Origin of the sequence: Pseudomonas sp. PA-5-4B, from assembly GCF_021606215.1 — a bacterium.
In the GTDB taxonomy this organism is placed as follows: Bacteria; Pseudomonadota; Gammaproteobacteria; order Pseudomonadales; family Pseudomonadaceae; genus Aquipseudomonas; species Aquipseudomonas edaphica.
Window position 1 is genome coordinate 1 of sequence record NZ_WKDB01000034.1, and the last position, 57,671, is coordinate 57,671.

Genomic DNA, 57,671 nt, shown 5'->3' on the forward strand with positions numbered 1-57,671 from the left:
TTAGTATCCAGAGGTCCCTGGTCGTTTGGTTTTATTCGGTAAAAATATAATTGCGGATGGAGAATAGGACATGATCGGTAAAAAAATTACGGTAAAGGCAGATCCCAGCCCTGGAGCAGTTGCTCCCGAAATCCTAGGAGTAGACCCTGTAACAGGGTATATTTCAGCGGCTGACGGGAACAAGCCTGTGGTGTTGATCATCACTTCCGGCCCAGGTTCAGACGCGGGTGACTGGGCTCTAGTCTATCGAAGAGACGTCATTAATGACTTGCCTGACTCATGGACGTTAGTGGCTCAAGTGCAATTTGTAATCAACGCCCCAGGTGACAAGTTTTCGGCGAGTATTCCTGTCGTTACGAGCTCGGGAATGCAGCTGTCGGGTGATTTTGAAGTACGTTTTGACTTGCACCAGAATGAGGGTGCGGATCCAACTATTCCAGGCTCCGTAGACAGGCCTGGTTCTCTCGGCCAGTCCTCACCCATTTCGACTTATAAAATAGACTTGGATCCACCCTATTTAAGGGGGCAGCCACCTGCGCCGCAATACACGGGGGCCTTCCCGCCGGGCCAGGTTATTAGTCTGGCACAACTGATGCTGTTCAATTTGCCATTCTCTATTCCTGACAACGTAACGACGGGCCTCGGGGCTTGGAAGCCAGGAGATGAGCTGACCTTCTTCTATAACCACGGCACCCCCGTGACAGCCACAGAAGTAGCCCGACAGACTCCACCCCGGCCCATGGCCCAAACCGGCAACATGCTGACAGTGCTCGCCAATGAGATTACGCAAGGGGGGCCGTGCTTCTTTACTTACCAAATCAGGGACTCGCAGGGCAATGCAAGTTTGGTCTCTGCGCCTTCGATTACCTTCACTATCGCGCTGGATCCGGCACCCGAAAATTTACAGCCGATTATCATTCACCAGGCGCCAGACCTCGTTGATGACTTGGTCACTATTGAAGACTTGAAATCAGGCCCAACGGGCGAAATACCGACCTATACGAACGTTGACACTACCAAGGACGAGTATCGGGTTCGATACAACAATGGAGCTTGGAGCCCATGGTCTCGCGTTCTCTCGGTTCCAATCACGTTGGATCAGGCCTTTCTGAGCCCCCTGGCTGTAGCGGACTATGCCAATGCAAAAGGTCCGAAATCGGTCGGTATCGCCTATGAAATACGCAAAAATGGTGACACTGTCCCTGGCCCGACCACGCCGTTCAGAGTGGACTTTAGTGTGACGGGGCCGAGCAATCCTGGAATACCAGGCAGTATCAATACCCGACTGATTCCAGCATCGTTCCGTGGGACCGACGCGGCGGCAGCGAACATAATGGAGTTTGCACAGGCTGGCAAGCCGGTCACCGTTACGGTCGAGTTATGGCGAACCTCTGACCCTGCTGAACTGCCGGCGCCAGGCATGTTTCTTATCCTTGTCAACCCTGACGGTACGTTCATCGCGCCCGCTAAGGAAATAAGCAATGAGATACCTGGAGACTTTGTCACCTGGGACATCGACTGGAGTGTCTTTCAAAAACTGGGCAATGGCAGACATAACATCAGCTATGTCGTATCACCAACGGCAACGCCAACGTCTGCCACTAACCTCAATCGCGCGTTACCTAGAGAGGTTGAAGTGCGGGATGCGGTAACTACACTCCTGCCGGCGGCTAAATATGTCAATGCGACGGGGGGGGCGTTTGGTCAATGGGCCTGCCAAGCGCTAGTAGCACCGGCGCCGACAAACTGGGAAGGCAGGGTAGCTGTGGATCCGGACCCGAGAATGGTGGTTGGTCAGCTACTGACCTTGGTACTGCAGGTGTTCAGACCTCGCACGGGCACACCTCGGCTTTTTGACCAAACGCAAAGTTTCAACGTACTCGTTACCCCTACCATTAGAGATAACGGCCATATCTTCCGGATTCCCTACGCGGGTTTCCTTGAACATGCCCAAGTAGGGCGTGCGGAGGCGACTTACACCGTGCCGCTGAACAACGGCACGCTGGGGCGTGGTACCGCGGGCGTTAACGTACGTACGACGTTGAGTTTCACACGGTGCGATAACGTGGGACCAATCATCGTCCCTTAGAGGCGTCATTGATACGCTGCAGGGTTCCCCTCTCACTCTGAGAGGGGGTTTCCCTGACAGTGCCCTACCGATTGGATGACCCAAAGTGCTGCCTACTTACCAATAGGTTGCAGATTAATCCTACATAAGAGTGAGTGTTTAATACTTACTCTACGTGCCGCACAGGTAAGGCGTCACTTTCAGGAAGTGAGCCGAACCGCTTTTGTAGGCCTTACCAAAAGAGTGATTGACCATGTCGGCACTGAACACGTTCGAACTCAAACCCTTGAGTGCAATGATGAAAGTCCCCACCATTACATTCTGTTTGTTTGCCGCGATGCAGGGGCAAGCTCAGGCGGTTGTGATAGGTAGCGGTGAGCAAAGAACCATTGACGCAACTGAGCAAACAACGGATTGGCAATTGTCGGGCCAATCAGCGTTGACGATGAACCGTGCAACAGCCACCACGATCAACCTTTCAAATTCCACGTTGAACATGAACAGCGGCAGTATGGCGAATAGTGTACATGCTGTGCAGGGCTCCACAGTAAACATGGAGGCTGCACGTGTTACTTCGAGCGATTCCCTATACGGCGCCGTGCGGCTGGACAGCAGTAAGGCGGTTATTAATAACAGTACCCTCACCAATACCAGCGGCGTAGGGTTGCAGGCGTTTGGTTTTGTAGGCACTTCGAGCGGCTCGTCCGCTGAGGTCAGCAACTCTACGATCAGTGGCGCTATCGGCGGTGCGGAAGCATTCACCGGCAGTCAGTTACACTTTAAACAAAACTCGCTGGTGCAGGGCACGGGAGTAGGGGCCTTTGGGCTCTCCCTCGCAGGTGCCACGGCGACTGCCACGCAAAGTACTATCATCGGCAATGGTCATGGCGTGTCGTTCACCCGTAATCGGGGGGACCTGACGGATGGCAAACTGGTTTTGGACCAGTCCGTGGTTGAGGGTCGCAGCGGTTCGGCCATCTCGGTCAGGGGCACGCCAAATCGAGTGCCAGTGGTGTCTATCGATGTACTCAACGGTTCTACGTTGAAAGGCGGTAATGGCAATCTACTGTCGGTGTCTGGCGGTGCCACGGCAACGATGAATGTGGATAACAGCCGAAACCTGGCCGGTAATGTAATCGCCGATGCCACCAGCACCGTGCATTTGAACCTGCAAAACAACGCCGAGCTGACGGGCCAGTTGCAGAACGTCTCCACCCTGAGCGTAGGCAATGCTTCCAACTGGAACATGACCGGTGACAGCCAGGTGGGCGCACTGAACATGGCCGGTGGTACGGTGACCATGGGCGCGGCGAATGAGTTTTACCAACTGAACCTTCAGACGCTTTCGGGTAACGGCACCTTTGTCATGGGCACCGATTTCGACCAAGGCAAAACCGACTTTATCAATGTCACCGGCGAAGCCACGGGCAACCACAGCCTGGCACTCGCAGCCAGCGGCAGCGAACTGGTCAAAACCCAGGTTGTGCACACCGGCGGCGGTGACGCGGCGTTCTCCCTGGAGGGCGGCCCGGTCGACATGGGTGCCTATGCCTATAACCTGAAACAGGAAGGCAATGACTGGTTTCTGGACACGCAAACCCGTGTGATCAGCCGCAGTGCCCGCGTGGTGACGGCATTGTTCAACACCCCGGTGACCATCATGACCGCCGAAGAGGGCTCATTGCGCCAACGTATGGGTGAGTTGCGTTACTCGAAAAGCACCGGTCTTTGGGTCCGTGGTATCGGCAGTCAATATGATGTGTCCCAGAGTTCGGGCACCGGCTACTCGCAGAACCTGCGAGGTTTTTCCATCGGTGCTGATACGCCGCTGGGCGACAGCCAATGGAAGGTGGGTGTATTTGGCGGCCACAGTAACTCTGACGTAAACCCGGCTCGCGGCGCTGCCGGTACCGTCAAGAGCTACTTCCTGGGTACCTATGCCACCTGGATGGACGAAGAAAGCGGTTTCTATTTTGATGCCGTGGCCAAAGCCAACCGGTTCCAGAACCAGGCCAAGGCAACACTCAGTGACAACACGTCGACCAAGGGTGGCTACAACAACGTAGGCGGTGGTGTATCGGCTGAACTCGGCCGTCATATCAAGTTCGGTGAGAGTTCCTTTATTGAACCTTACGGCCGACTGTCGACCATTGTGGTCCAGGGTGGCACGTACAGCCTGAAAAACGGTTTGCAAGTGGACGGTGAGCGCACCCGCTCAAGGACCGCCGAGGCCGGTGCGACCGTTGGTCATGAGTTCCAACTCGATGATGGCACGCTGATCAAGCCTTACCTGCGTGCGGCAATGGTCCATGAGTTTGCCAACAACAATAAGGTCACGGTCAACAACCAGACCTTCAACAATGATTTGTCGGGCTCGCGCACCAAGTACGGTGCCGGTGTGGCTGTGTCGTTTACCCAGGACCTGCAGGCGCATGTCGACCTGGAGACCAGCACCAGTGACAAAATCAAGCAAAAAGCCGCTGTCAATGTTGGCCTGCGTTATGCGTTCTAAATAAACCGGCGCCCTATAAAGCCCTGATCGAAAGATCAGGGCTTTTTTTTGAACGCAAAAGCGCTCCTCAATAGCCTTTCCCGGTTAGATCAGGATTGCCGCCATACCATCAGGGTTCAACTGAACAACCCGGCAGCAATATTGATCGAGAAGCCCAGAATCGCCGTATTGAACAGAAACCCAATCAACGACTGGCCCAAAACGACTTTGCGCATTGCGCGTGTAGCAACCCCCACATCCGCGGTTTGCACCGCCACGCCGATGGTGAACGAGAAGTACAGGAAGTCCCAGTAATTGGGGTTACGCAGCCCTTCGGCAAAGCGCAGTGCGGGCTCATCACCGTCCCAGGTGTAGAACAGGCGGGCGTAATGCACGCTGAAAATCACCCCGGTCAGCAACCATGAACCAATCACCGTCATGCCGGTAAAACCGTAGTGCAGCAGGCGCGCCGTGCTGTCCAGGTCTTTGCTGCCTACCAGGTTGACTGTGATGGTAGCCAGGCTGGCTATCGCGGCAATGCACACCATGAACAGCACCAGCCCGGCGTTTTCATCCTCGATCTCGGCGATGCGTTTTACGTCATCGGCACGTGAACGGCTGGTCAGCCACAGCATCAATGCCAGGTAGGTCCAGACCCCGGCGTTCCAGCCAATCAGGATTTTGCTGATCAGCGTATCGGCCGGCGCCAGGATGCCCACGGCAAGGCCAAGCACGGCAGCGGATGAGAGGCGAGGGTGGGTGCGGGCGAGGAAGGCCATAGGTGCTCACAACAGGGGAGGTTGTGAGCACCATAGCGCATTCAGTTGTACTTGAGATAAGTGAACCCTGTGGGAGCTGGCTCCCACAGGGATCCGCGGTGCCGATCAGTCAGGCTTGCCGCGCCTGCGCACCAGCTTCATCACCACCACAAAGAACACCGGCACAAACACCACCGCCAGCGTCGCGGTGATCATCCCGCCGATCACGCCTGTACCAATCGCCTGCTGGCTGGCCGAGCTGGCGCCGGTGGCAATCGCCAAGGGCACCACGCCAAGGATAAACGCCAGCGAGGTCATGATGATCGGCCGCAACCTGAGCCGCGCGGCTTTCAGGGTGGCGTCGATCAGATCCTCACCTTGGTCAACCAGGTCTTTGGCAAACTCGATAATCAGAATCGCGTTCTTCGCCGACAAACCGATGATGGTGATCAAACCGACTTTGAAGAACACGTCATTGGGCATGCCACGCAAGCCCACCGCCAATACGGCGCCGAGCACACCCAGCGGCACCACCAGCAACACCGAGGTGGGTATCGACCAGCTTTCATACAGCGCCGCCAGGCACAGGAACACGATCAGCAGCGACAGGCCCAACAGCAACGGCGCCTGGGAGCCGGACAAGCGTTCCTGCAACGACAGCCCGGTCCACTCCTGGCCCAGGCCGGCCGGCAGTTGGCTGACCAGGCGCTGGATTTCTTCCATGGCCTCACCGGTGCTGTGCCCCGGTGCCGCTTCGCCGCTGATGGAGATGGCCGGGTAGCCGTTGTAGCGCGTCAGCTGCGCCGGGCCCTGGGTCCAGCTGGCTTCAACAAAGGATGACAAGGGCACCATCTTGCCGGCGTTATTGCGCACGTTGATCTTCATCAAGTCCGCCACCTGGCTGCGTTGGTCGCCTTCGGCCTGCACCACCACGCGCTGCATGCGGCCCTGGTTGGGGAAGTCGTTGACATAGGCCGAGCCGATGGCCGAGGACAGCACATTGCCCACATCGGCAAACGACACGCCCAGGGCGTTGGCTTGCTTGCGATCCACTTGCAATTGCACTTGCGGTGCTTCAGCCAAGGCGCTTTCGCGCACGTTGGCCAGGATCGGGCTTTTTTCGGCGGCGGCCAGCAACTCGGTACGTGCTTGCATCAACGCGGCATGGCCGACGCCGCCACGGTCCTGCAAACGGAACTCGAAGCCGCTGGAAGTCCCCAGGCCGTCCACCGGCGGCGGCAGGATCGCGTAGGCAATCGCATCCTTGAGCTCGCTGAACGCTTCGTTGGCACGCTCGGCAATTGCCGAGGCCGAATCGTCGCTGCTGCGCTGCGACCAATCCTTGAGCGTGGTAAAGGCCAGCGCCGCGTTCTGCCCGGACCCGGAGAAACTGAAGCCCATGATCATGGTGGTATCGCCCACCCCAGGTTCGCCGGCGTTGTGCGCTTCGATCTGCTCGGCCACCTGCACCGTGCGGTTCTTGCTCGCGCCCGGTGGCAGCTGGATATCGGTGATGGTGTAACCCTGGTCTTCCACCGGCAGGAATGAGGAGGGCAGGCGACTGAACATCCACCCCAGGCCCACCAGCAGCACCAGATAGATCAACAGGTAGCGGCCGCTGCGCTTGAGGGCATAGGCCACCCAGCCTTCATAGCGGTCGGTGAGGCGCTCAAAACGTTTGTTGAACCAGCCGAAGAAACCGCCCTTGGCATGGTGCTCGCCCTTGGCAATCGGCTTGAGCAAAGTGGCGCACAGTGCCGGCGTCAAGGTCAGGGCCAGGAACGCCGAGAACAGGATCGAGGTGGCCATCGACAGTGAGAACTGTTGGTAGATCACACCCACCGAACCCGGCATGAACGCCATCGGCAGGAACACCGCCACCAGCACCAGCGTAATCCCGACGATGGCGCCAGTGATCTGGCCCATGGCTTTTTTCGTTGCGTCCTTGGGCGACAGGCCTTCGGTGGCCATGATGCGCTCGACGTTTTCGACCACCACAATCGCATCGTCCACCAGGATGCCGATCGCCAGCACCATACCGAACATGGTCAGCACGTTGATCGAGAAACCCAGCAACAACATGGTGGCGAAAGTGCCCATCAGTGCAATCGGCACCACCAGCGTGGGGATCAAGGTGTAGCGCACGTTCTGCAGGAACAGGAACATCACCGCAAACACCAGTGCCATCGCCTCGAGCAAGGTGTAGACCACCTTGGTGATCGAGACTTTGACGAACGGCGACGTGTCGTAAGGGATCTTGTACTCCACGTTGGCCGGGAAGTAGCGCGACAGCTCGTCCATCTTCGCCCGCACCAGTGTCGCGGTGTTCAGCGCGTTGGCGCCGGGCGACAGTTGCACACTGACGGCGGTCGACGGCTTGCCGTTCAGGCGCGTGGAAAACTGGTATTCCTGGCTGCCGACTTCCACCCGCGCCACATCGCCGATGCGCACGGTGGAACCGTCGGGGTTAGCCTTGAGCACGATGTCGGCAAATTCCGCCGGGGTCGACAGTTGGCCCTTGACCAGGATTGCGGCGGTGATTTCCTGGGTCTTGGTGCCTGGCAAATCGCCAATGCTGCCCGCCGAGACCTGAGCGTTTTGCGCGCTGATCGCGGCGTTCACGTCGGCTGGCGTCAGGTTGAAACCGATCAGCTTCTGCGGGTCGATCCAGATGCGCATGGCGCGTTCGGCACCATACAGCTGGGCCTTGCCCACGCCGTCCAGGCGCTTGAGTTCGTTCATCACGTTGCGCGCCAGGTAATCGCTGAGCGCTACGTCGTCGAGCTTGCCGTCGTTGGAGGTCAGGGTCACCAGCAGCAGGAAGCCGGCGGAGACTTTCTCCACCTGCAAACCTTGCTGGGTCACGGCTTGCGGCAAGCGCGGTTCTACCGCTTTAAGGCGGTTTTGCACGTCCACCTGGGCCATTTCCGGGTTGGTGCCCGGCTGGAAGGTCGCGGTGATAGTGGCCGAACCCAGGCTGCTTTGGGATTCGAAGTACAGCAAGTGATCGGCGCCGTTAAGCTCCTGCTCGATCAGGCTGACCACGCTTTCATCCAGGGTCTGGGCCGAGGCGCCCGGGTACACCGCGTAGATTTCCACCTTCGGTGGCGCGACGTTGGGGTACTGGGCCACCGGCAACTGCGGGATGGCGAGCGCGCCGGCGAGCAGGATAAACAGGGCCACCACCCAGGCGAAAATCGGGCGATCAATAAAGAACTGCGGCATGGCGGGTTATTCCTTGACTGGCTGGCCGGAGGCGGGGCTGTCGTCCACCTCGACTTTTTCACCGGGGCGCGCGTGTTGCAGGCCTTCGACGACGATACGGTCACCGGGCTTGAGGCCGCTGCTGACAATCCAACGGTCTTCAATCACCGCGCCCAGTTCCACTGGCTGCTGGCTGACGGTCTGGTCGGCATCCAACAGCAGCACCATCGGGATGCCGGCGCTGTCACGGGTGATGGCGCGTTGCGGCACGCTGATACCTTGCTTGTCCACGGCCTGTTCAAGGCGCACACGCACAAAGCTGCCCGGCAACAGGTCGAGGTCCGGGTTGGGGAACTCGCTGCGCAGGATGATCTGCCCGGTGCCTGGGTCGACGCTGATTTCAGCAAACAGCAGCTTGCCCGGCAACGGGTACAGGCTGCCGTCGTCCTGGATCAGCGTGGCCTTGGCCTGGTCCTGGCCGACCTGCTTCAAGCTGCCGGCGCGGAAGGCGCGGCGCAGGTCATTGAGTTCGCGGGTCGACTGGGTGAGGTCGGCGTGGATCGGGTCCAGTTGCTGGATAATCGCCAGCGGCGTGGCCTCGTTCTGGCCGACCAGCGCACCTTCGGTCACCAACGCACGGCCGATGCGCCCGGAAATCGGTGCGGTGACGGTGGCGTAGCCCAGGTTCAACCGGGCGCGCTCGACCGCGGCCTTGTTGGCGGCGACTTCGGCGTTGGTCTGGCGCACGGCGGCGCGGGCGTTGTCGTAGTCCTGGCCGCTGATGGCGTTGCCTTCGACCAACTGGCTGTAGCGCTGTTCTTGCAGGCGCGCCTGGAACGCGTTGGCTTCGGCCTTGCTCAGGTTGGCCTGGGCGCTGTCCAGGTCGGCCTTGAACGGCGCGGGGTCGATGCGAAACAGCACGTCACCCTGTTTTACGTCATGGCCTTCCTTGAACACCCGCTGCATGACCACGCCGGCGACCCGTGCGCGCACTTCGGCAATGCGCGGCGCGGCGATACGCCCGCTCAATTCGCTGGTGATCGAAAGGGGCAAGGCCAGCAGGGTTTCGATGCGCACTTTGGCCAGTGGCATCTCTGGCGCTTCATCGGCCGACTGGCCACAGCCGCTCAGGGCCAGCGTCAGGGCCAGCAGGCAAAACGGCGCAAACAGATTCTTCGACATGCTCATATCCCAATATTGACTGGCGCATCCTAAAGACACCTGCGCCGTGGTGCTGTGAAGCTGTGTAGGCCGTGTGTGAAGAAGTGTAAGGTGCGGCCCATAGTCGCTTGAGGGCGTATATCCTTGCACAATCCTGCAAACAGCAAAGATCTAATGTGAAAACCGGGCCTGTGTGGGAGCCGGGCTTATGTGGGAGCCGGGCTTGCCCGCGATGCAGGCACCTCGGTCTTTCATAGAGAACGAGGCGATGCTATCGCAGGCAAGCCAGCTCCCACACAAGCCAGCTCCCACACAGGCCCGCTCCCACAAGGGTCTGCGTACCGCCGACAAACAGTATTATTTGGAAACACCATGCCCAACATCCTCCTGGTGGAAGACGACGCCGCACTCTCCGAGCTGATTGCCAGCTACCTGGAACGCAATGGCTACCACGTCAATGTGCTCAGCCGTGGCGACCATGTGCGTGAACGGGCGCGCCTGAACCCGCCGGACCTGGTGATCCTCGACCTGATGCTGCCCGGTCTCGACGGCTTGCAGGTGTGCCGCCTGCTGCGTGCCGACTCGGCGGGCCTGCCGATTCTGATGCTCACCGCCCGCGATGACAGCCACGATCAGGTGCTGGGCCTGGAGATGGGCGCCGACGATTATGTCACCAAGCCTTGCGAGCCACGTGTGCTGCTCGCCCGTGTACGCACCTTGCTGCGCCGCAGCAGTTTGTCCGAGCCACAGGTGGCCAACGACCAGATCGTCATGGGCAACCTGTGCATCGACCTGTCGGAACGCACCGTGACCTGGCGTGAACAGGCGGTGGAGCTGTCCAGCGGTGAGTACAACCTGCTGGTGGTGCTGGCCCGGCACGCCGGTGAAGTGCTCAGCCGCGACCAGATCCTGCAACGTTTGCGCGGTATCGAGTTCAACGGCACCGACCGTTCGGTGGACGTGGCCATCTCCAAGCTGCGCCGCAAGTTTGACGACCACGCCGGGGAGGCGCGCAAGATCAAGACCGTATGGGGCAAGGGCTACCTGTTCAGCCGTTCCGAGTGGGAATGCTGATCCATGTTTCGTGTACTGCTGCGCCTCTACCTGGTCACCATCATTACCTTCAGTGCCGCGATATTCCTGATTCCCAAGTTGGTGATCCAGCTGTTTGAACACCGCTACATGGACTACAACATCGAGCAGACCCGTGGCCTGCAAAAGCTTATCGTCAAGCAGTATCTGCGTGCGCCGGTGGAGCATTGGTCGCACGTGACCGAGCAACTGAACCGGGATTTCGCGCCGCTGCAAGTCAAGTTGCTGCTGCGCCAGGACGCCAGCTATACCCCCGAGGAGGAGCAACTGCTGGAGCACGGCAAGCCGGTGATCCGCCTGGGCGAGTGGGGCTGGATGGAAGACATCAGTTCGCCGATCAACCAGCAGTTTGCGGTGAAACTGAGCATCCCCCCGGACCCGCTGGACATGAACCTGCTGTACTGGTCGATGAACGTGCTGATTGGCGCGGCCTTGCTCGCCTGCCTGCTGTTCTGGCTGCGCCCGCACTGGCGTGACCTGGAGCGCCTGAAAAGCACCGCCGCGCAATTGGGCCGGGGCAACCTCAGTGAGCGCACACAGATTCCCGCCAGCTCCAACATCGGCAGCCTGGCGTCGGTGTTCGACACCATGGCCGACGACATCGAAGGCCTGCTCAACCAGCAGCGCGACTTGCTCAACGCGGTGTCCCATGAACTGCGCACGCCGCTGACGCGCCTGGACTTCGGCCTGGCCCTGGCGCTGTCCGAAGACTTGCCCCAGGCCAGCCGCGAGCGCCTGCAAAGCCTGGTGGCGCATATACGCGAGCTGGACGAGTTGGTGCTGGAATTGCTTTCCTACAGCCGCCTGCAAAACCCGGCGCAGTTGCCGGAGCGGGTGGACGTGGTGCTCGACGAGTTTATCGACAGCGTGCTGGGCAGCGTCGATGACGAACTGGAAAACCCCGAGATCGTCATCGACGTGGCGCTTGACTGCGCGGTGGAGCGTTTCAGCCTCGACCCGCGCCTCACGGCCCGGGCATTGCAGAACCTGTTGCGCAATGCCACGCGCTATTGCGACAAGCGCATTCAGGTTGGGGTCAAGGTGTGTGCCGATGGCTGTGAAATATGGGTGGACGATGACGGCATCGGCATTCCCGTGGAACAGCGCGAGCGTATCTTCGAACCCTTCTATCGCCTGGACCGCAGCCGCGACCGCGCCACTGGCGGCTTTGGCCTTGGCCTGGCGATCAGCCGGCGCGCCATGGAAGCCCAGGGCGGTACATTGACGGCCCTGGCCTCGCCCCTGGGCGGGGCACGGTTCAGGGTGTGGTTGCCCAGCGCAGGTTGATCAGAGCACTTTGACCGCGCGGCCGATGGCCTGGATCGGCCCGGTCGGCTTGCCGGTCGGTGAACCGCGAGGGTCTTCCAGGGTCAGCTCGAACAGCTGGTTGGGCGTGAGCGGCGGCAGCTTGTCCAGCGGCACCGAGAGCGTTTGCCCAGGCTTGACCAGCCCCAATGACACCGGAGCCTGCCAGCCATCGCCCTTGGTCCAGAATTGCAGGGCTTTGTCGCTCGGAACCTCCATCATCCCCAACGGAATCAGTTGGATCTGCTGGTCATGGCTGGCCTGGATCACCCAGCCGGGTGCCTGGTTCTGTGGCGCAACCAACACCACCACAAACGTCGGGTCGGCTACGGGCGGGCGGGTCAACAGCAGGGCCGCCAACACCAGTGTGGTCACCAGGCCTGCGCCGGCCAACCCACGCCAGAGTGCCAGCAGGTTCCACCAAGGCACACCGGCGTCCTGGTTGTTTGCCGTGCTGCGCTCGATGCGCCGCCACAGTTGCGCGGACGGCGGCACGGGTTCGGCCAAGGCGGTCAGTGGCAGCAGGCGCTGCTCCCAGGCATCCACCGCCGCACGCAGCTCGATGTCATGCTTCAGGCGTTGCTCGACCTCGGCGCGTTGCTCGGCGGGCAGGGTGCCCAGCACGTATTCGCTGGCGAGTTCATCCAGTGGGTTGCTCATGCCATGCACTCGCGCAGCGCGACGAGGCTCCGTTTGATCCAGGCTTTGACAGTGCCCAGGGGCGTGTCCAGTTTCCGGGCGATTTCGCTGTGGGAATAACCGTCGACATAGGCGTGAAGGATGCACGAGCGACGGGTCGGGTCGAGTTGTTCCAGGCAGCGGTACACCTGACCTTCTCGGGCGCTGAATTCGAAGCTGTCATTGGGGGCGGCGAGCTGCTCGTGTTCGTCGCTCAATGCCACCTCCCGGGAGTGATTGCGCACGGCATTGAGCGCCAGGTGCCGGGTGACGCTGAACACCCAGCCCCGCGCCGAACCACGGCTTGGGTCGAAACTGCCGGCGCCGCGCCAGACCTTGATAAACGCGTCATGCACGACATCTTCGGCCAGGGCTTTGTCACGCACAATGCGCAACGCCACGCCGAGCAAGCGGCTGCTGTCCTCGGCATAGAGTTGGCGCAAGGCGCGTTGGTCGCCACGGGCACACGCCGCCAGGCAGGTTTCGTAATCAAACAAACACGGCATCCTTAAAGGGCTGAGTCCTGTGGCGAGCGCGCTCGCCACAGGCAGCGTAGCCGAGTTTACTCAGTTGGCTGCCCAGAAAATGTAGTCGGCCTGGTACTTCACCACGGCCTGCTGGCCTTTGTTCGCCGCCGTGCATTCGCTGCTCGGCGCCACGCCGCCTTTAAGGGCGACACGCTGGATGTAACTGACGCCACTCATGGCACCTTTACCTTCGGCCGGGTTGGCCTTGACCAGTTGATAGGGCAGGTTGCCTGCACTCGAAGGCGCTACCGCCAGTTGGGTGCCGGTGATTTTCGAGCCATCCTGGGCTTGCCAGGTGGCGGGCGGGCCGAAGTAGTTGCCCACCGGCTTGCCGCTGCGATCATTCAACACGGCTTTGGGGCCGACAAAGAACCATTCGGTCTGGCCGACGGCGTTGGCTTTGTCGCGGCATTCGTAGGTGATTTCGCCGACCCCGGTGGTTTCCATCGCAATCTTGTGCCCGTCCGGCACCTTGATGCTGTCCGGCAAGCCGGTCTGGGCGAAAGCCGCAGGCGCAACGGTGAGTGCAGCCGCAAGGCAGAACAGTGTTTTAGCGTTCATGGGTAGTGCTCCATTTGAGTAAAACAGCGGGGTGACTGCAAGGACTACACGCGAGGCGCACGATTGGATGCACGGGTTAGAAAATAAACCTCAGAGGGCGCACACTGTGCGCCCGCCCCCGAGGAGAACCTCGCAATGACTGGTGTTCACACGTCTGCTCAACAAGGTTTCTCGACCCAGGCCGCCACCTACGCCCAAGGTCGACCGGACTACCCACGCCAACTCACCGGCTGGCTGACCGATACACTGGGTATCAACGCACAGTCGACCGTGATCGACCTGGGGGCCGGCACCGGCAAGTTCACCCGTTTGCTCAGCACCCTGGCGCCCAGCCTGATTGCCGTCGAGCCGGTCGAGGCCATGGGCGCGCAACTGAGCAAACTGTTGCCGGATGTACGCCTGCTCAGCGGCACCGCTGACGCTATCCCTTTGCCGGAGGCCAGCGCCGATGCGCTGGTGTGCGCGCAAGCCTTCCACTGGTTCGCAACCGAGGCCGCACTGGCAGAGATCCACCGCGTGCTCAAGCCTGACGGGCGCCTGGGGCTGGTGTGGAATGTGCGCGATGAGTCGGTGGACTGGGTTGCGGCCATCACCGAAATCATTACGCCCTATGAAGGCGACACGCCGCGTTTTCATACAGGGCATTGGCGCGAAGCCTTCACCGGTGGGTATTTTTCCGCGCCGCAAATGAGCTGTTTTGCCTATCAGCATGTGGGCAGCCCCCAGGAAGTGATCATGGATCGCTTTCTGTCTGTGAGCTTTATCGCGGCGCTACCGGCCGCGCAAAAGGCCACGGTGACCGAGCAATTACGCGGGCTGATCAACACTCACCCGGCGCTGCGCGGGCGTGACACTGTGGCGTTTCCGTATCAGACCCAGGCCTATGTCTGCCATCGTCTGACAGAAAAAGCATAAAGTCAGATCATATTGATATAAGTCGTTATAAGAAAAATCGCTATCCTGCGGCCAGAATTTTATAAGGCCGCGGGTAGTTGTAATGGATGTGGGCAATTTTGGTTTTGTAGTCGCTGGCCTGATCGTTGGTTTTATCGTCGGCATGACCGGTGTTGGCGGCGGGTCCCTGATGACGCCGATCCTGTTGTGGTTCGGCATCAACCCGGCCACCGCCGTGGGCACTGACTTGTTATACGCCGCCATCACCAAGTCCGGTGGGGTGCTGGTACACAGCAAAAACCGCAATATCGACTGGACCATCACTGGCTGGCTGACCTTGGGCAGCGTGCCGGCGGTGCTTTTGACGCTGTGGTTCCTGGCCAGCCTGCACACTGATCCCAGCGCGATGAATGCGGTGATCAAGCAGGCGCTGGGCTTTGTGCTGCTGCTGACGGCGCTGGCAATCCTGTTCAAGAAAAGCCTGTTGGCGTTCGCCCAGCGGCATGCGGGCGATGATTACCACATGAGCCCGCGCAACCTCAACGCACTCACAGTCGTCACCGGCGCGATCCTGGGCACCATGGTTGCGTTGACCTCTATCGGCGCGGGTGCCCTCGGGACTGTGGCGTTGTTTATCTTGTATCCGTTCCTGGCCACGCGGCGTCTGGTCGGCACCGAGATCGCCCACGCCGTGCCGCTGACCCTGGTGGCGGGCCTGGGGCATGCCAGCATGGGCAATATGGACTGGCACTTGCTGGGCTTTTTGCTGATGGGGTCGTTGCCGGGGATTTACCTGGGCAGCCACATGACCGGCAAAGTACCGGACGGCGTGTTGCGACCGTGTCTGGCGATTATGTTGATGACCATCGGGTATAAGCTCGCGTTCTGAGTGGTACACAGGATCGTTCCCACGCTCTGCGTGGGAATGCCACCCCGGACGCTCTGCGTCCCGCTCTTGAAGCCGTGACGCGGAGCGTCACAGGATGCATGCCCACGCAGAGCGTGGGAACGATCAATTACGCTTTGCCAGGCCCATTCCCGATCTGCCACACAAACGGCGGCTCGGTTCCATTGATCACCCAATCCCCCACGATCCGCGCCTTGTAGATCACCGGGTTATGCGACGACACGGTCCGCGCATTGCGCCAATGGCGATCCAGCGCTTTACCCTGGCGCACATCCGACGCCCCCAGTGCATTGAACAGCTCACTGGTAGCCCGCTGAATCAACTCCGACACCACCACCTGCGCTGTCGCCGATTCAATCTCGGCAGCCACGTTTGCCTCACGCTCAGCCACCTCATCCCCGGCAAATCTTGCCAAGTAAGCCCGTTGCGCCGGCACCGCAGCTTTCAACGCACTGGCCTCGGCGGCATACACCAGCGCGGCCACTTCGCCCACCACTTGCTGAACCTGCGGGTCCTGGCTGACATGTGCGGCATTGCCATGGCTGTAGATGCGTTTGCGGCTGCGCACCTGCTGCGCCACGTCGTTGAGCGCCGCACGGCCAATACCGGCCAGGCTCGCCAGCAGCACCAACTGGTAAAACGCGGTCTGGTATTTGAAGCGGGTGGCGAAGTCGATCACGTTGTCGGCCTCAACCACCGCATCGGTAAACCGTGTAGTGCCGCTGCCCGTGGTGCGTTGGCCGAACCCGTCCCAGTCATCACGTTGCACCACGCCGGGCTGGTGCGTGCGGGTGGCGGCGATCACGTCGGCGCCGGTGTCGCTGCGCTGGGCGTACACGTCGATCCAGTCGGAGAAAATGCTCCCGGTGCTGTAGAACTTTTCGCCGTTGAGCTTCCAGTGATCGCCATCCGGGCTGACCTGAGTGACCACATCGCCGATGGCCACAGTGCCGATTTCGGTCCAGGCGCAACCGACGATATCGCCGTCGACAAACCGCTTGAACCACAGGTCGCGACCCGCGCTGGGTGGCGCGTTCAGGCGGTCTTCGGCAAAGGCGAAGTGCCCGCGCAGCGCCTGGGGCACATTGGAGTCGGCCGCCGCCAGTTCGATCAGCAGCTCAAACAATTGCGGCAGGGACGCGCCGCCACCGCCGTATTCCACCGGCACCCGCACCGCGCCGAACCCTGCGTGTTTGAGCCACTCAATCGGCTCATAGGGCAGGGCGCGCGCTTGTTCACGTGCCACGGCACCTTCGGCGATGCGCTGGAAGATCGGCCGAAAGCGCGCGGCAAGTGTGGGGTAATCGACGCCGATGGACAGCGGGTTGATGACATGTTGCTCGGTCATGGGATACGGCTCCTGGGCAGTGATCAATGGTGAGCTGATTGCACAGTCCGTGCCGGGCGGCGCAGCCCGTATTTACTGGGGATGGATCCAAACTGCTGTTGCCCCAGCAACAGTAAATCGACAAAACAAGGCCATCCGCGACATTCGCCGGCTTGGCAAAAACCACAGCGATATACGCCGCAACGCCCGTGGGGTGGCGCTTTGATGATGTCTGGCACGCTTGCTGCTCAAGCCTGGTTACATCCTTCTTTCGTGCGAGGTACTGCCAGATGAGTCAGCAAGCCGTGAAATTTGCCTATTGGGTGCCCAACGTCAGCGGTGGGCTGGTGGTCAGCAAGATCGAACAGCGCACGCACTGGGGCATCGACTACAACCGCAAGCTCGCGCAGTTGGCCGAGGCGGCCGGCTTCGAATATGGCCTGACGCAAATTCGCTTCACCGCCGGCTACGGTGCCGACAATCAGCATGAGTCTGTAGCGTTCAGCCATGCGTTGCTGGCGGCGACCACTAGGCTCAAGGTGATCGCCGCGATCCTGCCTGGCCCTTGGCAGCCGGCGCTGGCGGCCAAGCAGCTGGCGACCATCGACCAGCTCACCAATGGGCGCATCGCGGTGAATATCGTCAGCGGTTGGTTCAAGGGCGAATTCCAGGCCATTGGCGAACCCTGGCTGGAACATGACGAACGTTATCGCCGTTCCGAGGAGTTTATCCGTGCCCTCAAAGGCATCTGGAGCCAGGACGATTTCACTTTCAAGGGTGACTTCTACCGCTTCAACAATTACAGCCTCAAACCCAAGCCACTCGGCCAGCCGGAGGTGTTCCAGGGCGGCAGCTCACGGGCGGCGCGGGACATGGCGGCACGCGTGTCGGACTGGTACTTCACCAACGGCAACACGCCCGAAGGTATCAAGGCCCAGGTTGACGATCTCCGCATCAAGGCCGCGGCCAATCACCACTCGGTGAAAGTCGGTGTAAACGCGTTTGTGATCGCCCGCGACACCGAAGAAGAAGCCCGCGCCGTGCTCGCCGAAATCATCGACAAGGCCGACCCCGAAGCGGTGAATGCGTTTGGCGATGCGGCCAAACAGGCGGGCAAGGCCTCACCGGAAGGCGAGGGCAACTGGGCCAAGTCCAGCTTTGAGGACCTGGTGCAATACAACGACGGCTTCAAGACCAACCTGATTGGCACGCCGCAGCAGATCGCCGAGCGCATAGTCGCGCTCAAGGCTGTGGGCGTGGACCTGATACTGGCTGGCTTCCTGCATTTTCAGGAAGAGGTCGAATACTTCGGCCAGCGCGTCCTGCCGCTGGTGCGCGAGCTGGAAGCCAAGGCCGGCGTCAAGCAGGTGGCTTAAACAACACGACGGCCGCGCGCAATTTGTTATTGCCAAAACGGCACATGCGCTCGAACTCCCCATGGCTGACCGGCAGATGCTGGCAGTCCAGGGATTGGCGATGCTGGCTGTGGTCCACGTCGGGGTCGTGCAGGTAGACGAACTCTTCATCGCAGTCGGTGACCATCACCCAATGTGGCGACTTGGAACGGGTGAGGCGGTAGCTGCTGATCAGTACCAGCGGCTGCCCGCCGGCCTGCAATACCTGCGGTAAATCCAGCGCGCCGCCGAATACCTGTTCGACTTCGCTGCCGACCAATTCCTCTTCAAACGCCTCATGCACTAAGCGCATCACGTCCTTTTTGTGCTGGTCGCGCACGCCATCCAGAAACAACGGCCCGCGCACATTCACCTGCATACGCACCCGAAAACCCCGGCGCCAGGCCGCCAAAGCCAAGCCTTGCGGGCTGCAGCCGCCATGGCCTGCGGTCATGAACACGGTGGTGGCTTCACGCCAGATCTGCAGTTCTTCGCGCCGCCCGGCCACGCGCCCAGGCAGCAACGCGCCCATGGCCATCAGCAAGCACGCGGCGCCACAGGTGAAGTCGGTGGTCTGCTGGTAATAGGGCACGCTCTGGGGGCGTGCGACCTGGTGCTGGAGGATGCGTTTTTCCAGGCGAATAGCGGCGGTGTGATCTTCGTAATAGTCATTTATCAGCGCAAAGCGGCGATAGCCGTTGCGCTCGTACAGCGCCAGGGCGCCGGGGTTGTCGGTGCGTACTTCCAGGCGCAGATAGGCGCAATCATGTTCCAGGGCGCAGGCCTCGATGCGCGTCAGCAATTGCTTGCCCAAGCCCATGCCGCGCGCACGCTCGGCGATGGCGATGGAGTACAGGCGCGCCAATGAAGTGCCGCGATGGAACAGCACCAGTGCATAACCTTGCAACTGCGCATCATTTTCCGCCACCAGCAACTGGCCATGGGCACGGCTGATCATCCACTGGAAACTGCGCAACGAGAGCCGGTCGGTGGTGAAACAGTGCTGTTCCAGTGCGACCAATTCAGGCACATCAGCAGGGGTTGCAACGCGAAAGGAAAGAGCCATATAACCGCCGTAAAAGTTGCGTAACGAAACGGGACTTCTCTAAAAGATCGTGCTTAATAGAAAAGGTCGAGTTCTCTAAAGCGGATCAAATATTATGTCAGCGGTACAAGGTCATTGGCGTGAAGTATCCGAGCAAAACGTCGCGGCGACAATAACTTCCAGCGGTTATTTTTCGGTCGCAAGCAAAGGTTCCAGCCAAGTGGTGATCATTGTCGAACGCAAGGAAGATTGGGCCTCTTACTTCCCCAGCGAAGACATCGTGACCGCCCAGGAATACCTTGAACAAACCCGTGAAAGCGAGACGGGCAAGCGTGTGCAGGTGATCAACCTGTGCCGCAGTTACAAGTACCTGGGCCACGGCTACTACTGCTCGTTGTTGGCCGAAGCGCGCGGGCACAAGGTGATTCCGTCGGTACGCACCATCAGTGAACTGACTAAAAAGTCGCTGTATGGCTTGTCACTGGATGACCTGGATAAAACCCTCGATAAAGCCTTGAGTCATCACCTTTACAGCAATACCGAAGGCTTTACCCTGACACTTTATTTTGGTCGAACCAATATAGAGCCGCTGCAAGAATTGGCCCGCCAGTTATTTGAAACCTTCCCGTGCCCGATCTTGTTAGTTGAGTTTCGCAAACACAATGGCTGGCACATCGACGGGGTCAAGTCCGGGGTCTTGCACAAGTTGCGCGATGACCAGGAAGACCAGTTCGCCCACGCCCTCGACAACTTCAGCCGCAAGATCTGGCGCCAGCCGCGCTCACGCCGCTTGGCGCGGTATGACCTGGCGATTCTTCATGACCCGCAGGAGCAACTGCCGCCGTCCAATGCTCGCGCCCTGGAAAACTTCGTGCGGGTCGGCAAAGGGCTGGGCATCGATGTGGAACTGATCGAGCGTAAGGATTACTCACGGCTGGCCGAGTACGACGCCTTGCTGATCCGCGAGACCACCAGTGTCGACAACCACACCTATCGCTTTGCCAAAAAAGCCGAAAGCGAAGGCTTGGTGGTCATGGACGACCCGGCATCGATCCTGCGCTGTACCAACAAGGTCTACCTCACTGACCTGCTCAACAGCCATCAACTGGGCATGCCCGCCACCGAGATTCTCTACAAGGAGCGACCGCAAGATTTCGAAAGGGTCGGCGAGCGCCTGGGTTTCCCGCTGGTGTTGAAGATCCCCGACGGCTGCTTCTCGCGCGGCGTAATCAAGGTGGAAAGCCAGGGAGCCCTGCTCAAGGCCACCGCCGAGTTGTTCGAACATTCGGTGCTGTTGCTGGCCCAGGAGTTTTTCTACACCGAGTACGACTGGCGCATTGGTGTGCTCAACCGCAAGCCGATCTTTGCCTGCCAATACTTCATGTCCAAGGGCCACTGGCAGATTTATAACCACAAGGCTATCGGCCAGGACATCAACGGCGAATGCCGCACCCTGGCGGTTCATGAAGCGCCCAAGGCAGTGGTGGAACTGGCGGTCAAAACCGCCAACCTGATCGGCGACGGCCTCTACGGTGTCGACCTCAAGCAGTCCGGCGACAAAGTGGTGGTGATCGAGGTCAACGACAACCCCAATATGGACGCCGGTATCGAAGATGCCTATTTGCAAGACGACCTGTATGCGCTGGTGCTCGAGGAGTTTGTACGGAGATTGGAGTTGAAACGCCAGGGCCAGGGCTGGTGACGCGCGATGATTCAGCGCTTTGAACTGACCGACGGAAAACTGTGCAAGGCGGACAAGGACGACGCTGCAATCATGCTGTTCAACAACCCGGACACGGCCGAGCGCGAGTGGTTGCGCGACCATCACAAACTCGACGAGCACGCCCTGGCTTCGGCGCTTGACCCAGATGAAGTCTCACGCATCGAGTTTCACCCCGATAACCTGTTCCTGATCTGGAAACGCCCGGAGAACTACTCGGGCGGCGGCAGCCTGATGTTCGAAGTGGCCTCCTGCGGGCTATTGTTTTCACCCGGCCGCCTGCTGGTGATCGCCACGGATGACACCCCACTCTCCGGGCTCGGCGCGCGTCGGCCGTTGCATACGCCGCTGGATGTGCTGCTCGACTTGCTGCTTAACAACATTCACCACTACCTGGGCCACCTGAAGGTGATCAAGCTGGTGGCGCGGGAGTTGCAGCAACAGTTCAATGCGTCGATGAGCAACCAGCACCTGATGCAGATGTTTAACCTCAGTGAAAGCCTGATCTATTACATCAACGCGCTGCACAGCAATGGCGCGGTGTTGTCGCGGTTGCGCAACCACGCGGAAAAGGAGCATTTCAGCGCCGAGGTGCTGGGGTTGATCGATGACCTGATCATTGAGAACCACCAGTGCTACAAGCAGGCGGAGATCTACTCCAACGTGTTTTCCGGGCTGATCGATGCACGCGGCAACCTGATGAACAACAGCATGAACAACCTGCTGCGCAAGCTGACGTTGATCAACGTGGTGTTTCTGCCGCTCAACCTGATCGCCAGCGTGGGCGGCATGTCGGAGTTCAGCATGATGACGGCGGGCACGCCGTGGTGGGTGTCGTACCCGCTGTTGATGGTGGCGATGGGCGTTGGGGCGGGGTTGATGGTGTTCGGGCTAAAGCGCATCGCAGGCGGCGCCAGCCGCGCGTGAACACGGATTCCTCCTGTGGGAGCTGGCTTGCCTGCGATGCCGGCGCCTCGGTGTGTCAGTGACACACAGTCGATGCTATCGCAGGCAAGCCAGCTCCCACAGGTTTACGGTTGCAGTGTCAGCACTTCAAAGCCGTCCGCCGTCACCGCCACGGTATGCTCCCACTGCGCCGACAGGCTGTTGTCCTTGGTCACCACCGTCCAGCCATCCTTGAGGTCGCGCACCTTGGCGCTGCCCTGGTTGAGCATCGGCTCGATGGTAAACACCATGCCTTCGCGCAGTTCCAGCCCGGTGCCGGGGCGGCCGAAGTGCAGCACTTGGGGTTCCTCGTGCATCTGCCGGCCGATGCCGTGGCCGCAATACTCACGCACCACGCTGTAGCCGTTGGCTTGCGCATGGCTCTGGATCGCATGGCCGATATCGCCCAGGCGTGCGCCGGGGCGGACCTGGCGAATGCCGGCCCACATGGCTTCAAAGGTCTGTTCCACCAGGCGCCGGGCCTTGGGCGCCACGCTGCCAATCATGTACATCTTGCTGGAGTCAGCGATAAAACCGCCTTTTTCCAGGGTGATGTCGATGTTGATGATGTCGCCGTCTTTCAACACATCCTTGGCACTGGGCATGCCATGACACACCACTTCGTTGATCGAGGTGTTGATGCAAAAGGGGTAGTCGTATTGCCCAAGACTCGCCGGCCGGGCTTTGAGCTCGTTGCGGATGAAGGCTTCGACGGCGCTGTCCAGCTCCAGGGTCGAGCGCCCGGCGGCGACAAAGCCGTCGAGCATGCTGAATACCTGGGCCAGCAGGCGCCCGGATTCGCGCATCACGGCCAGTTGTGCGGGTGTCTTGATCATCAGCCGCGCCCTCGGATCAGGTCGGGTTTGTCCAGCAACAGCTTGTTGATCAGCTCGTTGTAGGGCAGGTGCGGGTTGAGTTCGGCCAACAGGCCGATCTTGATCCAGAACTCGGCCTGGGCATTGATGGAGCGGTCCATGGCGGCGCTGGCCAGGCGAAGCTGTTCGTGCAGTTGGTCGGTAATCTTGACGATGCCCATGGGTTTCACTGTGTTAGATGGATATACAAAGCGTATACGTTTCGTATATCGCTCGTAAACCCCAACCCGCTAAATGGCCACAGGCCATTGACTTGCCCAGCCACCGCCGGTTAATTTCGGTGCATGACATTTCCAGCCTTGCGCCGCCAGCCGAGCATTATTATTACCGCCATTCCTCATTTGGCGGGATAGCACACGGCTGCACCCAAACCCGCCCTAGAGGCGGGTTTTGTTTTTCCGACTCCTGGGCAGCACACCAACACCAGGAGACGCCCATGAGTACCCACCGCGCCGCGCAAACCGCCAATACCGGGCTGCTTGAGCACTACGTGAAAAAGATCCTCGCCGCCCCGGTTTACGACGTGGCAGTGCGCACGCCCTTGCAATCGGCGCCTGCGTTGTCGGCGCTATTGGGCAACCAAGTACTGCTCAAGCGGGAAGATTTGCAGCCGACGTTTTCCTTCAAGATCCGTGGCGCCTACAACAAGCTGGTGCAACTCGGCGATGAGCAGAAAGCCCGTGGGGTGGTGACCGCCTCGGCGGGTAATCATGCGCAGGGCGTGGCATTGGCGGCGCGGGAACTGGGCATCAAGGCCCGCATCGTCATGCCGTGCAGCACGCCGGAATTGAAGGTGCTGGGCGTGCGCTCCCGTGGAGCCGAGGCGGTATTGCATGGCGAAAGCTTTCCGTTTGCCCTGGCCCATGCGTTGCAATTGGCCGAGGCGTCGGGTTGCACCTTTGTTTCGCCGTTCGATGACCCCGATGTGATCGCCGGCCAAGGCACGGTGGCCATGGAAATACTGCGCCAGCAGCAAGGCCCGCTGCACGCGATCTTCGTGCCGGTGGGCGGCGGCGGCCTGATCGCCGGGATTGCCGCCTATGTCAAATACCTGCGGCCCGAGGTGCGCATTGTCGGCGTCGAACCCGAGGGTTCCAGTTGTCTGCTGGCTGCCTTGCGCGCCGGTGAGCGGGTGGTGCTGCCCAGTGTCGACGGGTTTGCCGATGGCACCGCGGTGGCGCAGATCGGCGCCTATGGCTTTGAGATCTGCCGCGATTGGGTCGATGAAGTGATCACCGTCAGCAATGACGAACTGTGCAGCGCCATCAAGTTGATCTACGACGATACGCGCTCCATCACTGAGCCTTCAGGCGCACTGGCGGTGGCGGGCGTTCGCAAGTACGTCACCCAAAACGGCGTGCGCGGGCAGACCTTGGTGGCAGTGAACTCAGGGGCCAATATCAACTTTGATAGTTTGCGACATGTTGCGGAGAGAGTAGCGGCGCAAAGTGTAACTTAGTGCATAAACGTTTAATCGACGCAGTTCGACGAGGATGCTGGCTACACGAACCGGCTTATATAACGCGCCGTTGTGCTTATGAGGAAAAGTTACAACAGCAACGGACTTTGCCGAGTAGGCTTATTGACTATAAACGTCTGCCAAGGTCGGTAAGACGTGGTGGGCCTGCGCCTGCCGGACACACAAAAATCTGTTGGCAGTCTCAAAAAAGGAGAGGTTGGCCATGCTTTCGGAACTAGAGCTACGCAGCATTATTGAAGGAAGTTTCCTGCCCAAGCGGTGTGAATGTACCAAAGCCGAAGACGCCTCGTTGACGATCAAGGTGTATGACGACCGCGACCGTGACCGGGTGGATTTGGAAGTCAAAGGTATCAACGCGGAAAAACTCGACAGCAGTCGAGCCATTTGCAACCTGATCAGCGGGTTGCGCGAAGACCTCAAGCACACTCAAGCGCCTGCTCAGCAAAGAGTGGCGGGGCGCGGCTACTAGTCAGCCAAGTGTTTGAGAGTGATTCACCGACGACCTGTGGGCCTGGTAAACGCCAGGCCCAATGCGGTGTGTTTCAATTCTGAAAATCGCAGGCTTCGGACATTTTTCGGTAGCCCACATCTTCGATCTTCCCGGCTTTGTCCACGAACTTGATATCGGCGTTGATCACCTTGCACACGTCGGTGTCTTCCTCGTGCATGGCGATCACTTTGTCGACGTTCAAGGGCATGCCGTATTGATACTGCACAGGCTTGGCGGCGGTGTCGGCCTGGGCCATCCCCGACACCGCGGCAAGGGCCAAGGTGGCGGTGAATAACAAGGTACGCAGTTTCATGGTGGTGCTCCGCAAGTGAGTTCAATTTCACTCTCGGCTTGCGGGATTAACCATCGATTAATTTTGCCTTGGCTGACAAAACCTTCATGAAACCCAGGCTTCAGCCCAACTGCTGGCGATATGGCAGGTCCGGCCCGGTCTTGCTGCAGGTCAACGCGGCGGCGCGGATCGCGAAGCCCAGCATGCTGTCGATCTGCGCGCGTGTCAGCTGTTGCAGGCCGTCAATCGAATCCAACTGCTGCTCGGTCAACCAGGCAATCAACGCGGCCTGGAAGGTGTCGCCGGCGCCCACCGTATCGGCCATCACCACCTTGACCGCAGGTTGCGACCAACTGCCGTGCTGGCGGCTGAACACGCTGGCGCCATCGCCGCCACGGGTGAGGAACACCAATTGGCAACGGTGCTGCAACCAGCCTTGCAGCACGCTCTCGGGCGACTGGTCGGGGTAGAGCAGGTGCAGGTCTTCATCGCTGACTTTAATCAGGTCGGCATGCTTGACCAACTCGGCCACGCGCTCACGCCACAGCTGAATATCCGGTTGCGGGTTGAGCCGCACATTGGGGTCCAGGCTGATCAGGCGCTTGCCGCTTTCGCGCTTGACCAGGCTCAGCAGGGTGTCGCCGATCGGCTGCACCACCAGCGAAAACGAGCCGATATGCACGCCACGAACCTCATCGCCCAAGGTCGGCAGATGCTCAAGCGTCAATTGCCGATCGGCGCAGCCTTCGCCGCGAAAGCTGTATTGCGGTGAGCCGTTGGCGCCCACGGCAACCATCGCCAGGGTGGTTGGCGCGGCAAACTCAAGCAGAAACCGCTGGCTGACGCCTTCGTCCTTGAGCACTTGCACCAAGCGCTGGCCGAGGAAGTCGTTGGACACGCCACCCAACAGCGCGGACTCAATGCCCAGGCGGCGCAAACCCACGGCCACGTTGAACGGCGAACCACCGGCAATGGCTTTGTAATTGACCCTGGAAGCCTGCCCGCTGGCATCCTCCTCGCTGAAAAAATCGAACAGCGCTTCGCCACACACCAGATACATAGTCGTTCGCTCTTAAAGGGTTGCCACGAGTTGCTGATAGCGCTCGTAAGCCTGTTGATAGGCACTGACATTGGCCGCCACCGGCAGCGTGCGGCTGCTTGGGTCGACACTCACACATTTGTCGCACAGGCTGGCCAGGGTGTCGCCGGACTGGCTCCACGCCGCCTGGATCGCCGCGCCCAGGGCAGCGGCTTCGCTTTGTTCGGTACACACCACTTCGGTGTTCATGATATCGGCGACCATCTGCCGCCACACCGGGCTTTTCGAGCCGCCGCCGATCAGGCGGATGCTATGGCTTTGCAGGCCGGTCTGGCGCAGCAGGTCGAGGCCGTAGCGCAGGCCGAAGGTGGTGCCCTCGACCACCGCGCGACACAGGTTGGCGCGGGTCAGGTTGGTCATGGTCAGCCCGTGGAGGCTGCCGGTGGCGTGGGGCAGGGCGGGCACGCGTTCGCCATTGAGGAACGGCAGCATGCTCACGCCATCGGCGCCAATCGGCGCTTGCGCAACCAGGCTGTTGAAGGTCGCAAGGTCAAGCTCGAACAGCTCGCGAATCACCCCGGTGGCGTTGGTCAGGTTCATGGTGCAGATCAACGGCAGCCAGCCACCGCTGGACGAACAGAAGGTCGCGACCGAGGCTTGCGGGCTGACATTCGGCTGGTCGGCAAATGCGTAGACGGTGCCGGACGAACCCAGGCTCATGGTGATCACGCCGGGGGCGATATTGCCGGTGCCGATGGCGCCCATCATGTTGTCGCCGCCGCCGCTGGACACCTTGGCATTGGGGTTGATCCCCAGGCGTTCGGCGATGGCCGGCAGGATGCTGCCGACAGCTTGATCCGCCGCAATCAACGCGGGCAGGGCCTTTTCCAGGCGCCCGCTCGGGTCGATGTGCGTAAGCAGTGCCACGTCCCACTCGCGGCTGCGCACGTTGAAGTAGCCGGTGCCCGACGCATCGCCGTATTCCGCCACAGCGCGGCCGGTGAGCCAATAATTGAGGTAGTCGTGGGGCAGCAGGATATGCGCGATGCGTGCGAACACGTCCGGGTGTTGTTCGCGGGTCCACAGCAGTTTCGACACGGTATAGCCCGGCGCAATCGCCACGCCGAGGCGTTCCAGCGAGCCGCTTTCGCCGCCCAGGTACGCCAGCAGGCGGTCGTTCTCCGGGGCGGTTTCGGTGTCACACCAGAGTTTGGCCGGGCGTAGCACCTCACCGTGCTCGTCCAGTAGCACCAGCCCGTGCTGCTGGCCGGAGACGCCGATGCCGAGAATGTCCTGGCCGTCCACGCCAGCCTGTTGCAGGGCGCGGTGAGTGGCTTCGGTAAAGGCATCCAGCCATTCCTGGGTGTGCTGTTCGCGACGGCCATTGGCGCCGCTGATCAGCGTATGCGCGGCGGCGCCCAGGCCCAGGACCTTGCCGCTGGACGCGTCGAGGACGATGGCTTTGGTGCCCTGGGTGCCGCAATCGATGCCGAGGTACAGGTTTTGCTGGGTCATGAAGGAGTGCTCAGCAGTATTATTCTTGGATTGTTAACCCGCTCAAATGTGGACGCTGGTCTGTGTGGGAGCTGGCTTGCCTGCGATGCCAGCACCTCGGTCTATCAGTCAAACCCAGGTGATGCTATCGCAGGCAAGCCAGCTCCCACACAAGCCAGCTCCCACATTTTTAATCGGGTGTTTTCAGCAGTTGCTGCAGTGTTGCGGTGACGCCGTTGTCGCGCAAGCTGACAAAGCACCGCTCAAACGCTGCCACAAACTCAGCCGAGTTGGGAATAGCCTTGCCAAAAATCTCTTCCACACCCAGCAGGCGTTGGCTGATCAGCGCATCGTCACTCACCAGCCCTTGGCAGAACTCGGCGCGTGGGTCGGGGATCTTGTAAGTCACGCCGTTTTCATCAACGCCTTTGAGGTACAACGCCCAGGCGGCGACAACCAACGCCGCGCGCTCAGTCTCACGCCCATCGGCAATCAAGCGATTGATGGTCGGTACGGTGAACTTGGGAAACTTCGACGAGCCATCGGAACATACACGCTCCAACTGGTCGGCAATCGCCTGGTTGGAAAAACGATCCACCAGCGTCTGCTTGTACTGGGTCAAATCGATGCCCGGCACCGGCGCCAGGTTTGGCGTGACGTCCAGGTCCATGTAGGCACGCATATAGGCCACAAACACCGGGTCATTCATGGTGTCGTGCACAAACCGATAACCCTTGAGAAAACCCAGGTAGGTAAGGGCCAGGTGGCTGCCATTGAGCAGGCCGATCTTCATCTCTTCGTAAGGCGTGACGTCATCGGTGAACTGCACACCGACGGTTTCCCACGCCGGGCGGCCGTTAACGAATTTGTCTTCCAGCACCCATTGCACGAACGGCTCGCACACCACTGGCCAGGCGTCGTCGATGCCGTGCTCATCGTGCAGTTGCAGGCGGTGGGCGGTGCTGGTCATCGGCGTGATGCGGTCGACCATGGCATTCGGGAAGCTCACGTTGGCCTTGATCCAGTCATGCAGCTCGGCGTTGTGCAGGGCGGCAAATGCCAGCAGGGCCTTGCGTGTGACGGCGCCGTTGTGCGGCAGGTTATCGCAGGACATCACGGTAAACGCCGGGGTCCCGGCGGTGCGGCGTTGGGTCAGTGCGGCGCAGATAAACCCGAACACGGTTTTCGGTGCATTAGGGTGCGCCAGGTCGTGCTGGATCTGCGGCAGGTGCGCCATGAACTCGCCGTTACTGTCATCGATGCAGTAGCCGCCTTCGGTGATGGTCAGCGAGACAATCCGAATCTCAGGGCTGGCCAGCTTGTCGATCAGCGCCTGGGCGCCGTCTTCGGCCAGCAGCATGTCGCTGATGGCGCCGATCACGCGCACTTCGGTGTCGTCGGTGTCGCCCAGTTCATACAGGGTGAACAGGTAATCCTGGCCGGCCAGGTCGTCGCGGGCCTTGCGGTCCTCGCTGCGCAGGCCGACGCCGCAGATGCTCCAGTCCAGGCCAGCGCCGGTATTCATCAGCGCATCGGTGTAATACGCCTGATGCGCACGGTGGAAACCGCCGACGCCGATATGCGCGATGCCCTGGGAGGTGCTCGCAATGGCGTAGGCCGGAATTTTTACTTGCGGCGCCAATTGGGTGAGGTTCTGTTTATTCAGTTTCATCACAAGTCTCGCGAAATCAGGCGGCAGCGCGCAGTGGACGAGCCACGGCCACGCCATCGGTGTCGAACAGATGGCAGTGCGCCGGGTCCAGGTGCAGGTGCAGGGTTTCGCCGTATTGGCTGGCCATGTCGCCACGAATCCGCATGGTCAGCGGCTCGCCGTTGGCGGTGATGACGTGGCAGAAGGTGTCGCTGCCCAGGCGCTCGCCGACGTCGGCGGTGACGGTCAGGGTGGTTTGCCCAGGCGAGGCAATTTCCAGGTGCTCCGGGCGAATCCCCAGGGTCACCGCGCTGCCCACGCTCAAGCTGGCACCGCTCAATGGCAGGCTGATCAGGGTGCCGGCGTCCAACTGCACGTCGCAGCCCTGGCTTTCAATACGGGTGACTTTACCCTTGAGGAAGCCCATTTTCGGCGTGCCCAGAAAGCCCGCCACAAACAGGTTGGCCGGCTGGTGGTACAGCTCCAGCGGCGAGCCGACCTGCTCGATTCGGCCGCTGTTGAGTACCACCACCTTGTCGGCCAGGGTCATGGCCTCGACCTGGTCGTGGGTCACGTAAATCATGGTGGCTTGCAGCTCTTTATGCAGGCGCGCCAGTTCCAGGCGCATCTGCACGCGCAGGGCGGCGTCGAGGTTGGACAGCGGTTCGTCGAACAGGAAAATCTTTGGGTTACGCACGATCGCACGGCCGATTGCCACGCGCTGACGCTGGCCGCCGGAAAGCTGCTTGGGCTTGCGCTCCAGCAACGGGCCGAGTTCGAGGATGCGCGCCGCTTCGCTGACTTTGCTCTCCACCAGCTTCTTGTCGACGCCGGCCAGGTCCAGGGCAAACGACATGTTCTTGCGCACGCTCATGTGCGGGTACAGCGCGTAGGTCTGGAACACCATGGCCAAGTCGCGCTTGGCGGGGGTGACTTCGGTGATATCGCGGCCATCGAGTTCGATGGTGCCTTCGGTGACTTCCTCAAGGCCCGCGATCAAACGCAGCAGGGTGGATTTACCGCAGCCCGACGGGCCGACGAACACCACAAATTCCTTGTCGTTCACTTCCAGGTCAATGCCCTTGATGATCGAGAAACCTTCGAAGCCTTTTTGCAAATTCTTGATTTTCAGGTTGGCCATGATGGGCCTCCGCTTGGAATTATTATTTAACTGCGCCGAAGGACAAGCCACGCACCAGCTGTTTCTGGCTGATCCAGCCAAAGATCAGGATCGGCGCACACGCGAGGGTCGAAACGGCGGACAATTTGGCCCAGAACAAACCTTCGGGGCTGGAGTAAGAGGCGATCAGCGCGGTCAACGGCGCGGCATTCGAGGAGGTCAGGTTCAGCGACCAGAACGCCTCGTTCCAGCACAGGATCAGCGACAGCAGCACGGTAGAGGCCAGGCCGCCCTTGGCGATCGGCAGCAGCACGCGGACCATTTCCTGCCACAGGGTGGCGCCGTCCAGGCGCGCGGCTTCGAGGATGTCCTTGGGGATGTCCTTGAAGTAGGTGTACACCATCCACACCACAATCGGCAGGTTGATCAGGGTGTAGATGATGATCAGCGCAATGCGCGTATCCAGCAGGCCAAGGCTCTTGGCCAGCAGGTAGATCGGCATCAAAACGCCCACTGGCGGCAACATCTTGGTGGACAGCATCCACAGCAAGGTGCCCTTGGTGCGCTGGGTTTCGTAGAACGCCATGGAGTAGGCGGCCGGTACCGAGATCAGCAGGCACAAGGCAGTGGCACTGAACGAAATCACCACCGAGTTCCAGGCGTAGGCGAAGTAGTTGCTGCGCTCGTTGATGTGCAGGTAGTTCTCCAGCGTCGGCGTGAAGATGAACTGCGGCGGCGTGGCGAACGCGTCGATTTCGGTCTTGAAGCTGGTCAGCACCATCCAGAAGATCGGGAAGAAAATCAGGATTGCGATGGCCCAGGCCAACGTGCCGAGCAGCAGGCTTTGCAGGCGGCGGGATTGTTGAAGCGTCATGGCGCGGCCCTCAAGGCTTGTCAGTCAGGTTTTTGCCGATCATCCGCACCAGGATGATCGCCGCGATATTGGCGATGACCACGGCAATCAAGCCGCCGGCCGAGGCCATGCCCACGTCGAACTGCACCAGCGCCTGGTTGTAGATCAGGTAGGCGAGGTTGGTCGAGGCGTAGCCGGGGCCACCGTTGGTGGTGGTGAAGATTTCGGCGAAGACCGAGAGCAAAAAGATCGTTTCGATCATCACCACCACGGCAATCGGGCGGGCCAGGTGGGGCAGGGTCAGGTGCCAGAAGATCGCGATGGCGCCGGCACCGTCCAGGCGCGCGGCTTCTTTTTGTTCCTGGTCGAGGGACTGCATGGCGGTCATCAGCAGCAGGATGGCGAAGGGCAGCCACTGCCACGACACAATGATGATGATCGACAGCAATGGGTAGTGCGCCAGCCAGTCCACGGGTTCGGCGCCGAACAGCTTCCACACGGCGGCGAGAATCCCCGACACCGGGTGGAAAATCAGGTTCTTCCAGATCAGCGCACCGACGGTGGGCATGATGAAGAACGGCGAAATCAGCATCACCCGCACGATGCCGCGGCCCAGGAACTCACTGGCCTCCAGCAACGCGCTGATCAACACGCCGAACACCACGCTGATCAGCAGCACGCTGCCCACCAGTAACAGGGTGTTGGTGGCGCCAGGCAGGAAGCCCGAGTCGGTGATGAAGTAGGTGAAGTTTTCCAACCCCACGAATTGGTTTTCGCCAGGGTAGAGCAGGTTGTAGCGGATCAGCGAAAAGTACAGGGTCATGCCCAGTGGCACGATCATCCACAGCAGCAGCATGGCCACCGAGGGGCTGACAAGGAACCAGCCGGGGTTGGCCAGGCGGTTTTTGGGTGTTGTATTCATTAGGATCAAGACCAGTCGGGGGCATGCAAAACTAGAATCGGAGCGCGCTCAATGTGGGAGCTGGCTTGCCTGCGATGGCATCACATCGGTCTGGCTGACAGACCGAGTCGCCCGCATCGCAGGCAAGCCAGCTCCCACACAAAGCATTTATCGCGGTGATGCTGAGTTATTTGGGATAACCCGCCCGCTTCATCTCACGCTCGGTGGTGGTCTGCGCGGCGGTCAAGGCTTGGTCCACCGTTTGCTGACCGGTCAGCGCGCCCGAGAAGAACTTGCCGACCTGGGTACCAATCGCCTGGAATTCAGGAATGGTCACCAACTGGATACCGATATACGGCACCGGCTTGAGCGTCGGTTTGGTCGGGTCAGCGACTTTCAGCGATTCGAGGGTCACCTTGGCAAACGGTGCGGCTTTGAGGTATTCGTCGCTGTAGGTCGATTTGCGCGTGCCAGGCGGTACGTTGGCGATGCCGTCGGTCTTGGCTACCAGTTCGCCGTATTCCTTGGACGTTGCCCAGGTGGTGAACACCTTGGCGGCATCCTTGGCTTTGGAACTGGTCGGGATGGCCAGGCTCCAGGAGTACAGCCACGAGGTGCCCTTGTCGGTCTTCTCGTGCGGCGCGAAGGTGAAGCCGACACTGTCGGCGACTTTGCTCTGAGACTTGTCGGTGACGAACGAACCGGCCACGCTGGCGTCCACCCAGATCGCGCACTTGCCACTGTTGAACAGCGCGAGGTTCTCGTTGAAACCGTTGCTGGAAGCACCCGGCGGGCCGGATTTCTTCATGTTGTCGACGTAGAAGTTCAACGCGTCCTTCCATTCCGGACCGTTGAATTCCGGTTGCCATTTTTCATCGAACCAGCGCGCGCCGTAGCCGTTGGCCAGGGTGGTGATCAGCGCCATGTTCTCACCCCAGCCGGCTTTGCCACGCAGGCACAGGCCGTATTGCTCTTTGCTCTTGTCGGTGAGTTTGGCGGCGAATTCACCGATCTGAGTCCAGGTCGGGTGCTCGGGCATACTCAGCCCGGCGCCCTTGAACAGGTCGGTGCGGTAGTAGGTGATCGAGCTTTCGGCGTAGAACGGCAGGGCATACAACGAGCCTTTGACCGACAAGCCGTCACGCACCGAAGGGAACACGTCGTCGAGGTCATATGACGCCGGCAGGTCTTTCATCGGCTCCAGCCAACCCTTGGCGCCCCACAGTGCAGCTTCGTACATGCCGATGGTCAACACGTCAAACTGGCCGCCCTGGGTGGCGATGTCGGTGGTCAGGCGTTGGCGCAGCACGTTTTCTTCAAGCACCACCCAGTTCAGCTTGATGTCCGGGTGCTCGGTCTCGAAGGTTTTCGAGAGCTTCTGCATGCGGATCATGTCGCTGTTGTTGACGGTGGCAATGGTCAGGGTTTGCGCGCCAAAGCTGACGGCGCTGAGGGTCATGCAGGTGGTCATGCAGGTGGAGACAAGCAGTGCTTTTGCTGTGAACTTCATCGCGCACTCCATTTCCGTGCCCAGAGGGCTACAGAATGACAGTTATTGTTGTTGTGTCTTCCCACAAGGTGTCAGGAAGAGTGTGCGTTGATTACAGCCTTGAAATGGGCGTGTGACAAATCCTTGGGCACACTTGAGCTGATACTTTTTTGCACTCGGCAAGTCATGGGCTTAAACCATTAAGCCAGGTTCTGTTCGGTCAACCGTTGCACCGCCAGGCGTCGGTAGTGAGACGGCGTCATGCCCTTGAGCTGCTGGAAGCGCCGGTTAAAGTTGGAGATATTGTTAAAACCCGACTCAAAGCACACATCCGTCACCGCCTTGTCGCCATCGGCCAGCAGCTCGCAGGATTTGCTGATGCGCAGCCGGTTGACGAACTCGATGAAGGTGCGCCCGGTGGCCTGCTTGAACACGCGGGAAAAGTACGTGGGCTTCATCCCCAGGTGTTCGGCTACTTCTTCCAGCGACAATTCGCGGGCGTAGTGCGCAAAAATGTAGTCCACCGCGCGGTTGGTGCGGTCAATGCTGTGCTCGTCGGCCAGTTGCGGTGTGGTCACACCGGACAACAGTTGGTAGTCGTCACAGGCGCTCAACACCTCCAGCAGAATAAAGAAGTGCCCCAGGCGCGCTATACCTTGGGCGTCTTCGATGCGCTGCATCAAGGTCATGGCTTGGGCGATGGTTTTTTTGCAACGGAACTCGATGCCGTACTGCGCCCGTTCCAGCATCGGCGCCAGCGTCTTGAGTTCGGCAAACACGGGGCTGCCCTGTTCAAACAGTTCGTCGGTGAAATTCACCAGCATGTCGCGCTTGGGCACCACCTCGTCTTCCTCCACCTGGCTGATCCAGTTGTGGGGCAGGTTGGGGCCGGTAAGGAATAGGCTTTCGGGGTAGAAGTTACCGATGTAGTCGCCGATAAACACTTTGCCCGAGCTGGCGACGATCAGGTGCAGCTCGTATTCCTTGTGGAAGTGCCAGCGCACCAACGGGCAGGGGAAACCATGCTGGCGATAGATGATGGACAGACCGTTGTGATCGTCCATCAACTCGTAGGAAGGGTCGGTAATGCGCATTGCTCGGGTCATGCTGCCGTCGCTTTATTGTGGTTGCTGCGTAGGATAATGCCCCCTTGCGCGCAACCTCGCTAGCGTCATCCTTTATACGCTGCGGTTTTTTGCCTCGATCCACTGCGACATGTACTGGGTACTTTTATGCGCATGGTGACGCAGCATGCTGCCGGTGAAGTTGTCCCGGCGATGGGCGGCGAGGCGGCTGCGGCAGTGTTCCAGGCAAGCCACCAGGGCGGGGCCATGCAGGCTCTGGTCGTAGCGCCGAGCCAGCAATCGGCGGCCGTCTTGCTGGGCCTGGGTCCAACGCTCGCGGTCTTGATACAGCGCTACGGCGGCAGCGGCCAGGGCCTCGGCACTTTGCTCGATGGTACCGGGCCATGGCTGATCGTCGCCCATGGCCTCGGCGCCAATCGGCGTGGTGATGTTTGGCGTGCCGCAGAGCATGGCATCCATCAGTTTGCCCTTGATGCCGGCGCCGAAACGCAGTGGCGCCAGGCAGATACGGGCCGCGGCCATGACCTGCAGCGCATCTTCAGCCCAATTCATCACGTGAAAACCCTGCACCGGGTTGTGCAGGGCGGTGGCCTTGGGGGGCGTGTAGGCACCGTAGATATGCAGCTGTGCGCCCGGCAGTTGCTGGCGGATCAACGGCCACAAACTGCTCTTCATCCACAGCACCGCATCCCAATTGGGCGCGTGGCGGAAATTGCCGATGCTCAGGAAGTGCGCGCGGTCTTCAAACGGCGCAAAGGCTTCAACCGGTGGTTCCAGCATCAATGGGCACCAGTGGAGCAGGGCGGCCGGCACCTTGAATTGTTCGGTGAGCAGGCGGATTTCCACATCGGAAATCATCAGGCTGATATCACAGCGGTAAATGGCGGCGATCTCGCGCTTGGCGAGGTCGGTGTCGGCCATCCACTGGAACGCTTCCTGCAGGGCCGGCTTGAACAGTGCGCTGAAGTCGTCACTGTCGGGGTGAGCCTTGAGGTGGGCCTTGAAACGCTGATGGCGTGCATCGCGCAGGCTTTGCAAATCGGAGGTTTCAAGCACGCGCAGGGCATCGGGGCAGCATTGCTCCACACGCCAGCCGAACTGTTCTTCCATCATAAAACGGTCGAACAACACGATATCCGGGGCTAACGCGCGGATAAAATCGTCGAAGCTGCTGTTGTTGAGCTCGATGGCGCACTCGGCGATACCCAGGGCAGGCAAGTCGGCCTTGTGTTCACCAATAGTCGCCGGGCTACTGAAGGTAATGTCCCAACCCTGGTCCAGGAAGCTCTGCAGAATCTGCATCATATGCCCGCCGGCGGCTGAGGAGCGGGGCTCCGGCCAGACATAACCTATGACCAGGACTTTGGTGGCGGGCTGATTCATCTAAAGCAGATCCTTGAAGGGCGGGCAAAAAACGCGCAATTAAACCACACCTGCGGGGCATGACAATTTGTGTCCGGTGGTAGGTAGTCACTGCACTTTGTGGTTAACTTCGGCCTCTCGAATTCGTTTAACCAAAACCCAGCATAAGGATTCCGTTCATGGCTCAAGTCACCCTTCGTGGTAACCCTGTCCAGGTTGAAGGCGAATTGCCGAAAACCGGTTCCACCGCTCCAGAATTCAATCTTGTCGCCGTCGACCTGTCAGAGGCGACCCTGGAAACGTTCGCCGGCAAGCGCAAAGTGCTGAACATCTTCCCAAGCGTCGACACCCCGACCTGTGCCACTTCGGTACGCAAATTCAACGCCCAGGCCAACGACGTGAGCAACACCGTTGTACTGTGCATCTCCTCTGACCTGCCGTTTGCCCAGAAGCGCTTCTGCGGCACCGAAGGCCTGGACAACGTGCTGAGCCTGTCGGACTTTCGCAACGCCGACTTCGCCGTAGACTACGGCGTATCCCTGGCCGATGGCCCGCTGCAAGGCCTGACCGCCCGTGCCGTGGTGGTACTGGACGAAAACAACAACGTGCTGCACAGCGAACTGGTGCCTGAAATCGGCCAAGAGCCAAACTACGAAGCAGCCCTGGCTGTTTTGAAGTAACTGTTTCGGCGCATTACTGTCATTTTGCAGTAGCACGCTTGATGCAAGATTGCGGCCTGGCCTAGTCCAGGCCGTTTTTATTTGCGGCTCAAACGCTTAGCGAAATAGCCAACGGACTAAGCTCAGAAGTTAAAAGTTGTAATCCAAGGTAAATAGCCGGTAAAGGCGCTTTTCTTAATGCGCCCCAGTGCTTATCTTTCAGCCTCCCAAAGAAGAAGCTCTCGCGCCCAATGGTTGATCACTCCATGCAATCCTCCCCCCGCAATTCCCGCCGCTGGCTGTTCGGCCTGCTCGTGCTGTTGGTTATCGCCGGCCTGTGCTGGAAATTCTGGCCCGCAGGCCATACAGATGCCAGCGCGCAGAAACCGGCCGGGCATACCGGCAAGACGGGGATGGCGCGCCCAGGTTTCGGGGGTTCCACCGGCCCGATCCCGGTGCGCGTGGCGCCAGCGGTACTGGGCGAGTTCCCGGTGTACTACAAGGCCTTGGGCACGGTGACCGCGCTCAACACCATTAATGTACGCAGCCGGGTGGGCGGTGAGCTGGTCAAGATCGCGTTTGAAGAGGGTCAGATGGTCAAGGCAGGCGACCTGCTCGCGGAGATCGACCCGCGTAGCTACCAGAACGCCTTGCTCCAGGCCCAAGGCACGCTCTTGCAGAACCAGGCCCAACTGAAAAACGCCCAGGTTGACGTGCAACGTTACCGTGACCTGTATGCCCAGGACAGTATCGCCAAACAGACCCTGGACACCGCCGAAGCCCTGGTCATGCAGTACCAAGGCACGGTCAAGACCAACCAGGGCGCGGTAGACGACGCCAAGCTTAACCTCGAATTCACCAAGATCCGCGCGCCGATCAGCGGCCGCGTCGGCCTGCGTCAGGTTGACGTCGGTAACCTGGTGGCGGCCAACGACACCACCTTCCTGGCGGTGATCACCCAGACCCAGCCGATCAGCGTGGTCTTCACGCTGCCGGAAAACACCCTCGATACCGTACTCACCCGTTACCACGCCGGCAACAAGCTGCCCGTTGAAGCCTGGGACCGTGGCGACGTGAAGCAGCAGGCGGTCGGCGTGTTGCAGAGCCTGGACAACCAGATCGACGTGACCACCGGCACACTCAAATTCAAAGGCCGTTTCGATAACAAGGACCAGGCGCTGTTCCCCAACCAGTTCGTTAACGTGCACCTGTTGGCCGACACCTTGCACAACGTGGTGCTGGCGCCGTCCGCGGCGATCCAGTTCGGTAACAGCGGCACCTTCGTCTACAAGCTCGACGGTGACAAAAAGGTCAAGATGCAGCCGTTGGTGGTCGGTGATACCGATGGCGATAACACCGTCATCAAGGAAGGCCTGGTGGCCGGTGACCGCGTGGTCCTGGAAGGCACTGATCGCCTCAAGGACGGCAGCGACATTGAAGTGGTCAACGACAGCAGCGAAGTGCCGACCACGCCGACCGAACACCTGCAAGGCAAGCCTGCGGCAAAAGGGGAGACCGGCGCTAACGCCGGCAAGGCGCAAAAGGTCGGTTCATGAACCTGTCGCGACTGTTTATCCTTCGCCCGGTTGCCACCACGCTGAGCATGCTGGCCATTGTTCTGGCCGGCATTATTTCTTACCGTTTGTTGCCGGTCTCGGCCTTGCCCCAGGTGGACTACCCGACCATCCGGGTGATGACCCTGTACCCCGGCGCCAGCCCGGACGTGATGACCAGCGCAGTGACTGCGCCGCTGGAGCGTCAGTTCGGGCAAATGCCCGGCCTCACACAGATGGCGTCGACCAGTTCGGGCGGCGCCTCGGTGCTGACCCTGCGCTTTAACCTCGACATCAACATGGATGTCGCCGAGCAACAGGTGCAGGCCGCGATCAACGCCGCGACCAACCTGTTGCCCAAGGATTTGCCGGCGCCGCCGGTGTACAACAAGGTCAACCCGGCAGATACCCCGGTGCTGACCCTGGCAATTACCTCCAAGACCATGTTGCTGCCCAAGCTCAACGACTTGGTTGACACGCGTATGGCGCAAAAAATTGCCCAGATCAGCGGCGTCGGCATGGTCAGCATCGCCGGTGGCCAGCGCCAGGCCGTGCGTATCAAGGTCAACCCCGAGGCCCTGGCGGCCAACGGCTTGAACCTGTCGGACGTGCGCACCCTGATCGCCGCCTCCAACGTCAACCAGCCCAAGGGTAACTTTGACGGCCCCACACGGGTATCGATGCTCGATGCCAACGACCAGTTGGTCTCGCCCGAGCAATACGCCGAACTCATATTGGCCTACAACAATGGCGCGCCGCTGCGCCTCAAAGACGTGGCACAGATCGTTGACGGCGCCGAAAACGAGCGCCTCGCTGCCTGGGCCAATGAAAACCAGGCCGTGCTGCTCAACATCCAGCGCCAGCCCGGCGCCAACGTGATCGAGGTAGTGGACCGTATCAAGGCGCTGCTGCCGAGCATCACCGATAACCTGCCGGCGGGCCTGGATGTGACGGTGCTTACCGACCGTACCCAGACCATTCGGGCCTCGGTGAAAGACGTACAGCACGAATTGCTGATCGCCATTGCCCTGGTGGTGATGGTGACGTTCCTGTTCCTGCGCCGGGTCAGTGCCACGATCATTCCGTCGATCGCCGTGCCGCTGTCGCTGGTGGGCACCTTTGGCGTGATGTACCTGGCAGGCTTCTCCATCAACAACCTGACGCTGATGGCCCTGACCATCGCCACCGGGTTTGTGGTGGACGATGCCATCGTGATGCTGGAGAACATCTCGCGCTACATCGAGGAAGGCGAGACGCCCATGGCGGCGGCGCTCAAGGGCGCCAAGCAAATCGGGTTCACCCTGATTTCCCTGACCCTGTCGCTGATCGCGGTACTCATTCCGCTGCTGTTCATGGCCGATGTGGTCGGGCGGCTGTTCCGCGAATTTGCCATCACCCTGGCGGTGGCGATCCTGATTTCCCTGGTGGTGTCCCTGACCCTGACGCCGATGATGTGCGCGCGCTTGCTCAAGCGCGAACCCAAGGAAGAAGAACAAGGTCGTTTCTACAAGGCCAGCGGCGCCTGGATCGATTGGTTGATCGAAGCCTACGGGCGCAAATTGCAGTGGGTGCTCAAGCACCAGCCGTTGACCCTGCTGGTGGCCATCGCCACCTTGGGCCTAACCGTGGTGCTGTACCTGGTGGTGCCCAAGGGCTTTTTCCCGGTACAGGATACCGGGGTGATCCAGGGCATATCGGAAGCACCGCAGTCGATTTCGTTTGCCGCCATGAGCCAGCGCCAGCAGGAATTGGCCAAGGTGATCCTGGCCGACCCATCGGTTGAAAGCCTGTCGTCCTATATCGGTGTGGATGGTGATAACGCCACTCTCAATAGCGGCCGTTTGCTGATCAACCTCAAGGCCCACGGCCTGCGCGACGTGAGCGCGGCCCAGGTCATCACGCGCCTGCAACCGCAGATCGACAAGCTGGTGGGCATTCGCCTGTTCATGCAGCCGGTGCAGGACCTGACCATTGAAGACCGCGTGAGCCGCACCCAGTACCAGTTCAGCATGTCCTCGCCGGACGCCGACCTGCTGGCGCTGTGGAGCGACAAGCTGGTGCACGCCTTGCGCCAGTTGCCGGAACTCACCGATGTGGCCAGCGACCTGCAGGACAAGGGCCTGCAAGTGTTCCTGGTGATCGACCGTGACGCCGCCTCGCGGCTGGGCGTGAGTGTGTCAACCATCACCGACGCACTCTATGACGCTTTCGGCCAGCGGCAGATTTCCACCATCTACACCCAGGCCAGCCAGTACCGTGTGGTATTGCAGGCCCAGTCCGGTGAAACCCTGGGGCCGGCGGCACTCAACCAGATCCATGTGAAAACCACCGACGGCGGCCAGGTGCGGTTGTCGAGCCTGGCGCATGTGGAGCAGCGTCAGGCGCAACTGGCAATCGCGCATATCGGCCAATTCCCGGCGGTGATGATGTCGTTCAACCTGGCCCCTGGCGTCGCGCTGGGCAAAGGCGTGGAGCTGATCAACCAGACCCAGAAGGACATCGGCATGCCGGTGGGCGTGCAGACCCAGTTCCAGGGCGCGGCCCAGGCGTTCGAAGCCTCGCTGTCGAGCACTTTGCTGCTGATCCTGGCGGCGGTGGTGACCATGTACATCGTGCTCGGCGTGTTGTATGAGAGTTACATTCACCCGATCACGATTCTCTCCACGTTGCCATCCGCCGCAGTCGGCGCCTTGCTCGCGTTGCTGCTCAGTGGCAATGACCTGGGCATGATCGCGATCATCGGCATTATCCTGCTGATCGGTATCGTCAAAAAGAACGCGATAATGATGATCGACTTTGCCCTCGACGCCGAACGCAACCAGGGCCTGGACCCGCAAACGGCAATTTATCAGGCGGCGTTGCTGCGTTTTCGGCCGATTTTGATGACCACCCTGGCCGCCTTGTTTGGTGCGGTGCCATTGATGCTGGCCACGGGTTCCGGCGCGGAGTTGCGCCAACCGCTGGGCCTGGTGATGGTCGGCGGCCTGCTGGTGAGCCAGGTGCTGACGCTGTTCACTACGCCGGTGATCTACCTGTATTTCGACCGCCTGGGCCGTCGCTGGCGCAAAGAGCCACAAAGCCTGGAGCCGGCTGAGTCATGAACCTGTCCGGACCTTTCATTCGCCGGCCGGTAGCCACCATGCTGCTGAGCCTGGCGATTATGTTGCTCGGTGGCGTGAGCTTCAACTTGCTGCCGGTGTCGCCGTTGCCGCAGATCGACTTCCCGGTGATCGTGGTGTCGGCCAGTTTGCCCGGCGCCAGCCCCGAGGTCATGGCGTCTACCGTGGCGACGCCGCTGGAACGCTCATTCGGCGCGATTGCCGGCATCACCACCATGAGCAGTTCGTCGAGCCAGGGCTCTACGCGGGTGATTCTGGCATTCGACTCCGACCGTGATATCAACGGTGCGGCGCGGGAAGTGCAGGCGGCCATCAATGCATCGCGCAACCTGCTGCCCAGTGGCATGCGCAGCATGCCGACCTACAAGAAGATCAACCCGTCCCAGGCACCGATCATGGTGTTGTCACTGACCTCCGACGTGTTGCAAAAGGGCGAACTGTACGACCTGGCCTCCACCATTCTTTCGCAAAGCCTGTCCCAGGTGCCGGGGGTAGGCGAAGTGCAGATCGGTGGCAGCTCCTTGCCGGCAGTGCGCATCGAGTTGGAACCCAAGGCCCTGGACCAATATGGCGTGGCCCTGGACGATGTGCGCAATACCATCGCCAATGCCAACCAGCGGCGGCCCAAGGGCTCCCTGGAAGACAGCGAGCGTAACTGGCAGATCCAGGCCAATGACCAGCTGGAAAAGGCCAAGGACTACGAGCCGCTGCTGATCCGCTACCAGAACGGCGCGGCCTTGCGCCTGGGGGATGTCGCCAAGATCAGCGATGGCGTGGAAGACCGCTACAACAGCGGCTTCTTCAACAATGATTCGGCGGTGCTGCTGGTCATCAACCGCCAGTCCGGCGCCAACATTATCGAGACCGTCCGGCAGATCAAGGCCCAGTTGCCGGCGTTGCAGGCGGTGCTGCCGTCCAGCGTCAAGCTCAACCTGGCCATGGACCGTTCGCCGGTGATCACCGCGACCCTGCATGAAGCCGAGATGACCCTGCTGATTGCCGTGGCCCTGGTGGTGCTGGTGGTGTACCTGTTCCTGGGTAACTTCCGCGCTTCGTTGATCCCGACCCTGGCGGTGCCGGTGTCGCTGGTCGGCACCTTTGCGGTGATGTACCTGTTTGGTTTTTCGTTGAACAATTTTTCGCTGATGGCGTTGATCCTGGCCACCGGCTTGGTGGTGGACGACGCCATCGTGGTGCTGGAAAACATTTCCCGGCATATCGACGACGGCGTGCCGCCGATGAAGGCGGCGTACCTGGGCGCCGAGGAAGTGGGCTTTACCTTGCTGTCGATGAACGTGTCGCTGGTGGCGGTGTTCCTGTCCATCCTGTTTATGGGCGGCATCGTCACCAACCTGTTCCGTGAGTTTTCCATCACCTTGTCGGCGGCGATCATAGTGTCGCTGATCGTCTCGCTGACCTTGACCCCGATGCTCTGCGCGCGCTGGCTCAAACCGCACGTCAAAGGGCACATGACCGGTTTGCAGCGCTGGAGCCAGAAGGTCAACGACCGCATGGTTGCAGCCTACGCCACCAGCCTGGACTGGGTGCTGCGCCATCGCCGCCTGACCCTGCTGAGCCTGTTGATCACCGTGGGCGTGAACATCGCGCTGTACGTGGTAGTGCCGAAAACCTTCATGCCGCAGCAGGACACCGGGCAGTTGATCGGTTTTGTGCGCGGCGATGACGGGCTGTCGTTCAATGTGATGCAGCCAAAAATGGAAACCTTCCGCAAGGCGGTCCTCAAAGACCCGGCGGTGCTCAGCGTGGCCGGCTTTATCGGTGGCAACAATGGCACTAACAATGCGGTGATGCTGGTGCGCCTCAAGCCGATTGCCGAACGCAAGCTCTCGGCCCAGGCAGTGATCGAGCGTCTGCGCAAGGAAGTGCCACTGGTGCCGGGCGGTCGGCTGTTCCTGATGGCCGACCAGGACCTGCAATTTGGTGGCAGCCGTGACCAGACCAGCGCCCAATACTCCTACATCCTGCAAAGCGGCGACCTGGCTGCGTTGCGCTTGTGGTACCCGAAAGTGGTCGCTGCCATGCGCGAGCTACCGGAGCTGACCGCCATCGACGCCCGCGAAGGTCGCGGTGCGGCGCAGGTGACGCTGGTGGTCGACCGCGACCAGGCCAAGCGCCTGGGCATCGACATGAGCATGGTCACCTCGGTGTTGAACAACGCCTACAGTCAGCGGCAGATTTCTACTATCTATGACAGCCTCAACCAGTATCAGGTGGTGATGGAGGTCAACCCGAAATACGCCCAGGACCCGATCACCTTGAACCAGATGCAGGTGATCACCTCCACGGGCGCGCGGGTGCCGTTGTCGACCATTGCCCATTACGAAAACAGCCTGGCCGACGACCGTGTCAGCCATGAAGGCCAGTTTGCCTCGGAAAATATTGCCTTCGACATGTCGCCCGGCGTAACGGTGGAGCAGGGCACGGCCGCTATCGAGCGGGCGATTGCCAAGGTCGGTTTGCCCGAAGACGTGATCGCCAAGATGGCCGGCACCGCCGATGCGTTTGCGGCGACCCAGAAGGGCCAGCCGTTCATGATTCTTGGCGCGCTGGTGGCGGTGTACCTAGTGTTGGGCATTCTGTATGAAAGCTATATTCACCCGCTGACCATCCTGTCGACCTTGCCGTCGGCCGGTGTCGGCGCGCTGCTGTCGATCTACCTGCTGGGCGGTGAATTCAGCCTGATATCCCTGCTCGGTCTGTTCCTGCTGATCGGCGTGGTGAAGAAGAATGCGATCCTGATGATCGACCTGGCGCTGCAGCTGGAGCGCCACGATGGCATGAGCCCGTTGGAGTCGATCCGCAGCGCCTGCCTGTTGCGCCTGCGGCCGATCCTGATGACCACGCTCGCCGCGATCCTCGGCGCCTTGCCGTTGTTGCTCGGTTCCGGCGATGGCGCCGAAATGCGCCAGCCGCTGGGCCTGACCATTATCGGTGGGCTGGTGTTCAGCCAGATCCTGACCCTTTACACCACTCCGGTGGTTTACCTTTATCTTGACCGCGCGCGCCATCGCTTCAACGCCTGGCGTGGCGTGCGTACCGATGCTGCCTTGGATACTGCGCTATGACCGATTCAACGAATGCCCAGACACTGTGGCGAGGGAGCTTGCTCCCGCTGGGCTGCGCAGCGGCCCCAGACAGTCGACCTCGCCACGCCACACGTATCGGCAAGGGTGTGAAGGGGGTAACGATGCTGTTGTGCGGCGCCTTGCTCAGCGCCTGCGCCATCGGCCCGGATTACAAGCGCCCGGAGGTGGTCGAACCCGCGCAGTTCAAGCAAGCCCAGGGCTGGCGCCAGGCCAACCCAAGCGATTCCCTGGCCCGTGGCGCCTGGTGGGAGTTGTACGGTGACCGTCAACTTAACGAGCTGGTCACGCGCCTCAATAACTCCAACCAGACCGTGGCCCAGGCCGAAGCGCGCTTCCGCCAGGCCCAGGCCCAGGTGCGCAGCGCACGCGGGGCGTTTTTCCCAACGGTGGACTTCAGTGCCGGTAAAACCCGTGCCAGTCAGGGCACCGGCAGCAGTAACGCCAGCCTCAGCAGTTCCAGCAGTGGTATTCGTGACACGCTCAATACCCAGTTGGGCGTGAGTTGGGAGGCCGATGTGTGGGGCAAGTTGCGCCGTGGTCTTGAAGCGAATGAGGCGACGGCTGAGGCCAGTTCCGCGGATCTGGCGGCGATGCGTTTGAGCCAGCAGTCGGAGTTGGTGCAGGACTATCTGCAACTGCGCGTGATGGACGAGCAGACACGTTTGCTGCAGGCCACGCTGGAGACTTATCAGCGCTCCCTGAAGATGACTGAAAACCAGTACCGGGCGGGGGTTTCCGACAAAGCCGCGATTGCTCAGGCACAGACCCAACTGAAGACGACCCAGGCCAGTTTGATCGACTTGATCTGGCAGCGTGCGCAGTTGGAAAACGCCATCGCAGTGTTGATCGGCGAAGCGCCGGCCAACTTCAATCTGGCGGTGAGCAAAGACATACCTGCCTTGCCGCAGATTCCGCTGAGTGTGCCATCGCAATTGCTGGAGCGGCGCCCGGACATTGCGTCGGCGGAGCGCTCAGTGATTGCGGCCAACGCGAATATCGGTGTGGCCAAGGCGGCTTATTACCCGGACCTGACCTTGAGCCTGGCGGGCGGGTACTCCAGCAGCACCTATGCTGATTGGATCAGTTTGCCGAACCGGTTCTGGTCGGTGGGGCCCAAGCTTGCGATGACCTTGTTTGACGGTGGGCAGCGTTCGGCTGAGGTCGACCGTAGTGTGGCGTCTTATGACGAGACGGTGGCCAAGTACCGCCAGACCGTACTGGATGGTTTCCGCGAAGTGGAAAACTATATGGTGCAGTTGAAGGTGCTGGAAGATGAGGCGGTGGTCAGCAATGAAGCCCTGGAGGCCGCGCGTGAGTCCCTGCGCTTGACGCAGAATCAGTACAAGGCCGGGTTGATCGCCTACCTGGATGTGGTGACGGTGCAGGCCACTGCGTTGAGCAATGAGCGCACGGTCTTGACCCTGTTGCAGACGCGGTTGGTGGCAAGTGTGCAGTTGATTGCGGCGTTGGGTGGCGGCTGGGACGGGCAGACGTCTTTGGCTGAGAAGCAGTGACTGAGTAGCTATTAAAAACAACTCAAGCACCTTCCCAATCAAGGCTGGGCACTGTCACTGTGGCGAGGGAGCTTGCTCCCGCTGGGCTGCGCAACAGCCCCATAACACTTGCGGGCGCTGCGCACCCGAGCGGGAGCAAGCACCCTCGCCACAACAGCCCGCACTTGTTACTCCTCGGCACATTGCTGATCAAAATCCGCCCGCGCCTGTTCAATCGCCCACGGCCTGATTTTCAAGCAGATGATCCTGCTCAGCGGGCTGAAGCAGGTGGCATTTCAAGGTCAGTAGATTGGCGTCAAAATGCCACTAATGGCCCCGTGATAATTAATCAAACCGACAATAATTATTCTCGCTACAATCGCCGGCTTTGCCACTTGGCACGGGCGTTTTCAGGCCCGTCAGTCTTGAGAAGTCCCATGCTGATCGGTAGTTATTCCCCCTCTCTGGTCGTCATCTCCCTGTGCGTCGCGATCCTGGCGTCCTATACCGCGCTGGACTTGGCCGGCCGTATTGCGACCGCCAGGGGCCGCGCAGCGTACATGTGGATGACCGGCGGGGCATTGGCCATGGGCGTGGGCGTTTGGTCCATGCACTTTATCGGCATGCTGGCGTTGCGCCTGCCCTTTGCCCTCGGGTTTGACCTGGGTATCACCGCGCTGTCGTTATTGATCGCCGTGTTATCCAGTGGCTTTGCACTGTGGCTGGTCAGCCAGCCACGTCTGCCGGCTTGGCAGTTGGCATTTGGCGCGTTGGTGATGGGGGCTGGTATTGCCTGCATGCACTACACCGGCATGGCCGCGATGCGCATGACCCCGGGCATCGATTACGACCCCGCCCTGTTTGGCGCCTCATTGTTGATCGCCGTGCTGGCGTCCGGCGCGGCCTTGTGGATCGCTTTCAACTTGCGGCGCAACACGCCTTACGTACGCCTGGCGCGGGGGGGCGCCGCGGTGGTGATGGGCATTGCGATCGTTGGTATGCACTACACCGGCATGGCTGCCGCGCGTTTTGATGACAACAGTTTCTGCGGCGCCGCGCTGACGGGCCTGAGTGGCAAGGGCCTGGATAACCTGGTGCTGGTCACTTCGCTGGCGGTCTTGATCATCGCGTTATTGACCTCATTGCTCGACGCCCGGCTTGAAGCCCGCACTGCCGTGCTCGCAGACTCACTGACCCTGGCCAACCAGGAACTCACCCATCTGGCCCTGCATGACATGCTCACCGGGCTGCCTAATCGCACCTTGCTCGCCGACCGCATTCAACAAGCCATACAGGCGGTCAGGGAGCAGGGTGGTTGTTTTGCGTTGATGTTTATCGACCTGGACGGTTTCAAGCCGGTCAATGATGCATTTGGCCACCACATGGGTGACCAATTGCTGCGCGAGGTGGGTTTGCGTCTGCGCGAGGACCTGCGCAGCCAGGACACCTTGGCGCGCATCGGTGGCGATGAGTTTGTGCTGCTGGTGCAGTTGACCCAGCCGGACGACGCCATGGGCTTGGCCGAGCGCCAGGTTGGCTTGATCAACCGTACGTTCAAGGTAGCCGAGCATGAACTGAAGATTTCCGCGAGCATCGGCATTGCCATGTTCCCCGGTAACGGCGTTAACCCTCAGGAACTGCTGATGAACGCTGATGCCGCCATGTACCACGCCAAGGGCATGGGCAAGAACGGTTACAGCTTCTTTGATGTGTCGATGAACACCAATGCGCGCAAACAGCTGCAGTTGTTGCAGGACCTGCGCAACGCCGTTGAGCACCAACAGTTCCGCCTGTACTACCAGCCCAAGTTCGACGCGCTCAGCGGTATTGCGGTCGGCGCCGAAGCTTTGTTGCGTTGGGAGCACCCGCAACAGGGGCTGTTGTTGCCGGCGATGTTCATCGAGCTGGCGGAAAAAACCGGGTTGATTATTCCCATCGGCGAGTGGGTGCTCAACGAGGCTTGCCGCCAGATGGCTGTCTGGTACGCGCAGGGTTATGAAGACTGGCGCATTGCAGTCAACCTGTCGGCGTTGCAGTTCTGCCATGCAGGGTTGGTTAAAAGTGTCGCGCAGGCGCTGGAGCGTCACCGCTTGCCGGCCAACAGCCTGACCCTGGAAATCACCGAAACCACTGCCATGAGCGATGCCGATGCGAGCATGACGGTGCTGCAGCAACTGTCGGACATGGGCGTGGACCTGTCCATAGACGACTTCGGCACCGGTTATTCGAGCCTGATGTACCTCAAACGGTTGCCCGCCAACGAGCTGAAGATCGACCGCGGGTTTGTGCGCGACCTTGAACACGACAGCGACGACGCCGCCATCGTCTCGGCCATTGTCGCCCTCGGCCAGGCGCTAGGGCTGCGCATTGTCGCCGAAGGCGTGGAGACCGATGTGCAGCAAAGTTTCCTCACCCGGCTGGGGTGCAACGCGCTGCAAGGCTACTTGCTGGGCCACCCATTGCCGGCCGAGGGGTTCATGGCCGATATCCAGCGCGCCGAAGACGCCTTGGCGCCTGACAAAAGCCATGGATGACGGGTATTCTTGGATCCAACCTTAAACCGTTGGTTTATTCAGGAGACCGCACGCATGGACAAAGTCGTCATTATCACTGGAGGCAGCCGTGGTATCGGCGCTGAGACGGCCTTGCTGGCTGCACGCCAGGGCTACCGCATTTGCATCAACTACCAGTCTGATGAGGCAGCGGCCCAGCGTGTGCTGGACCAGGTGCGCGCCTTGGGTGCACAGGCCATTGCGGTGCGGGCCGATGTCAGCATCGAGGATGAAGTGATCGCATTGTTCAATCGCGTTGATGCCGAGCTTGGGCGCGTGACGGCACTGGTCAACAACGCCGGCACCGTGGGGCACAAGTCGCGGGTCGATGAAATGTCCGAGTTCCGCATCCTCAAAATCATGAAGACCAATGTGCTGGGGCCGATCCTGTGTGCCAAGCAAGCGGTGCTGCGCATGTCGCCCAGGCATGGCGGGCAGGGCGGCAGCATCGTCAACGTGTCGTCGGTAGCCGCGCGCCTGGGTTCGCCGGGCGAATATGTCGACTATGCCGCGTCCAAGGGCGCGCTGGATACCTTCACCATCGGCCTGTCCAAAGAGGTGGCGGGTGAAGGGATCCGTGTCAACGCGGTGCGCCCTGGCTACATCTTTACCGACTTCCATGCCCTGAGCGGCGACCCGGACCGAGTCAGCAAGCTGGAGTCCGGCATCCCCATGGCCCGTGGCGGGCGCCCGGATGAAGTGGCGGAGGCGATTATCTGGTTGTTGTCGGACAAGGCTTCGTATACCACTGGCACTTTTCTGGATTTGGGCGGTGGCCGTTGAGTCTTTAGCGCCAGTCAAGGCGCCATCGCGGGCAAGCCCGGCTCCCACAGTGGAACGCATTTCACTGTGGGAGCCGGGCTTGCCCGCGATGGCGTCAGATAAGGCAACAACCGAGCCTAGAAGGACCGCACAATGCGCCCGAGTGTTTCCATGGCCTTTTCCGATGCCTCGGTCCACGGGCTGCCGTAGTTCAAGCGAATGCAATTTCTGAAGCGCTGGGTCGCCGAAAAAATCGGCCCCGGCGCAATGCTGATGCCCTGGGCCAGGGCCATTTGGAACAGCTTCAACGAATCGGTTTGCTCCGGCAGTTCCAGCCACAGGAAATAGCCGCCAGCCGGCTGGCTGACCCGCGTCTGTGCCGGGAAATAGCGCGCGATGGCGGCCAGCATGGCGCTCTGCTGTTCTTCCAGGGCGTAGCGCAATTTACGCAGGTGCCGGTCATAGCCGCCGTGTTGCAGGTAGTCCGCAATCGCCGCCTGGGCCGGCATCGAGGGGCACAGCGAAGTCATCAGCTTCAGGCGTTCAACCTTCTGCGCATAGCGCCCGGCCGCGACCCAGCCGACGCGATAGCCAGGTGCCAGGCTCTTGGCAAAGGAGCCGCAGTGCATCACCAGACCTTCGGTGTCGAAGGCCTTGGCCGGTTTTGGCGCGTGCTGCCCGTAATACAACTCGGCGTATACATCGTCCTCGATCATCGGCACTTGATAGCTGCGCAGCAGTTCCACCAGCGCCTGTTTTTTCGCCTCTGGCAGCGTGGCGCCCATGGGGTTCTGGAAGCTGGTCATGGTCCAGCAGGCTTTGATCGGGTAGCGCTCAAGGGTTTGCGCCAGGGCATTGAGGTCGATGCCATCGCGCGGGTGTACAGGGATTTCCACCGCCTTGAGCTTCAGGCGTTCGAGCACTTGCAGGCAGGCATAGAACGCCGGGGCTTCGATAGCGACCAGGTCGCCCGGCTCGGTCACCGCTTGCAGGCACAGGTTCAGCGCTTCCAGGGCGCCGTTGGTGATCAGCAGCTCTTCCATCGGCAGCATCAGGCCGCCCACCATGTAGCGCAGGGCGATCTGCCGGCGCAGTTGCGGGTTACCCGGTGACATGTCGGTGACGACAAGGCGCGGGTCCATCTCACGGCCGGCACTGGCCAACGAGCGCGCCAGGCGTGGCAGCGGGAACAACATGGGGCTGGGGAAGGCCGAGCCGAACGGTACGGTGTTGGGGTCTTTGATGGAGTCGAGCACTGAGAACACCAACTCACTCACATCGACTTCGGTGGACTCGTGCACCTGTTCACTCACCACCGGCTCGGAAAACGGGCTGGGCGCGTGAGTGTTGACGAAGTAGCCGGAGCGCGGCCGCGCACGAATCAGGCCACGGCGTTCGAGCAGGTAGTAAGCCTGGAACACCGTGGACGGGCTGACCCCATAGGTCTGGCTGGCATAGCGCACTGAGGGCACTCGCTGGCCAGGGCCGAGGACGCCGGAGCGAATCAGTTCTGCGATGTCGTCGGCAAATTTTTCGTAGCGTTTCATGGCGGCCTGATTAACGTTCCAATAGTGTTCGCAGGGCAAAATGTGGGAGCTGGCTTGCCTGCGATGACGGTGGCACATTCAACATCATCCGTGCCAGACCGGGCGCCATCGCAGGCAAGCCAGCTCCCACACTTGATCTTCTGTGTGTGTTGGATATCAACGATTCAACGGCGCCACAAAGCGACTGTCCGCTGCACTGTAAATCCACGGTTCATCCACATCCACAACCTTGAAGCGCAAGGTCTGCGAGCTGCTCGCCGGTTTATCGGCCAGCAACGCCACCGACACCGGCACATCGCTGATTTCCCCCGGCGCCAGGCTGAGCCGGGTCTTGCCTTGCAACTGGAAGCCCTCGGCGTCCACCAGTTCCAGGCGGTAATCCTGGCGCTGCTGGGTCTTGTTGATGACCTTCAAGCTGTAGATGTTTTCGATCAGCCCCTGGCTGTTTTCACGGAACATGCCACGGTCCTTGGTCACGTCCAGCGACACCATTGGTCGTTCAATCAAGGCCACCACCAAGGCGGCGATCATCACCAGCAGCACGGCACTGTAGCCGATCAGGCGTGGCCTGAGCAGGTGCGTTTTGCCACCTTGCAGTTGATGTTCGCTGGTATAGCTGACGAGACCACGGGCATAGCCCATCTTGTCCATGATCGAATCGCAGGCGTCGATGCATGCGGCGCAGCCAATGCATTCCATTTGCAGGCCATCGCGGATATCGATGCCGGTGGGGCACACTTGCACGCACAGTTGGCAGTCGATGCAATCCCCCAGGCCAACCTGCGCCGGTTTCACCTCGCGTTTGCGCGGGCCTCGGCTTTCGCCACGCGCCGCGTCGTAGGAAATGGTCAGGGTGTCTTTGTCGAACATCACGCTCTGAAAACGTGCATACGGGCACATGTGCATGCACACCGCTTCGCGCAGCCAGCCGGCGTTGATGTAGGTGGCTGCGGTAAAAAACAGCACCCAGAACAGGCTCACACCGCCCATCTGCCAGGTCAGCAACTCACTGGCCAGCGGGCGGATTGGCGTGAAGTAGCCGACAAACGTCAGCCCGGTCAGCACGCTGATACCCAGCCATAGCGTATGTTTTGCCGAACGCCGCGCCAGTTTGTTGAGACTCCAGGGTGCCGCTTGCAGTTTGATGCGTTGGTTGCGTTCACCTTCGGTGACCTTTTCACACCACATGAACAGCCAGGTGAACGAGCTTTGCGGGCAGGTGTAGCCGCACCAAACGCGGCCGGCAAATACGGTAATGGCAAACAGGCCGAAAGCGCAGATGATCAACAGCGCCGACAGCAGGATGAAATCCTGGGGCCAGAAGGTGGCACCGAAGATGTGGAATTTGCTTTCGGCCAAGTCCCACAGCACGGCTTGGCGCCCGGACCAGTTCAGCCACACGGTGCCAAAAAACGCCAGGAACAGCACAGCGGCACCGCCCACACGCAAAGTGCGGAACACGCCGGTGAAGCTGCGGGTATGGATCAGGTTGTCACTGGATTTGGCCTTCACCTTCTTTGGGTGTATGGGCTCAAAGGTGTCCACGGTTGGGATTCTTTCGCTCATGGTCGTTCGCTCATCAGCCTCCATCAGGCCAATGAACTATGAACTTCACGCTGTTTGCATAACAGACTCAGGTAGGTCGATAAAAAGCGGATCAGATGGGCTTTCTATACGTCACTGTGACAATGTGCTGCACCCCGTAGCGCCTGGGGTGCAGCTGGCTTGTGCGCGGGTTGATACAGATCAATCAAATCACCGAATCACTGTCGGTCGCCTTCAAGTGTTTGCGACCGTCCCTTGCACCGGCGACGGTCAGTGCGTCCGCTTCGGCTTCAGTGATGTAGACCCGATCGCCTTTTAACTCTACAAAAGACATGGATTTGGCGCTGTCGGTACTCACCGTCACACCCGTGGCGGGCAGGGCGTATTCCTGGCCGTCGTCAGCGACCTTGAAAAAGCACGTTTGATTGTCGATACGTACAGGCATGGTGCTCTCCTTTTTATGGGCAGTCATGGGTTAGGGCGTCGCGCAGTGCCAGGTGTTCCAGGCAACTGACTGGCGGTCGGCGCTGTCCATCGTCTAACCACACTAAAACGGATAACGACCATGGACGCCTGGTGGCAAGAAGTGCTTCAAACCCTGCATGCAGAATTTTCTGACATCGCTGATGCAAAGCAGCTCACTCAGATAACCGTTCGCCTGCTTATCGCCGCGATCCTGGGCGGTATCCTGGGGTTTGAGCGTGAGCAAAAGGGCAAGGCGGCGGGGGTGCGCACCCACATGCTCGTGGCCTTGGGCGCTGCACTGTTTGTGCTGGTGCCGCAGATGTCAGGCAGCCAGTCGGACGCCATGAGCAGGGTCTTGCAGGGGGTTATCGCCGGGATCGGCTTCCTGGGTGCCGGCACTATCCTCAAGGGCAAGGAGGATGAAGAGGGCCAGCACGTCAAAGGCCTGACCACCGCTGCCGGGTTGTGGATGACCGCCGCCATTGGCGTGGCGGCAGGGGTTGGGCGTGAATCAACGGCGGTATTGAGTACACTGCTGGCGCTCGTTGTACTTGGCTTAATGCCCAAAGTCGTCAGGCTCTTCGAGAAGGAACGTTGAGTCCATGATCAGTGAGCCTTCATCCTTGATTTAATGTGTGTTGGGTTGAGCGCCTCGGTGATGGTGTTCATATCCATCACCGTTTGGGCTGTGTCCTTCACGCACCCATTCAGGTGCTCGAATGCTCCGGCCGTGCCTTTGAAAAACTCATAGACATGGCGAAAGCCATAATCGTCCTTACCCGATATCAACTTTAACAGTAAGGCGATTTTCTGTTTGTCATAGGCTGCCTGATAGTCGCTGAAATAAAGTTGGGTGGATAATTTTACGCAGGCCTCGTCACTATTTTTTTGCAGGAACTTGCCGATGTCCGTCAGGAGGTGAGCAACTTCCTCGGCGTCTGGTTCTTTCAACATGGAGTCGACACTTTCCTGGCTGAAATGCATGCGCATTTCATTGAGGACTTTACGCGACTTCAGGTCGTTGGGCGCACGCAAGACCTGGGCGATGTCCTCCTCTGTGAGGCTTGCTTTAAGCTCGGTGAGATAACGCCGGCTGACGGAAACGTCTGAATGTACGTGTTGGTGGCGGCTTTGCTTCACGTGAATGTCCGACATGGTATTAACCTGCTCGCGTTTAAGAGGGGGGTAAATGAAATGTGCTCAAGTAAGCGCGTGTGGGACTGTAGCAATAGGCGCACAGGCGAGATGTAGGCTATTTCACCTGTGCGCGCAGGTTAATGCGTTTTTAAGGCAGGCATCCTGACGCGAGTACGCGTGTGAGTGATGGCGTTGATCAACAAGGTTGAACAATCACTGGCGGCATGGTTGTGGGCGGTTCCTCCACGGGTGGCGGCAGGTTTTCCGGTGGTTCCTTCTCCGGGATCGGTTCCGGTTCACTCGGCGGCAGCGTTGGGTTGTCGATATTCGGGTCCGGGGTTTCAGCCGGGATCGGGATATTCATCGGTGTGGCCTCCTTTGTGCTTTGCTCTATCGGTGGACAACCGCCGGGCAGGTTTGATTCCCGCCCAATGGCGGCACATCCACCTGAACTTTTCCGCGCAGCCCAGGCTCGGACCTATTACGGCCCTGCTCAGGGAGAGCGTCGCCGTCTCAGAATTCGGATCAAGCAAAGAGCGTCCACAGGGCGTAAGGGGAAGATGCTCGATGACTGCTGAAACACTGACTCCAGAAGACTCCATATTGCCGCTGTCCCAAGCCTTGTTGTTGCCAAGGATCGCGATTGAAAGCACTACGCCCGTCATAGATGGCGGCGAATTTGCTGTGAAGGCCGTGGTGGGCCAGCGCGTCACCGTCACCAGCAAGGTGTTTGCCGACGGCCATGACAAGCTCGCCGTGCTGATCCGCTGGCGCCCGCTGCAGGACGAAAGCTGGCACAGCGTAGTGATGACGGATGTGGGCAACAATGGCTGGGAGGGCGCGTTTACCGTGGCCCAGCAAGGCCCGCACGAATACTGCATCGAAGCCTGGATTGATACCTTTGCGAGCTTCTGCTACGAACTGCGCAAAAAACATGAGGCCGGTGTGCCGGTCAGCCTTGAGCTGCAGGAAGGCCGCAGCCTGGTGTTGCAGGCCGCCGAGCGCAGCGACAATGAGTTACGCGACCGCTTGATGCTGCTGCACCACGAGCTGTCGGGCTTGCTGGAAACCGAGCAGGTCGCGCAGTTCTTGCACGAAGACAGTGCACATTTGATGACCCAGGCCGACCACCGCGCTTACTTGAGCATCAGCACCGTATACCCGCTCGACGTGGAGCGTGAGGCCGCACAATTTGCCAGTTGGTACGAGCTGTTTCCGCGCTCGGTCACCGACGATTCGGCGCGCCACGGCACCTTTAATGACGTGCATGCGCGGCTGTCGATGATCCATGACATGGGCTTTGACGTGCTGTATTTTCCGCCGATCCACCCGATCGGCCGCAGCCATCGCAAGGGCAAGAATAACTCGCTGACCGCAGGCGCCGATGACCCCGGCAGCCCTTATGCGATCGGTAGCGAGGAGGGCGGCCATGAAGCCATCCACCCGCAGTTGGGCAGCCGCGAGGACTTCCGCCGGCTGGTCAAGGCCGCCGCCGAGCATGGCCTGGAAATCGCCCTCGACTTTGCCATTCAGTGCTCCCAGGACCACCCGTGGCTCAAGCAGCATCCAGGCTGGTTCAACTGGCGCCCGGACGGCACGATCAAATACGCCGAAAACCCGCCGAAGAAATACCAGGATATCGTTAACGTCGATTTCTATGCCGCCGACTCTATTCCGAGCCTGTGGACCGAGTTGCGCGACATTGTTATAGGTTGGGTGCAAGAGGGCGTGAAAACCTTTCGCGTGGATAACCCGCACACCAAGCCGCTACCGTTTTGGCAATGGCTGATCAGTGACGTGCGCTCCAGGCACCCGGAGGTGATCTTCCTGGCTGAAGCCTTCACCACGCCAGCGATGATGGCGCGCTTGGGCAAGGTCGGTTATTCCCAGAGCTACACCTACTTCACCTGGCGTAACACCAAGGCCGAGTTGAGCGAGTACTTCACACAGTTGAACGAATCGCCGTGGCGCGAGTGCTTCAGGCCGAATTTCTTTGTCAATACCCCGGACATCAACCCCGGCTTCCTGCACGAATCCGGGCGCCCGGGCTTTCTCATCCGCGCCGCCCTGGCCACCATGGGCTCAGGCTTGTGGGGCATGTATTCGGGGTTTGAACTGTGCGAAGCGGCGCCGGTACCGGGTAAGGAGGAATACCTGGACTCGGAAAAATACGAAATCCGCCCCAGGGACTTCACCGCGCCCGGCAACATCATTGCCGAGGTCGCCCAGCTCAATCGTATTCGTCGGCAGAACCCGGCACTGCACACCCATCTGGGCTTGAAGCTCTATAACGCCTGGAACGACAACATCCTGTACTTCGGCAAGCGCAGCGATGACGGCAGCAATTTTATCCTGGTGGCGGTCAACCTTGACCCGTTTAACGCCCAAGAGGCCCATTTCGAATTGCCCTTGTGGGAGCTGGGCCTGCCGGACGATGCCCAGACCCAAGGCGAAGACCTGATGAATGGCCATCGCTGGACCTGGTATGGCAAGAACCAATGGATGCGCATCGAGCCGCAGATGCCATTCGGGATCTGGCGTATCACCGTCTCCTGAGCCTGACAGGGATTAACTGTCAGGGATCAACGGTGGGAGCTGGCTTGCCTGCGATAGCGGTATGTCAGCACCGAAAAGGCTAGCTGGCCCACCGCTATCGCAGGCAAGCCAGCTCCCACCTTGATTGCATGTCTTCTGCACAATTTTCAGTGTTCCAGGAGTTTCCAATGGCGAAGAAACCCACCCCAGCCACTTTTATCAAAGACCCGCTCTGGTACAAGGACGCGGTGATCTACCAAGTTCACGTCAAATCCTATTTCGACTCCAATAATGACGGTATCGGCGACTTTCCCGGCCTGATCGCCAAGCTCGACTACATCGCCGATCTGGGCGTCAACACCATCTGGCTGCTGCCGTTCTACCCGTCGCCGCGCCGCGACGACGGCTATGACATCGCCGAGTACCGTGGCGTGCACAGCGACTACGGGACGATGGCCGACGCCAAGCGCTTTATCAGTGAGGCGCACAAACGGGGCCTGCGGGTCATCACTGAACTGGTGATCAACCACACCTCCGACCAGCATCCGTGGTTCCAGCGGGCGCGCAAGGCCAAGCCGGGCTCGGCGGCACGGGACTTCTACGTGTGGTCCGATGACGACCAGAAGTACGACGGCACCCGCATCATTTTCCTCGACACCGAAAAGTCCAACTGGACCTGGGACCCGGTCGCCGGCCAGTACTTCTGGCACCGGTTCTATTCGCACCAGCCGGACCTGAACTTCGATAACCCGCAAGTCATGAAAGCCGTGCTCTCGGTGATGCGCTACTGGCTGGACATGGGCATCGACGGCCTGCGTCTGGACGCCATTCCCTACCTGATCGAACGCGACGGCACCAACAACGAGAACCTGCCGGAAACCCACGGCGTGCTCAAGCAGATCCGCGCCGAGATCGACGCGCATTACCCCGACCGCATGCTGTTGGCCGAAGCCAACCAGTGGCCGGAAGATACTCAGCTGTACTTTGGT

At 60.2% G+C, this 57,671-nt stretch carries 46 protein-coding genes and 1 pseudogene (1 of these 47 running past the window's edge); 21 read left to right on the plus strand and 26 right to left on the minus strand.

Going from position 1 to position 57,671, the window contains the following annotated elements; genetic code table 11:
- Positions 1 to 70: 70 nt before the first annotated feature.
- A complete protein-coding gene (locus GIW28_RS17645) occupies positions 71 to 2,089 on the plus strand; it encodes a hypothetical protein (protein WP_236447389.1) in 2,019 nt (672 codons plus the stop codon).
- 150 nt (positions 2,090 to 2,239) lie between these two features.
- On the opposite strand, the gene GIW28_RS17650 is transcribed toward GIW28_RS17645, so the two are convergent.
- The gene (locus GIW28_RS17650; RefSeq protein WP_158235122.1) at positions 2,240 to 2,380 is read right to left on the minus strand and encodes a hypothetical protein; all 141 of its coding nucleotides are present in this window, start codon (positions 2,378 to 2,380) and stop codon (positions 2,240 to 2,242) included.
- Positions 2,381 to 3,080: 700 nt separating this feature from the next.
- Here GIW28_RS17650 and GIW28_RS17655 point away from each other — a divergent pair.
- Positions 3,081 to 4,580, plus strand: coding sequence for an autotransporter outer membrane beta-barrel domain-containing protein (locus GIW28_RS17655; RefSeq protein ID WP_225933051.1), 1,500 nt, complete (start codon positions 3,081 to 3,083; stop codon positions 4,578 to 4,580).
- A 116-nt stretch (positions 4,581 to 4,696) separates the two neighbouring features.
- Here the strand turns inward: GIW28_RS17655 and GIW28_RS17660 are convergent, their stop codons facing one another.
- The 3 genes from GIW28_RS17660 to GIW28_RS17670 form a co-directional block, all read right to left on the minus strand.
- Entirely contained in the window at positions 4,697 to 5,338 is a 642-nt protein-coding gene (locus GIW28_RS17660) for a DUF1345 domain-containing protein (RefSeq protein ID WP_219266295.1), read from the minus strand.
- 105 nt (positions 5,339 to 5,443) lie between these two features.
- Positions 5,444 to 8,542, minus strand: coding sequence for an efflux RND transporter permease subunit (locus GIW28_RS17665; protein ID WP_236447388.1), 3,099 nt, complete (start codon positions 8,540 to 8,542; stop codon positions 5,444 to 5,446).
- Between the two features lie 6 nt (positions 8,543 to 8,548).
- Entirely contained in the window at positions 8,549 to 9,703 is a 1,155-nt protein-coding gene (locus GIW28_RS17670) for an efflux RND transporter periplasmic adaptor subunit (RefSeq protein ID WP_236447387.1), read from the minus strand.
- A 351-nt stretch (positions 9,704 to 10,054) separates the two neighbouring features.
- On the opposite strand from GIW28_RS17670, the gene GIW28_RS17675 reads away from it, so the two are divergent.
- Both GIW28_RS17675 and GIW28_RS17680 read left to right on the plus strand, forming a co-directional pair.
- Positions 10,055 to 10,756, plus strand: coding sequence for a response regulator transcription factor (locus tag GIW28_RS17675; RefSeq protein ID WP_017135033.1), 702 nt, complete (start codon positions 10,055 to 10,057; stop codon positions 10,754 to 10,756).
- A gap of 3 nt (positions 10,757 to 10,759) precedes the next feature.
- Positions 10,760 to 12,061 carry an ATP-binding protein gene (locus GIW28_RS17680; RefSeq protein ID WP_099548239.1) on the plus strand — a complete coding sequence of 434 codons (1,302 nt, stop codon included), beginning with the start codon at positions 10,760 to 10,762 and terminating at the stop codon, positions 12,059 to 12,061.
- Here GIW28_RS17680 and GIW28_RS17685 read toward each other — a convergent pair whose 3' ends face one another.
- The 3 genes from GIW28_RS17685 to GIW28_RS17695 are packed head-to-tail and all read right to left on the minus strand — an operon-like array spanning position 12,062 to position 13,845.
- Positions 12,062 to 12,739: an anti-sigma factor gene (locus GIW28_RS17685; RefSeq protein ID WP_099548241.1), complete on the minus strand. Its 678-nt coding sequence runs from the start codon at positions 12,737 to 12,739 to the stop codon at positions 12,062 to 12,064.
- Entirely contained in the window at positions 12,736 to 13,263 is a 528-nt protein-coding gene (locus GIW28_RS17690; RefSeq protein ID WP_177034846.1) for a sigma-70 family RNA polymerase sigma factor, read from the minus strand. Before GIW28_RS17690 ends, GIW28_RS17685 begins: the two co-directional genes overlap by 4 nt.
- A gap of 60 nt (positions 13,264 to 13,323) precedes the next feature.
- Entirely contained in the window at positions 13,324 to 13,845 is a 522-nt protein-coding gene (locus GIW28_RS17695) for a DUF3455 domain-containing protein (protein ID WP_017135037.1), read from the minus strand.
- Positions 13,846 to 13,980: 135 nt separating this feature from the next.
- Here GIW28_RS17695 and GIW28_RS17700 point away from each other — a divergent pair, with 135 nt between their 5' ends.
- Together GIW28_RS17700 and GIW28_RS17705 are read left to right on the plus strand one after the other, a co-directional pair.
- The gene (locus GIW28_RS17700) at positions 13,981 to 14,760 is read left to right on the plus strand and encodes a class I SAM-dependent methyltransferase (protein ID WP_017135038.1); all 780 of its coding nucleotides are present in this window, start codon (positions 13,981 to 13,983) and stop codon (positions 14,758 to 14,760) included.
- 82 nt (positions 14,761 to 14,842) lie between these two features.
- Complete coding sequence (locus tag GIW28_RS17705) at positions 14,843 to 15,628, plus strand: sulfite exporter TauE/SafE family protein (protein WP_017135039.1); 786 nt, start codon at positions 14,843 to 14,845, stop codon at positions 15,626 to 15,628.
- A 127-nt stretch (positions 15,629 to 15,755) separates the two neighbouring features.
- Here GIW28_RS17705 and GIW28_RS17710 read toward each other — a convergent pair whose 3' ends face one another.
- On the minus strand, positions 15,756 to 16,994 hold the full coding sequence (locus GIW28_RS17710; RefSeq protein ID WP_138453614.1) for an acyl-CoA dehydrogenase family protein: 1,239 nt from the start codon (positions 16,992 to 16,994) through the stop codon (positions 15,756 to 15,758).
- Between the two features lie 269 nt (positions 16,995 to 17,263).
- Here GIW28_RS17710 and sfnG point away from each other — a divergent pair, with 269 nt between their 5' ends.
- A complete protein-coding gene (gene sfnG, locus GIW28_RS17715; protein ID WP_099548248.1) occupies positions 17,264 to 18,349 on the plus strand; it encodes a dimethylsulfone monooxygenase SfnG in 1,086 nt (361 codons plus the stop codon).
- Here the strand turns inward: sfnG and GIW28_RS17720 are convergent.
- A complete protein-coding gene (locus GIW28_RS17720) occupies positions 18,333 to 19,433 on the minus strand; it encodes a GNAT family N-acetyltransferase/peptidase C39 family protein (RefSeq protein WP_236447931.1) in 1,101 nt (366 codons plus the stop codon). The two genes, sfnG and GIW28_RS17720, sit on opposite strands and share 17 nt — an antisense overlap.
- Positions 19,434 to 19,527: 94 nt before the next feature.
- Between GIW28_RS17720 and GIW28_RS17725 the strand changes: the two genes are divergently transcribed.
- Positions 19,528 to 21,114 carry a RimK family protein gene (locus GIW28_RS17725; protein WP_236458976.1) on the plus strand — a complete coding sequence of 529 codons (1,587 nt, stop codon included), beginning with the start codon at positions 19,528 to 19,530 and terminating at the stop codon, positions 21,112 to 21,114.
- A gap of 6 nt (positions 21,115 to 21,120) precedes the next feature.
- On the plus strand, positions 21,121 to 22,059 hold the full coding sequence (locus GIW28_RS17730; RefSeq protein ID WP_099548253.1) for a magnesium transporter CorA family protein: 939 nt from the start codon (positions 21,121 to 21,123) through the stop codon (positions 22,057 to 22,059).
- A gap of 104 nt (positions 22,060 to 22,163) precedes the next feature.
- On the opposite strand, the gene map is transcribed toward GIW28_RS17730, so the two are convergent.
- Both map and GIW28_RS17740 read right to left on the minus strand, forming a co-directional pair.
- Positions 22,164 to 22,913: a type I methionyl aminopeptidase gene (gene map, locus GIW28_RS17735; protein ID WP_017135044.1), complete on the minus strand. Its 750-nt coding sequence runs from the start codon at positions 22,911 to 22,913 to the stop codon at positions 22,164 to 22,166.
- Complete coding sequence (locus GIW28_RS17740; protein WP_017135045.1) at positions 22,913 to 23,113, minus strand: ParD-like family protein; 201 nt, start codon at positions 23,111 to 23,113, stop codon at positions 22,913 to 22,915. Before GIW28_RS17740 ends, map begins: the two co-directional genes overlap by 1 nt.
- A gap of 275 nt (positions 23,114 to 23,388) precedes the next feature.
- Between GIW28_RS17740 and ilvA the strand changes: the two are divergent.
- Together ilvA and GIW28_RS17750 are read left to right on the plus strand one after the other, a co-directional pair.
- Positions 23,389 to 24,387 (plus strand): annotated as a pseudogene (gene ilvA / locus GIW28_RS17745) (threonine ammonia-lyase, biosynthetic); the annotation flags it as partial.
- Between the two features lie 247 nt (positions 24,388 to 24,634).
- Positions 24,635 to 24,901, plus strand: coding sequence for a DUF1652 domain-containing protein (locus tag GIW28_RS17750; RefSeq protein WP_017135047.1), 267 nt, complete (start codon positions 24,635 to 24,637; stop codon positions 24,899 to 24,901).
- Between the two features lie 73 nt (positions 24,902 to 24,974).
- Here GIW28_RS17750 and GIW28_RS17755 read toward each other — a convergent pair whose 3' ends face one another.
- From GIW28_RS17755 to GIW28_RS17800, 10 genes are all read right to left on the minus strand, one after another.
- Positions 24,975 to 25,235 carry a DUF2790 domain-containing protein gene (locus GIW28_RS17755; RefSeq protein WP_099548257.1) on the minus strand — a complete coding sequence of 87 codons (261 nt, stop codon included), beginning with the start codon at positions 25,233 to 25,235 and terminating at the stop codon, positions 24,975 to 24,977.
- A gap of 100 nt (positions 25,236 to 25,335) precedes the next feature.
- On the minus strand, positions 25,336 to 26,274 hold the full coding sequence (locus tag GIW28_RS17760) for a carbohydrate kinase family protein (RefSeq protein ID WP_099548259.1): 939 nt from the start codon (positions 26,272 to 26,274) through the stop codon (positions 25,336 to 25,338).
- A gap of 12 nt (positions 26,275 to 26,286) precedes the next feature.
- The gene (xylB, locus tag GIW28_RS17765; RefSeq protein ID WP_169988517.1) at positions 26,287 to 27,768 is read right to left on the minus strand and encodes a xylulokinase; all 1,482 of its coding nucleotides are present in this window, start codon (positions 27,766 to 27,768) and stop codon (positions 26,287 to 26,289) included.
- A gap of 169 nt (positions 27,769 to 27,937) precedes the next feature.
- On the minus strand, positions 27,938 to 29,419 hold the full coding sequence (locus tag GIW28_RS17770; protein ID WP_099548262.1) for a mannitol dehydrogenase family protein: 1,482 nt from the start codon (positions 29,417 to 29,419) through the stop codon (positions 27,938 to 27,940).
- A gap of 16 nt (positions 29,420 to 29,435) precedes the next feature.
- On the minus strand, positions 29,436 to 30,539 hold the full coding sequence (locus tag GIW28_RS17775; protein WP_017135052.1) for an ABC transporter ATP-binding protein: 1,104 nt from the start codon (positions 30,537 to 30,539) through the stop codon (positions 29,436 to 29,438).
- 22 nt (positions 30,540 to 30,561) lie between these two features.
- Complete coding sequence (locus GIW28_RS17780) at positions 30,562 to 31,392, minus strand: carbohydrate ABC transporter permease (protein ID WP_017135053.1); 831 nt, start codon at positions 31,390 to 31,392, stop codon at positions 30,562 to 30,564.
- Positions 31,393 to 31,402: 10 nt separating this feature from the next.
- Positions 31,403 to 32,293: a carbohydrate ABC transporter permease gene (locus GIW28_RS17785; RefSeq protein WP_017135054.1), complete on the minus strand. Its 891-nt coding sequence runs from the start codon at positions 32,291 to 32,293 to the stop codon at positions 31,403 to 31,405.
- 166 nt (positions 32,294 to 32,459) lie between these two features.
- The gene (locus tag GIW28_RS17790) at positions 32,460 to 33,743 is read right to left on the minus strand and encodes an ABC transporter substrate-binding protein (protein WP_370589435.1); all 1,284 of its coding nucleotides are present in this window, start codon (positions 33,741 to 33,743) and stop codon (positions 32,460 to 32,462) included.
- Between the two features lie 218 nt (positions 33,744 to 33,961).
- A complete protein-coding gene (locus GIW28_RS17795; RefSeq protein ID WP_017135056.1) occupies positions 33,962 to 34,867 on the minus strand; it encodes an AraC family transcriptional regulator in 906 nt (301 codons plus the stop codon).
- A 72-nt stretch (positions 34,868 to 34,939) separates the two neighbouring features.
- Positions 34,940 to 36,229 carry a glycosyltransferase gene (locus GIW28_RS17800; protein WP_236447121.1) on the minus strand — a complete coding sequence of 430 codons (1,290 nt, stop codon included), beginning with the start codon at positions 36,227 to 36,229 and terminating at the stop codon, positions 34,940 to 34,942.
- A gap of 158 nt (positions 36,230 to 36,387) precedes the next feature.
- On the opposite strand from GIW28_RS17800, the gene tpx reads away from it, so the two are divergent.
- From tpx to GIW28_RS17835, 7 genes are all read left to right on the plus strand, one after another.
- Positions 36,388 to 36,888, plus strand: a complete 501-nt coding sequence (gene tpx / locus GIW28_RS17805) for a thiol peroxidase (protein WP_017135058.1) — start codon at positions 36,388 to 36,390, stop codon at positions 36,886 to 36,888.
- A gap of 230 nt (positions 36,889 to 37,118) precedes the next feature.
- The gene (locus tag GIW28_RS17810; protein WP_138450584.1) at positions 37,119 to 38,423 is read left to right on the plus strand and encodes an MdtA/MuxA family multidrug efflux RND transporter periplasmic adaptor subunit; all 1,305 of its coding nucleotides are present in this window, start codon (positions 37,119 to 37,121) and stop codon (positions 38,421 to 38,423) included.
- Positions 38,420 to 41,521, plus strand: coding sequence for an MdtB/MuxB family multidrug efflux RND transporter permease subunit (locus tag GIW28_RS17815; protein ID WP_017135060.1), 3,102 nt, complete (start codon positions 38,420 to 38,422; stop codon positions 41,519 to 41,521). The genes GIW28_RS17810 and GIW28_RS17815 overlap by 4 nt, the downstream gene beginning before the upstream one ends.
- Positions 41,518 to 44,625 carry an efflux RND transporter permease subunit gene (locus GIW28_RS17820; RefSeq protein WP_138450586.1) on the plus strand — a complete coding sequence of 1,036 codons (3,108 nt, stop codon included), beginning with the start codon at positions 41,518 to 41,520 and terminating at the stop codon, positions 44,623 to 44,625. Before GIW28_RS17815 ends, GIW28_RS17820 begins: the two co-directional genes overlap by 4 nt.
- A gap of 122 nt (positions 44,626 to 44,747) precedes the next feature.
- Positions 44,748 to 46,160, plus strand: a complete 1,413-nt coding sequence (locus GIW28_RS17825) for an efflux transporter outer membrane subunit (protein ID WP_236447120.1) — start codon at positions 44,748 to 44,750, stop codon at positions 46,158 to 46,160.
- A 416-nt stretch (positions 46,161 to 46,576) separates the two neighbouring features.
- Positions 46,577 to 48,673 carry a putative bifunctional diguanylate cyclase/phosphodiesterase gene (locus tag GIW28_RS17830; RefSeq protein WP_170038427.1) on the plus strand — a complete coding sequence of 699 codons (2,097 nt, stop codon included), beginning with the start codon at positions 46,577 to 46,579 and terminating at the stop codon, positions 48,671 to 48,673.
- Positions 48,674 to 48,727: 54 nt separating this feature from the next.
- Positions 48,728 to 49,474: an SDR family oxidoreductase gene (locus GIW28_RS17835; RefSeq protein WP_017135063.1), complete on the plus strand. Its 747-nt coding sequence runs from the start codon at positions 48,728 to 48,730 to the stop codon at positions 49,472 to 49,474.
- Between the two features lie 116 nt (positions 49,475 to 49,590).
- Here the strand turns inward: GIW28_RS17835 and mapR are convergent, their stop codons facing one another.
- From mapR to GIW28_RS17850, 3 genes are all read right to left on the minus strand, one after another.
- On the minus strand, positions 49,591 to 51,000 hold the full coding sequence (gene mapR / locus GIW28_RS17840; RefSeq protein WP_236447572.1) for a GntR family transcriptional regulator MpaR: 1,410 nt from the start codon (positions 50,998 to 51,000) through the stop codon (positions 49,591 to 49,593).
- 156 nt (positions 51,001 to 51,156) lie between these two features.
- Positions 51,157 to 52,566 (minus strand): cytochrome c oxidase accessory protein CcoG, encoded by a 1,410-nt coding sequence (ccoG, locus tag GIW28_RS17845; protein ID WP_099548274.1) that lies wholly within the window; start codon positions 52,564 to 52,566, stop codon positions 51,157 to 51,159.
- Between the two features lie 184 nt (positions 52,567 to 52,750).
- Positions 52,751 to 52,990 carry a DUF3203 family protein gene (locus GIW28_RS17850; protein WP_017139130.1) on the minus strand — a complete coding sequence of 80 codons (240 nt, stop codon included), beginning with the start codon at positions 52,988 to 52,990 and terminating at the stop codon, positions 52,751 to 52,753.
- A 120-nt stretch (positions 52,991 to 53,110) separates the two neighbouring features.
- On the opposite strand from GIW28_RS17850, the gene GIW28_RS17855 reads away from it, so the two are divergent.
- On the plus strand, positions 53,111 to 53,608 hold the full coding sequence (locus tag GIW28_RS17855) for an MgtC/SapB family protein (protein ID WP_236447571.1): 498 nt from the start codon (positions 53,111 to 53,113) through the stop codon (positions 53,606 to 53,608).
- A gap of 8 nt (positions 53,609 to 53,616) precedes the next feature.
- Here the strand turns inward: GIW28_RS17855 and GIW28_RS17860 are convergent, their stop codons facing one another.
- Complete coding sequence (locus GIW28_RS17860) at positions 53,617 to 54,165, minus strand: hypothetical protein (RefSeq protein WP_017139128.1); 549 nt, start codon at positions 54,163 to 54,165, stop codon at positions 53,617 to 53,619.
- 178 nt (positions 54,166 to 54,343) lie between these two features.
- Entirely contained in the window at positions 54,344 to 54,511 is a 168-nt protein-coding gene (locus tag GIW28_RS17865; RefSeq protein WP_017139127.1) for a hypothetical protein, read from the minus strand.
- A gap of 203 nt (positions 54,512 to 54,714) precedes the next feature.
- On the opposite strand from GIW28_RS17865, the gene GIW28_RS17870 reads away from it, so the two are divergent.
- The gene (locus GIW28_RS17870; protein WP_236447570.1) at positions 54,715 to 56,703 is read left to right on the plus strand and encodes an alpha-1,4-glucan--maltose-1-phosphate maltosyltransferase; all 1,989 of its coding nucleotides are present in this window, start codon (positions 54,715 to 54,717) and stop codon (positions 56,701 to 56,703) included.
- Between the two features lie 167 nt (positions 56,704 to 56,870).
- Positions 56,871 to 57,671 carry the 5' portion of a maltose alpha-D-glucosyltransferase gene (treS, locus tag GIW28_RS17875; protein WP_236447569.1) on the plus strand. It continues 2,547 nt past the right edge of the window, so the window shows 801 of its 3,348 coding nt (coding positions 1–801); it begins with the start codon at positions 56,871 to 56,873; its stop codon lies off the right edge, out of view.

Bases quoted from the DNA above. Each gene is read 5' to 3' on its own strand.
- GIW28_RS17645 (WP_236447389.1), top strand. From the start codon at position 71: ATGATCGGTAAAAAAATTACGGTAAAGGCAGATCCCAGCCCTGGAGCA.
- GIW28_RS17660 (WP_219266295.1), bottom strand. From the start codon at position 5,338: ATGGCCTTCCTCGCCCGCACCCACCCTCGCCTCTCATCCGCTGCCGTG.
- GIW28_RS17665 (WP_236447388.1), bottom strand. From the start codon at position 8,542: ATGCCGCAGTTCTTTATTGATCGCCCGATTTTCGCCTGGGTGGTGGCC.
- GIW28_RS17670 (WP_236447387.1), bottom strand. From the start codon at position 9,703: ATGTCGAAGAATCTGTTTGCGCCGTTTTGCCTGCTGGCCCTGACGCTG.
- GIW28_RS17675 (WP_017135033.1), top strand. From the start codon at position 10,055: ATGCCCAACATCCTCCTGGTGGAAGACGACGCCGCACTCTCCGAGCTG.
- GIW28_RS17680 (WP_099548239.1), top strand. From the start codon at position 10,760: ATGTTTCGTGTACTGCTGCGCCTCTACCTGGTCACCATCATTACCTTC.
- GIW28_RS17685 (WP_099548241.1), bottom strand. From the start codon at position 12,739: ATGAGCAACCCACTGGATGAACTCGCCAGCGAATACGTGCTGGGCACC.
- GIW28_RS17690 (WP_177034846.1), bottom strand. From the start codon at position 13,263: ATGCCGTGTTTGTTTGATTACGAAACCTGCCTGGCGGCGTGTGCCCGT.
- GIW28_RS17695 (WP_017135037.1), bottom strand. From the start codon at position 13,845: ATGAACGCTAAAACACTGTTCTGCCTTGCGGCTGCACTCACCGTTGCG.
- GIW28_RS17700 (WP_017135038.1), top strand. From the start codon at position 13,981: ATGACTGGTGTTCACACGTCTGCTCAACAAGGTTTCTCGACCCAGGCC.
- GIW28_RS17705 (WP_017135039.1), top strand. From the start codon at position 14,843: ATGGATGTGGGCAATTTTGGTTTTGTAGTCGCTGGCCTGATCGTTGGT.
- GIW28_RS17710 (WP_138453614.1), bottom strand. From the start codon at position 16,994: ATGACCGAGCAACATGTCATCAACCCGCTGTCCATCGGCGTCGATTAC.
- sfnG (WP_099548248.1), top strand. From the start codon at position 17,264: ATGAGTCAGCAAGCCGTGAAATTTGCCTATTGGGTGCCCAACGTCAGC.
- GIW28_RS17720 (WP_236447931.1), bottom strand. From the start codon at position 19,433: ATGGCTCTTTCCTTTCGCGTTGCAACCCCTGCTGATGTGCCTGAATTG.
- GIW28_RS17725 (WP_236458976.1), top strand. From the start codon at position 19,528: ATGTCAGCGGTACAAGGTCATTGGCGTGAAGTATCCGAGCAAAACGTC.
- GIW28_RS17730 (WP_099548253.1), top strand. From the start codon at position 21,121: ATGATTCAGCGCTTTGAACTGACCGACGGAAAACTGTGCAAGGCGGAC.
- map (WP_017135044.1), bottom strand. From the start codon at position 22,913: ATGATCAAGACACCCGCACAACTGGCCGTGATGCGCGAATCCGGGCGC.
- GIW28_RS17740 (WP_017135045.1), bottom strand. From the start codon at position 23,113: ATGGGCATCGTCAAGATTACCGACCAACTGCACGAACAGCTTCGCCTG.
- GIW28_RS17750 (WP_017135047.1), top strand. From the start codon at position 24,635: ATGCTTTCGGAACTAGAGCTACGCAGCATTATTGAAGGAAGTTTCCTG.
- GIW28_RS17755 (WP_099548257.1), bottom strand. From the start codon at position 25,235: ATGAAACTGCGTACCTTGTTATTCACCGCCACCTTGGCCCTTGCCGCG.
- GIW28_RS17760 (WP_099548259.1), bottom strand. From the start codon at position 26,274: ATGTATCTGGTGTGTGGCGAAGCGCTGTTCGATTTTTTCAGCGAGGAG.
- xylB (WP_169988517.1), bottom strand. From the start codon at position 27,768: ATGACCCAGCAAAACCTGTACCTCGGCATCGATTGCGGCACCCAGGGC.
- GIW28_RS17770 (WP_099548262.1), bottom strand. From the start codon at position 29,419: ATGAAACTGAATAAACAGAACCTCACCCAATTGGCGCCGCAAGTAAAA.
- GIW28_RS17775 (WP_017135052.1), bottom strand. From the start codon at position 30,539: ATGGCCAACCTGAAAATCAAGAATTTGCAAAAAGGCTTCGAAGGTTTC.
- GIW28_RS17780 (WP_017135053.1), bottom strand. From the start codon at position 31,392: ATGACGCTTCAACAATCCCGCCGCCTGCAAAGCCTGCTGCTCGGCACG.
- GIW28_RS17785 (WP_017135054.1), bottom strand. From the start codon at position 32,293: ATGAATACAACACCCAAAAACCGCCTGGCCAACCCCGGCTGGTTCCTT.
- GIW28_RS17790 (WP_370589435.1), bottom strand. From the start codon at position 33,743: ATGACCACCTGCATGACCCTCAGCGCCGTCAGCTTTGGCGCGCAAACC.
- GIW28_RS17795 (WP_017135056.1), bottom strand. From the start codon at position 34,867: ATGACCCGAGCAATGCGCATTACCGACCCTTCCTACGAGTTGATGGAC.
- GIW28_RS17800 (WP_236447121.1), bottom strand. From the start codon at position 36,229: ATGAATCAGCCCGCCACCAAAGTCCTGGTCATAGGTTATGTCTGGCCG.
- tpx (WP_017135058.1), top strand. From the start codon at position 36,388: ATGGCTCAAGTCACCCTTCGTGGTAACCCTGTCCAGGTTGAAGGCGAA.
- GIW28_RS17810 (WP_138450584.1), top strand. From the start codon at position 37,119: ATGGTTGATCACTCCATGCAATCCTCCCCCCGCAATTCCCGCCGCTGG.
- GIW28_RS17815 (WP_017135060.1), top strand. From the start codon at position 38,420: ATGAACCTGTCGCGACTGTTTATCCTTCGCCCGGTTGCCACCACGCTG.
- GIW28_RS17820 (WP_138450586.1), top strand. From the start codon at position 41,518: ATGAACCTGTCCGGACCTTTCATTCGCCGGCCGGTAGCCACCATGCTG.
- GIW28_RS17825 (WP_236447120.1), top strand. From the start codon at position 44,748: ATGCTGTTGTGCGGCGCCTTGCTCAGCGCCTGCGCCATCGGCCCGGAT.
- GIW28_RS17830 (WP_170038427.1), top strand. From the start codon at position 46,577: ATGCTGATCGGTAGTTATTCCCCCTCTCTGGTCGTCATCTCCCTGTGC.
- GIW28_RS17835 (WP_017135063.1), top strand. From the start codon at position 48,728: ATGGACAAAGTCGTCATTATCACTGGAGGCAGCCGTGGTATCGGCGCT.
- mapR (WP_236447572.1), bottom strand. From the start codon at position 51,000: ATGAAACGCTACGAAAAATTTGCCGACGACATCGCAGAACTGATTCGC.
- ccoG (WP_099548274.1), bottom strand. From the start codon at position 52,566: ATGAGCGAAAGAATCCCAACCGTGGACACCTTTGAGCCCATACACCCA.
- GIW28_RS17850 (WP_017139130.1), bottom strand. From the start codon at position 52,990: ATGCCTGTACGTATCGACAATCAAACGTGCTTTTTCAAGGTCGCTGAC.
- GIW28_RS17855 (WP_236447571.1), top strand. From the start codon at position 53,111: ATGGACGCCTGGTGGCAAGAAGTGCTTCAAACCCTGCATGCAGAATTT.
- GIW28_RS17860 (WP_017139128.1), bottom strand. From the start codon at position 54,165: ATGTCGGACATTCACGTGAAGCAAAGCCGCCACCAACACGTACATTCA.
- GIW28_RS17865 (WP_017139127.1), bottom strand. From the start codon at position 54,511: ATGAATATCCCGATCCCGGCTGAAACCCCGGACCCGAATATCGACAAC.
- GIW28_RS17870 (WP_236447570.1), top strand. From the start codon at position 54,715: ATGACTGCTGAAACACTGACTCCAGAAGACTCCATATTGCCGCTGTCC.